This is a genomic window from Bacillus sp. AP8, assembly GCF_000321185.1.
GTDB lineage: Bacteria > Bacillota > Bacilli > Bacillales > DSM-1321 > Bacillus_AD > Bacillus_AD massilioanorexius.
Genome location: NZ_CAPG01000014.1, coordinates 1 through 46,697 on the forward strand (window position 1 = coordinate 1; position 46,697 = coordinate 46,697).

The 46,697-nt window shown below is 33.6% G+C and carries 43 protein-coding genes and 1 pseudogene; 40 read left to right on the forward strand and 4 right to left on the reverse strand.

Features of this window, described 5'->3' with window-relative positions:
• Window positions 1-21: 21 nt before the first annotated feature.
• A complete protein-coding gene (locus tag BN349_RS24690; RefSeq protein ID WP_019240684.1) occupies window positions 22-1,242 on the reverse strand; it encodes a sensor histidine kinase in 1,221 nt (406 codons plus the stop codon).
• Window positions 1,243-1,850: 608 nt separating this feature from the next.
• Here BN349_RS24690 and BN349_RS02445 point away from each other — a divergent pair.
• Window positions 1,851-2,459 (forward strand): methyltransferase domain-containing protein, encoded by a 609-nt coding sequence (locus BN349_RS02445; RefSeq protein WP_019240685.1) that lies wholly within the window; start codon window positions 1,851-1,853, stop codon window positions 2,457-2,459.
• Window positions 2,460-2,565: 106 nt separating this feature from the next.
• Here BN349_RS02445 and BN349_RS02450 read toward each other — a convergent pair whose 3' ends face one another.
• Window positions 2,566-3,078: an acyl-CoA thioesterase gene (locus tag BN349_RS02450; RefSeq protein ID WP_019240686.1), complete on the reverse strand. Its 513-nt coding sequence runs from the start codon at window positions 3,076-3,078 to the stop codon at window positions 2,566-2,568.
• Between the two features lie 1,346 nt (window positions 3,079-4,424).
• On the opposite strand from BN349_RS02450, the gene ahpC reads away from it, so the two are divergent.
• The 3 genes from ahpC to BN349_RS02470 all read left to right on the forward strand — a co-directional run bounded on the left by ahpC (window position 4,425) and on the right by BN349_RS02470 (window position 9,154).
• Window positions 4,425-4,988, forward strand: coding sequence for an alkyl hydroperoxide reductase subunit C (gene ahpC, locus BN349_RS02460; protein WP_019240688.1), 564 nt, complete (start codon window positions 4,425-4,427; stop codon window positions 4,986-4,988).
• Window positions 4,989-5,375: 387 nt separating this feature from the next.
• Window positions 5,376-7,031 (forward strand): FAD-dependent oxidoreductase, encoded by a 1,656-nt coding sequence (locus BN349_RS02465; RefSeq protein WP_019240689.1) that lies wholly within the window; start codon window positions 5,376-5,378, stop codon window positions 7,029-7,031.
• A 446-nt stretch (window positions 7,032-7,477) separates the two neighbouring features.
• A complete protein-coding gene (locus BN349_RS02470) occupies window positions 7,478-9,154 on the forward strand; it encodes a DUF4855 domain-containing protein (RefSeq protein WP_019240690.1) in 1,677 nt (558 codons plus the stop codon).
• A 441-nt stretch (window positions 9,155-9,595) separates the two neighbouring features.
• Here the strand turns inward: BN349_RS02470 and BN349_RS02475 are convergent, their stop codons facing one another.
• Window positions 9,596-10,030: a DUF2871 domain-containing protein gene (locus BN349_RS02475; protein WP_019240691.1), complete on the reverse strand. Its 435-nt coding sequence runs from the start codon at window positions 10,028-10,030 to the stop codon at window positions 9,596-9,598.
• A 423-nt stretch (window positions 10,031-10,453) separates the two neighbouring features.
• Here BN349_RS02475 and BN349_RS02480 point away from each other — a divergent pair, with 423 nt between their 5' ends.
• The 13 genes from BN349_RS02480 to BN349_RS02545 all read left to right on the forward strand — a co-directional run bounded on the left by BN349_RS02480 (window position 10,454) and on the right by BN349_RS02545 (window position 23,880).
• On the forward strand, window positions 10,454-12,118 hold the full coding sequence (locus BN349_RS02480) for a PTS transporter subunit EIIC (RefSeq protein ID WP_019240692.1): 1,665 nt from the start codon (window positions 10,454-10,456) through the stop codon (window positions 12,116-12,118).
• A 251-nt stretch (window positions 12,119-12,369) separates the two neighbouring features.
• Window positions 12,370-13,590 carry a LacI family DNA-binding transcriptional regulator gene (locus BN349_RS26075; protein ID WP_019240693.1) on the forward strand — a complete coding sequence of 407 codons (1,221 nt, stop codon included), beginning with the start codon at window positions 12,370-12,372 and terminating at the stop codon, window positions 13,588-13,590.
• A gap of 149 nt (window positions 13,591-13,739) precedes the next feature.
• Window positions 13,740-14,954 carry an amidohydrolase gene (locus BN349_RS02490; RefSeq protein WP_051024184.1) on the forward strand — a complete coding sequence of 405 codons (1,215 nt, stop codon included), beginning with the start codon at window positions 13,740-13,742 and terminating at the stop codon, window positions 14,952-14,954.
• A gap of 19 nt (window positions 14,955-14,973) precedes the next feature.
• On the forward strand, window positions 14,974-15,786 hold the full coding sequence (locus BN349_RS02495) for a VOC family protein (protein ID WP_019240695.1): 813 nt from the start codon (window positions 14,974-14,976) through the stop codon (window positions 15,784-15,786).
• A gap of 71 nt (window positions 15,787-15,857) precedes the next feature.
• Window positions 15,858-16,838 carry an aliphatic sulfonate ABC transporter substrate-binding protein gene (locus BN349_RS02500; RefSeq protein ID WP_019240696.1) on the forward strand — a complete coding sequence of 327 codons (981 nt, stop codon included), beginning with the start codon at window positions 15,858-15,860 and terminating at the stop codon, window positions 16,836-16,838.
• A gap of 16 nt (window positions 16,839-16,854) precedes the next feature.
• Window positions 16,855-17,622 (forward strand): ABC transporter permease subunit, encoded by a 768-nt coding sequence (locus tag BN349_RS02505; RefSeq protein WP_019240697.1) that lies wholly within the window; start codon window positions 16,855-16,857, stop codon window positions 17,620-17,622.
• Between the two features lie 67 nt (window positions 17,623-17,689).
• Complete coding sequence (locus BN349_RS02510; RefSeq protein ID WP_019240698.1) at window positions 17,690-18,445, forward strand: ATP-binding cassette domain-containing protein; 756 nt, start codon at window positions 17,690-17,692, stop codon at window positions 18,443-18,445.
• Window positions 18,446-18,811: 366 nt separating this feature from the next.
• Window positions 18,812-19,858, forward strand: coding sequence for an SDR family NAD(P)-dependent oxidoreductase (locus tag BN349_RS02520; protein ID WP_019240700.1), 1,047 nt, complete (start codon window positions 18,812-18,814; stop codon window positions 19,856-19,858).
• Between the two features lie 200 nt (window positions 19,859-20,058).
• Window positions 20,059-20,436: a GntR family transcriptional regulator gene (locus BN349_RS02525; RefSeq protein WP_019240701.1), complete on the forward strand. Its 378-nt coding sequence runs from the start codon at window positions 20,059-20,061 to the stop codon at window positions 20,434-20,436.
• Complete coding sequence (locus BN349_RS02530) at window positions 20,436-21,332, forward strand: ABC transporter ATP-binding protein (RefSeq protein ID WP_019240702.1); 897 nt, start codon at window positions 20,436-20,438, stop codon at window positions 21,330-21,332. Before BN349_RS02525 ends, BN349_RS02530 begins: the two co-directional genes overlap by 1 nt.
• A complete protein-coding gene (locus tag BN349_RS02535) occupies window positions 21,316-22,053 on the forward strand; it encodes a hypothetical protein (RefSeq protein WP_148335379.1) in 738 nt (245 codons plus the stop codon). The genes BN349_RS02530 and BN349_RS02535 overlap by 17 nt, the downstream gene beginning before the upstream one ends.
• Window positions 22,053-22,751: a hypothetical protein gene (locus BN349_RS02540; protein WP_019240704.1), complete on the forward strand. Its 699-nt coding sequence runs from the start codon at window positions 22,053-22,055 to the stop codon at window positions 22,749-22,751. The genes BN349_RS02535 and BN349_RS02540 overlap by 1 nt, the downstream gene beginning before the upstream one ends.
• Window positions 22,752-22,881: 130 nt before the next feature.
• Window positions 22,882-23,880 carry an acrylyl-CoA reductase family protein gene (locus tag BN349_RS02545; RefSeq protein ID WP_019240705.1) on the forward strand — a complete coding sequence of 333 codons (999 nt, stop codon included), beginning with the start codon at window positions 22,882-22,884 and terminating at the stop codon, window positions 23,878-23,880.
• Window positions 23,881-23,955: 75 nt separating this feature from the next.
• Here the strand turns inward: BN349_RS02545 and BN349_RS25720 are convergent, their stop codons facing one another.
• A complete protein-coding gene (locus BN349_RS25720; protein WP_157381010.1) occupies window positions 23,956-24,123 on the reverse strand; it encodes a hypothetical protein in 168 nt (55 codons plus the stop codon).
• A 314-nt stretch (window positions 24,124-24,437) separates the two neighbouring features.
• Between BN349_RS25720 and BN349_RS02550 the strand changes: the two genes are divergently transcribed.
• The 23 genes and pseudogenes from BN349_RS02550 (at window position 24,438) to BN349_RS02655 (ending at window position 46,666) form a co-directional block, all read left to right on the forward strand.
• Window positions 24,438-25,406, forward strand: a complete 969-nt coding sequence (locus tag BN349_RS02550) for a bile acid:sodium symporter family protein (RefSeq protein ID WP_019240706.1) — start codon at window positions 24,438-24,440, stop codon at window positions 25,404-25,406.
• Between the two features lie 330 nt (window positions 25,407-25,736).
• A pseudogene (locus BN349_RS26550) lies at window positions 25,737-26,357 on the forward strand (metallophosphoesterase); the annotation flags it as partial.
• Window positions 26,358-26,561: 204 nt separating this feature from the next.
• Window positions 26,562-27,254, forward strand: coding sequence for a bifunctional metallophosphatase/5'-nucleotidase (locus tag BN349_RS26555; RefSeq protein ID WP_269719690.1), 693 nt, complete (start codon window positions 26,562-26,564; stop codon window positions 27,252-27,254).
• A 116-nt stretch (window positions 27,255-27,370) separates the two neighbouring features.
• Window positions 27,371-27,982, forward strand: coding sequence for an S-layer homology domain-containing protein (locus BN349_RS23140; RefSeq protein WP_019240708.1), 612 nt, complete (start codon window positions 27,371-27,373; stop codon window positions 27,980-27,982).
• Between the two features lie 1,184 nt (window positions 27,983-29,166).
• The gene (locus BN349_RS02565; RefSeq protein WP_019240709.1) at window positions 29,167-30,528 is read left to right on the forward strand and encodes an ethanolamine ammonia-lyase subunit EutB; all 1,362 of its coding nucleotides are present in this window, start codon (window positions 29,167-29,169) and stop codon (window positions 30,526-30,528) included.
• An 85-nt stretch (window positions 30,529-30,613) separates the two neighbouring features.
• Window positions 30,614-31,375 carry an ethanolamine ammonia-lyase subunit EutC gene (gene eutC / locus BN349_RS02570; RefSeq protein WP_019240710.1) on the forward strand — a complete coding sequence of 254 codons (762 nt, stop codon included), beginning with the start codon at window positions 30,614-30,616 and terminating at the stop codon, window positions 31,373-31,375.
• 121 nt (window positions 31,376-31,496) lie between these two features.
• A complete protein-coding gene (locus tag BN349_RS02575) occupies window positions 31,497-32,945 on the forward strand; it encodes a sensor histidine kinase (protein WP_019240711.1) in 1,449 nt (482 codons plus the stop codon).
• On the forward strand, window positions 32,923-33,495 hold the full coding sequence (locus tag BN349_RS02580; protein WP_019240712.1) for an ANTAR domain-containing response regulator: 573 nt from the start codon (window positions 32,923-32,925) through the stop codon (window positions 33,493-33,495). Before BN349_RS02575 ends, BN349_RS02580 begins: the two co-directional genes overlap by 23 nt.
• A gap of 368 nt (window positions 33,496-33,863) precedes the next feature.
• Window positions 33,864-35,132 (forward strand): ethanolamine utilization protein EutH, encoded by a 1,269-nt coding sequence (eutH, locus tag BN349_RS02585; RefSeq protein ID WP_019240713.1) that lies wholly within the window; start codon window positions 33,864-33,866, stop codon window positions 35,130-35,132.
• Window positions 35,133-35,164: 32 nt separating this feature from the next.
• A complete protein-coding gene (gene eutS / locus BN349_RS02590) occupies window positions 35,165-35,503 on the forward strand; it encodes an ethanolamine utilization microcompartment protein EutS (RefSeq protein WP_019240714.1) in 339 nt (112 codons plus the stop codon).
• A 12-nt stretch (window positions 35,504-35,515) separates the two neighbouring features.
• Window positions 35,516-36,016: a EutP/PduV family microcompartment system protein gene (locus tag BN349_RS02595; RefSeq protein WP_019240715.1), complete on the forward strand. Its 501-nt coding sequence runs from the start codon at window positions 35,516-35,518 to the stop codon at window positions 36,014-36,016.
• Window positions 36,017-36,324: 308 nt separating this feature from the next.
• The gene (locus BN349_RS02600; protein ID WP_019240716.1) at window positions 36,325-37,761 is read left to right on the forward strand and encodes an ethanolamine ammonia-lyase reactivating factor EutA; all 1,437 of its coding nucleotides are present in this window, start codon (window positions 36,325-36,327) and stop codon (window positions 37,759-37,761) included.
• An 18-nt stretch (window positions 37,762-37,779) separates the two neighbouring features.
• Window positions 37,780-39,144, forward strand: coding sequence for an ethanolamine ammonia-lyase subunit EutB (locus BN349_RS02605; protein WP_019240717.1), 1,365 nt, complete (start codon window positions 37,780-37,782; stop codon window positions 39,142-39,144).
• An 11-nt stretch (window positions 39,145-39,155) separates the two neighbouring features.
• Window positions 39,156-40,049: an ethanolamine ammonia-lyase subunit EutC gene (gene eutC / locus BN349_RS02610; protein ID WP_019240718.1), complete on the forward strand. Its 894-nt coding sequence runs from the start codon at window positions 39,156-39,158 to the stop codon at window positions 40,047-40,049.
• A gap of 13 nt (window positions 40,050-40,062) precedes the next feature.
• Complete coding sequence (eutL, locus tag BN349_RS02615; protein WP_019240719.1) at window positions 40,063-40,713, forward strand: ethanolamine utilization microcompartment protein EutL; 651 nt, start codon at window positions 40,063-40,065, stop codon at window positions 40,711-40,713.
• A 19-nt stretch (window positions 40,714-40,732) separates the two neighbouring features.
• Window positions 40,733-42,265: an aldehyde dehydrogenase family protein gene (locus BN349_RS23145; protein ID WP_019240720.1), complete on the forward strand. Its 1,533-nt coding sequence runs from the start codon at window positions 40,733-40,735 to the stop codon at window positions 42,263-42,265.
• A gap of 12 nt (window positions 42,266-42,277) precedes the next feature.
• The gene (locus BN349_RS02625) at window positions 42,278-42,571 is read left to right on the forward strand and encodes a BMC domain-containing protein (RefSeq protein WP_019240721.1); all 294 of its coding nucleotides are present in this window, start codon (window positions 42,278-42,280) and stop codon (window positions 42,569-42,571) included.
• A gap of 32 nt (window positions 42,572-42,603) precedes the next feature.
• Window positions 42,604-43,230 (forward strand): phosphate propanoyltransferase, encoded by a 627-nt coding sequence (gene pduL, locus BN349_RS02630; RefSeq protein ID WP_019240722.1) that lies wholly within the window; start codon window positions 42,604-42,606, stop codon window positions 43,228-43,230.
• A 2-nt stretch (window positions 43,231-43,232) separates the two neighbouring features.
• Window positions 43,233-43,865, forward strand: coding sequence for a hypothetical protein (locus tag BN349_RS24695; protein ID WP_019240723.1), 633 nt, complete (start codon window positions 43,233-43,235; stop codon window positions 43,863-43,865).
• A gap of 1 nt (window position 43,866) precedes the next feature.
• On the forward strand, window positions 43,867-44,142 hold the full coding sequence (locus tag BN349_RS02640; RefSeq protein ID WP_019240724.1) for a EutN/CcmL family microcompartment protein: 276 nt from the start codon (window positions 43,867-43,869) through the stop codon (window positions 44,140-44,142).
• 1 nt (window position 44,143) lies between these two features.
• On the forward strand, window positions 44,144-44,515 hold the full coding sequence (locus tag BN349_RS02645; RefSeq protein WP_019240725.1) for a BMC domain-containing protein: 372 nt from the start codon (window positions 44,144-44,146) through the stop codon (window positions 44,513-44,515).
• Window positions 44,505-45,446, forward strand: a complete 942-nt coding sequence (mdh, locus tag BN349_RS02650; RefSeq protein ID WP_019240726.1) for a malate dehydrogenase — start codon at window positions 44,505-44,507, stop codon at window positions 45,444-45,446. Before BN349_RS02645 ends, mdh begins: the two co-directional genes overlap by 11 nt.
• 392 nt (window positions 45,447-45,838) lie before the next feature.
• Complete coding sequence (locus BN349_RS02655) at window positions 45,839-46,666, forward strand: MBL fold metallo-hydrolase (RefSeq protein WP_019240727.1); 828 nt, start codon at window positions 45,839-45,841, stop codon at window positions 46,664-46,666.
• The last annotated feature ends 31 nt before the right edge of the window (window positions 46,667-46,697 follow it).

Genomic DNA, 46,697 nt, shown 5'->3' on the forward strand with positions numbered 1-46,697 from the left:
GTGGTTTTTATGATGTTTGTTTTAATTTATATTTAAAGGGAGATATATAGTAAATGTAGTCCCTTTATTTAGTTGACTATGTACATTAACCTTACCTTTATATTTATGTATGATATTATAGCAAACAGTTAAACCAATTCCAGTTCCTCTTTCTTTTAAAGAATAAAAGGGTAATCCGAGATTTTCAATTTGTTCTTTAGACATGCCTATTCCTGAATCAGTAATTTTAATTCTCGCCATATTACCTTCTTGATCAGCTTCTACGATGATGAAACCAGGATTCTTCATAGATTCTATTCCGTTCTTAATAATATTAACGAATACTTGCTTTAATTCAATAGGATTCATTTTAATAAACAATTCATTTTTTAATTTAAGCTGAATGCCGATATTTTGATTATTAGCAAAGCTGGTAAGAAGATCACTAATTTTTCGGATTTCTTGATTTAAATCAATTAATTGAATATTATCGGTTTGTGGTTTCGCTAGAGACAAGTAATCATTTATAATATGCTGTGTGAATTCTAGTTCAGTTAGCATTGTTTCGACAAAGTACTTTTCTTTTTCATTTAAATTGTTTTCCTGATGTAATAGTTGAGCAAATCCTTTCACTACTGTAATAGGATTTCTTATTTCATGCGCAATAGTAGCTGCTAATTGTCCAATAGAATGTAATTGTTTGGCTTGTTGAAGTTCATTTTGAAATGCTTTAGTTGAATCGACTCTATTTTTTGTCCCTATAAAAACAAAAAATAAAATAATTTGGATTGCAATGAAATTTAGTATATTTCCAAAGCTATCGAGTGAAACATATTCGTAAGTGTCCTTGAGATTAGAATGAGAAATGATATAAATAAAAGAAGGACCTAGAATAATATTTAATGAGGCTACAATATAAAAACCTATTTTATCAAATAAGAAAATGGGAATTAAAGGAGCCATTGAAAATAGGCTTAACATGATAGCTGTATTAGGAAATGTCCAAAACTTCAAATACAAATATACAGTAATAATAAAAATAAACATGGTTTTAAAGATATTTGAATCTTTTTTAATAAATAATAAAAGAGATAAAATAATTCCAGTAATTAATATCACCTGTATAGTCATATCTAGAGAATCATGTTTCCAACTTATAGGTGAAACGGAAATACCGACTAACAATAACAGCGAAATAATAGCCATAAAGCTTTTAAGGATTAATCGGTGCTGTTTTTGATAATATTGATAATTTTTTATCATAATTCACCCTATTTTAGAATATTTTGTATATTCAATAGTAATATTTTCCTTGTTGTTTGTAAATTAGATTCAGAATCTTTTTTTGAAATACATCCTATATAGTCCCACTTGCTGGGTGTGTTGCATCATCTATTTCTGAATTCCTGATTCTATAGAGACATTCTTAGGGGAAAAACAAGCCGTTTTACTAGAGAGTCATGGAGCATTAACATGGGTAGAGGTAAGCTATAGATTATAACGAGAATGATTCATAGAGAAAGAGAATTGTCCCAGGAACGTTAAGAGGAATTAATTAATTTCCGTTCATTTTAAGGTATGTAGAATAAAGAAGAGCTGTCATATAAAAAATGAACTTCTTTTATATGACTACTCTTCTGTTTTTTGGGATAATATTATGTGTACACTCCAATCTAGTCGCTTCCCTGATAGAGGAGTTTGGCCCTTACTCAATCAACAATCATTTCTATTTGCTAAACCTCTATAAAGAATAACCTTTTAAAAAACTGCCTATTAAAAATAGTATAACAGAGCTTCATTTAGAAAAAAATTCTTTCATTACTTTTAAAGAAGCTATAAGATTAAGGAATTGAATATAAAGGAGCAGGGGCATGAAGGAAATACAATATGATGAAGTGCTGCACATTAAAACAGCAGGAGAGCAGAAAGGATTTAATCAATCCATACATTACCACAGATATGAGCCAACACCTTATTTTGCATTAGAACAATTATTTCAGCATCTTACTATCCAAAGTACAGATCGCATAGTTGATTTTGGTTGTGGTAAAGGAAGATTAAATTTTTTTATTCATGAATTATTTAATGCTTCTGTTGTTGGTATCGAAATGAATGAGTTTTTTTATTTAGAAGCTCTTGAAAATAAAAAAAGCTATATTTCAAAAAAGAAAAAAAGTGCGGAAAAAATACACTTTTTATGCTGTTTAGCTGAAGAGTATACGATTAATCCTTTTGACAATATTTTTTACTTTTTTAACCCTTTTTCCATCCAAATTTTTATGAAAATAATTCGAAATATACTACTTTCTGTTGAACAAAATCCAAGGGTAATAAAAATCGTTTTATATTACGCTTCAGATGAATATATGTTTTATTTAGAAAATCAAACGATATTTGAGTTGGTAGAGGAAGTTAGATTAACTGGTTTATATGAAAAAAACCCAAATGAGAGATTTTTAGTTTACCAATTATCCTATTAATATGGAAAAAGCAGATTCTTGATAAGAAGTTATCCACATAGAATCTGCTTTCTATTTAAATTGAAGGATATATATAGCTTAAATATTATGATTTAATTCTTACTATTTAATTCCATGGTGAATTGGTTGTTAAGTGTTGGGCTAGTTCTTTACTATGTTTTTTACGTTCTTTTCTCATGATAGCTCTTGCTTCTGCAGTTTCATGAAGTTTTTTCTCTTCTGCAGTTTCAGGTATCACTTTTGGAACGGCGGTAGGACGCTTATTGTCATCTAGAGCAACAAATGTTAAAAGGGCAGTTGCGGCTATTTTCCGTTCACCACTTCTTAAATTTTCTGCAATTATTTTAACAAACACTTCCATTGATGAAGAACCTGTCCAAGTCACATAAGATTCAAAGCAAACGGAATCTGTGGTTCTTATAGGTTGTAAAAAATCGACAGAGTCTGTTGATGCTGTAACACACTCACAACGACTATGACGTGCCGCAGATATTGAAGCTACTTGGTCTACATCACTCATTAATTTTCCGCCAAATAATGTATTGTGGTTATTCACATCGTTTGGAAATACTCGGCTTGTTCTACAAACTCTTGATTCTCTACAATATTTCTCTTCCATACTTCTATCCATCTCCTAAAGTATAAATCACTTGCTGATATTATTTGTAAATATTATACAATCTATAATATTTCAACTATTCGTAGTCTTTTCTTAAATTCGTGAATATATTACTATAATTAAGTTGCAAAAGCTAGTAAAAAACTTTATAGAGTATCGGAGATCAAAAAAACACACTATTCCACCAACATGTTGCTGGAATAGTGTGTTTTTTGAGTATTATAACCGTTGACAACTAATTAACGAGAAATGACTTTTATGTAGAGTAAATTAGCTGTGATTATAATGAACAGGTTTTCCGAACTTATGCTCAATAAATGTTTTAGTGAATATTGTGACAACTGATAATGCTAAAAAGATAAAGCCTACATTTAACGCATAATTCATAATTAAAAATGAAGTCCCTAATAAAAAGATTGAATATAAATTTATAATGTTTAATTTTTTCATTGTTTTAACTCTCCTATTTTTACAGATATTATGACCATATTTTAAGAAAAATAACTAAGTTATGTTATTGAATATAGACAATTTAATTTGTATTTATACTATACCAACCAATTCTTAAAATTTTCTTAATTTATGGTTCGTTTTTTCTTAAACTTATAAAAATTTTAATTACCCAATAATTGGTGGAATCTAAACAATTATTTTGTGTTTTTTGTATGTTTTTTCCTTTTTGCCGTATACCAAAATAAAGTAAAAGCGTTCATCATGAAGAAAATAGTTTCTAAGCCTGCCATTGAATCGTATTTCTACAATCATTAGCAAACTGAAGTTAACAGAAAGAGGAAAACAAAAGTAGTATATATTTTATAAAAAGCTGAAAAAATAGGATATAGAGAATGTTGATGATATCCACATACCTAGTGGCTGTCTTCTTGGCATATTAAAGAAGATTAAGGATGTTTCTTTCAACTTTTACTTCAAAAAAGTTTGCAAATGACAGTAAATTATTTACAACTAGTCCCAATAATCATACTTTAGAGTTTTTCATTAATTAAAATGATGATTTATAAATAATGTGTCTTCATTCTTACACTATCAGGTATTCTCAATTAAATATTATATATGAGAATATTTATAGTACGAAATTGTATTAATCTTATTCTTAACATCTTATCTCTATTTGTACTATAACGATAGATAAATTATAAGAAGTATGTTACGTATATTATTTATATAATGTTTATGAAAAAGATTAAATTTAAAGTATTTAGTAGGCAGTCTAAAAAATAATAAGTAAAATATGAAATAATTTATAAATTATCCTTGACTAATTACTTATTAATAATTATTATAAAGAAAGGATAAATATAATTTAACTTTCAGGAGGAAATAACACAATGTCATTAATTAATAAACAAGTTGAAGATTTCAAAGTACAAGCATATCACGCAGGAGAATTTAAAGAAGTTACTTTAGAAGATGTAAAAGGTAAATGGGCTGTATTCTTCTTCTATCCAGCAGATTTCTCTTTTGTTTGCCCAACAGAATTAGCAGACATCCAAGATAACTATGAAACATTTAAAGAAATGAACTGTGAAGTTTACTCTGTATCTACAGATACTCATTTTGTTCACAAAGGTTGGGCTGATGCTACAGACACAATTGGTAAAATCCAATACCCAATGTTAGCTGATCCAGGTCAAGCTCTATCAAAACAATTTGGCGTATTAGTTGAAGAAGATGGAGTAGCTTTACGTGGAACTTTCATTGTTAACCCTGAAGGTCAAATTAAAGCATACGAAATCAATGATCTAGGTATCGGACGTAACGCTGAAGAATTAGTACGTAAAGTACAAGCTGCTCAATTCGTTGCAGAACACGGTGATAAAGTATGCCCAGCGAAATGGACTCCAGGTGAAGAAACATTAGAGCCAAGCTTAGACTTAGTTGGTAAAATCTAATTTTACTTATACAAAATAGATTGTAATTTAGAATACAGCAAACCAAAGTCGTTAATTTGGTAACATCATATAGGCTGTGCTAAAGACTTGTATCAGACAGGCTCTTTTGTCACAGCCTTCATTAAAGAGTGAATATTTTATATTTTTTGAATAGTGTTAACATAAAAAATGCTCAGTGATGAGCAATAATGATTATTTTTCATAGTACTTATAGAAATACATGAGCTTGAAAGTAAATGTAGAAATGGATTTAACCGATTAACCTTTTAGTTAGTCTAATCATTTCTACGTAAAAATAGATAAAGTAAAACTTTGGTAGTTTAGATAGAATGTAACGATTAAAAAGTAGATCGTTTTAAAAATAATATACAACGAGGAGAGCGAAAAATGAGTAAAATATATGATTTATTAATAATTGGTGGCGGCCCAGCAGGTCTTTCAGCAGGTGTTTATGCAGGGCGTGCAAAATTAAAAACAGCTATTATTGAAAAAAGTGATTTCGGTGGACAAACATCGACCACATCAGAAATTGTAAACTATCCTGGAATTCGCAAAACATCAGGACCTGCATTAATAGAAGAAATGAGACTTCAAAATGAAGATTTCGGAGTAGAATTTATTAAAACAGAAGTAACGGATGTTGATTTTTCTGGTGAAGTAAAAATTATTAAAACAATTAACGGTGAATTGAAAGCTCGTGCGATCATTATTGCTACAGGTGCATCTGCAAGAAAATTAGGATTCCCAGGAGAAGCAGAATTTACAGGTCGAGGAGTAGCATATTGTTCTACATGTGATGGTGAGTTCTTTGAAGGCTTAGAAGTATTTGTTATTGGAGCTGGATTTGCAGCTGCTGAAGAAGCTATGTATTTAACTCGTTATGCAACAAAAGTAACGATTATTGCTCGTGAGCCTGAATTTACTTGTGCACCATCTATTGCGGATAAAGTATTTGCAAATGATAAAATTGAAGTTAAATTTAATACAGAAATGCTTGAAATTTCTGGTGAAGATATGATTAAACGAGCTCGTTTTATTAATAATGTAACAAAAGAAGAATGGACATACGAAGCGAAAGAAGAAGATGGTACATTTGGAGTATTTGTTTTTGTTGGTTATCAGCCAAAAACAGAACTTTTTAAAGGTCATATTGAAATGGATCGTGCAGGCTATATCATTACAAACGATGATATGCAAACAAATGTAAAAGGTGTATATGCTGCTGGTGATTTACGTCCGAAATCTTTACGTCAAGTTATTACAGCTGTTGCGGATGGTGCGATTGCTGCGACAGATGCAGGAAAATATGTTTCAGAAGAAAAAGAGCGCTTAGGAATTGTTGATGAGCCAGAAGAAGAAAAACCAGCGAAAAAGGAAGAGCCTAAAGCGGCAGCTGCAACTGGCGGTAAAAGCTCATTATTATCCGATGCAATTCGTGGCCAATTAAAAGGAATTTTCAGTAAAATGGAAAGTGATGTTACGTTAGTTTCCATTGTTGATGAAAGCATGCCTAAATCGGTTGAATTACGTGATTTCTTATTAGATGTAGCAGAGCTAGGAGATAAAGTTCATCTTGAGCTATATAATAAAGGTGAAAATCCTGAAATGGAATCAAAAATTAATGCGGATAAATACCCTGTTGTTTCATTATTAAATGCTAATGGAGAATATAGTGGTGTGAAATATCACGGTGTTCCTGGTGGCCATGAATTAAATTCATTTATCTTAGCTATTTACAACTTAGCAGGACCAGGACAAGCATTAGATGCAACTATTATGGATTCAATTAAATCAATTAATAAAAAAGCTAATATTAAAGTTATGGTTTCACTTGCATGTCATTTCTGTCCAGACGTAGTAGTAGGGGCACAACGTATTGCAATTGAAAATCCAAATGTCGAAGCAGAGATGGTTGATATTAGCCAGTTCCAAGATATTAAAAAGCAATACAAGGTAATGAGTGTTCCAGCAATGATTATTAATGATGAGCAAGTGGTATTCGGTGCGAAGAAAATCAATGAAATTGCTGAGCTATTAGCGTAACCCGATATTAAAATAGGTGAAGGTGTCTATGAGTATTACTTATAGGCACCTTTTTTGATATATCCTTATCGATTTCTATTGACGAATTTATAATGGAAGTTTAGCTATACTTTTGGGTGAGTACATTCAAGTTTTTTTGACACTGTTAATGGCGTTGATTCACATTTAAAGGTATTTATTATTAGTGTATTTTTTATTGCTGTAAGGATAGTATTTTTATAGTTGGAAAAAAATATTGATCAAAAAATAAAACAAATGCCGTTGTAAATGAATATAAGTTTTTCATCTAGTAGAATATGATTATGAAATTTGTATGTATAAATTTTAAATGAATGATTAAAAAATTTAATATAGTTCTTTTTTTTCATATATTTCACTTTTTCTGTCAAAAAGTATGTTATGCTTTTCTTATTTGAACTTTTAATTTCGACAGAAAGGATTTAATAATGAAAAAACTAGTATTTTATTTATGTAGCTTTGTAGTATTGTCTATAGTATTTTCTACATCAGCATCAGCAAGTACTAAATTCCCAGACGTATCAAGAACCTACTGGGCGTATCATGATATTAATTTTTTGACTGATAAGCAGGTTATTATGGGCTATGCTGATGGGAAATTTAAGCCAAATGAAATTTTGACCAGAAAGGACGCGGCTAGCCTCTTAGTGCGCGCATTAAAAAAAACAAATACGACACAGCGTGTTGCAGTTCCAACTGATTTAGTTCCTACGATGAGTGGCTATGATGAAGTTATTGCTTCGGTTAACTTAGATTTATTTACAGTAACAAATAATGAATTTAAGCCGTATGATCCTTTAACTCGAAAGGAAATGGCGAAGGCCTTAGCGACGGCATTTGATTATGTTGGGTTAAAGAGAACAAGTTTTAAAGATGTAAGTAAAAGCAATAGTTACTACCCTTTCATTGATGGGATCGCTGAATTTAAGGTTACAACTGGTTATACTGACGGTACATTCAGACCTGAAGAGCTTGTAACAAGAGCACAGTTCTCTGCTTTCTTAAGTCGTATTTATCAGGAACCTTTAGAATATACCGTTGAAGAAAATGGACAAGTTCTACATACAGTTCGTAAACCAGATGAGGCGATAAATCTTGCATTGAATTATGATAAAGCAACCGTTCACCCAGTGGATAATGGTTTAGTTAGCTTTTCAAGGGAAGTATCTTCAGCGAGTAAAACAGACCTTTCAAAGGGTGTTTTAATATACAATGGTGATGAGCGGAAACAAGCTTTTTCGACAGATTACTACAAACCCTATTTGGTAAAAGATATTCAAAACAATACAGGCACAATGTTTGATACTTTTATCTTTTTAGGAAGAAAAGCTTCGAAAGAGGTAGAATTTACAGAACTACCAAATAATACAGCTAATTATGACGATTGGTTATCATATGTTAATAAAACATTTGATGAAAAGGGTGGATTGTATACTTTAAATGAAGCAGCAAAGCAAGTTAATCAGACAGTAAATGTGTATCTTTCTATACCATATCCGAAGCGCCAAGGAGATATTGTTGGATTTGATGGTGTTGCTATGTCAAATACAACTGAAGAACGTCAAAAGTTAGTTTCATGGTATATTCAGAACGTAGAGATGGAATGGGATTTGGCTCAGTATAGTAATTTAGTATTTAAAGGGTACTATTGGTTAAATGAAACGGTCTCAAATCCACAAGATGAAATTTTAATAGAAAATGTAGCAAATGAAATACATAGTATAGGTAAATATTTTATTTATTCACCTCATGCAACGTCTAATAATTTTCCATTATGGCAGACTTTAGGCTTTGATGATGCCTTTTTACAACCAAATGCCTTTAAAATGACTGGTTCAGGAGTAAAATATCGTATTCATTTGGCCTTTTTAAAAGCTCAAATTTATGGAAATAGTATTAATGTTGAAATTAACTCCCACGGTCCAAATCAAATACTAGAGGGATTAGCGAATTTTGAACAGTATATCGATTTAGCAAAGCGTTACAATTTGCCAAATCATAGATTTATTATGTATCAAGATATTGAAATGGTATATCGAATGGCAAATGCAACACAGCCAGGATTTAAAGAGACATACGAGTTGCTTCAAAGTATTATGAATTAATAGTTATTATAAAATAGCATCTATTTTAGATTTAATCAGTAAGTAAGAGGGTGTCCACAAAATGTGATGGATACCCTCTAAGATTTTATGTTATTTCCAAATTACTCTTATATCCAGCAAAGAGTATAATAAACAAAGTATATAACGAAGTGGGTAAACTTAGCTTTTTTATAAAGATGTTTTCTAAAAGATTGTTGTTTTGAAATAAGTGTGCAGTGAATAAGATTTACATAAAAGGTTGATCACTCACCTTGCGGAAAGCGTGTAGCTTGGATCGGAACTTTACTTCGCCTATTTCTGTTCATAGGAAAAAGTATTTTATAAAGAAAAAACACGTAAGTAAAACATATCAATAAAATATAGAATACATAAAGCAAGGAGCCACTGAAAAGTGATACAAAATCACTTTTCAGTGGCTCCTTTGTTTTAAGCATCTGTTATTTATTCTTTATCGGGTGAAACCTTTTGCATTAAAATGAACATAAAGATGAATAAACCAATAGATAAAATGATATGACCTAATCCAGACATACCTGATATAGCTGCGTCTAAACCATTGGATAATTCAAATGATCCTTTAATAACAAGAATAGAAACGATACCTCTTATAAACATCATAGTAGTAGAAAGAATCAACCCTACATTATATAGAATGAAGAATAGATTAAATCTTTTTGAAGTAGAAAGCTGAAAATTTTTCTCTAACAAAAGGAATATTAAGAACATAATAAAACCTAGTGTTAATAAATGACCATGTACTTTTCCTAGAGCTGTAGTGTCAAAAACTCCCCAGATTTTCGTTAATTCTCTAAATAAAACTCCACTTATTAATGCAACAACTAAATAAGCAAATGCCGAATTAAACAGCTTTTTCATATGTGTAGTCCTCCTTGATTGTATATTGCATATTTGTATTTATTCTATAATCCCAATCAACAGTATTATGTAAATTTAAGTATAACTTGTGTGTATGAACGGAATATGAATAAAAGGTTACATAAAATGAAGAGATGAAATGGACTAAGATAAGACATCTTAACTTTAATTCTATTTTAGCATAATCGTTCAATGAAGATTCCGAAAAAAAACTATGATAATTTTTGCTAATCATATTCATAATTACTATATATCAAGGGCATACTTCTATTACAGTGAAAATAATGGTAGACACAAAAAATTCACAAATATTTGTAACCGTTTACTGTGTAATTGTGATATAGTAATTAACGTTAGTTAACCGTTTAACTAAATGAGGGGTTAACTAGTTAACGAAATGATGTTGAAAGGACGAAAAATAATATGTTTAAGTATTTACAACGTATTGGTAAAGCGATTATGCTTCCAATCGCAGCTTTACCGATTGCTGGTATCCTTCTTGGTATCGGTGGTGCTTTACTAGGAATTGCAAGCTTAGAAAATGCACCTTCTATTTACAATCCGTTGATTTCATTTGTTAATATTGAATTTGTAAACGGTATCTTAAATATTATGAAAGGTGTAGGGGATATTGTTTTTGGTAATCTTCCTATCCTTTTTGCAATAGGTGTAGCTGTAGGTTTAGCTAAAGAAGATAAAGGTACAGCTGGTTTAGCATCTGTTTTTGGATTTTTAATCATGCACCAAGTAATTTCTACTATGTTAACACTTGGTTACACAAGATTAGGTGTAGTTACTCCTGATAATGTTGGTGAGTATGGTACGTATGTAACAACTACAGTAGGTATCTTTACACTTAATATGTCAGTATTCGGTGGTATCATTACAGGTTTAGTAACAAGTGTGTTACATAATCGTTATTATAATATTACATTCAATCCAATGTTCTCATTCTTCGCAGGATCACGTTTCGTTCCAATTATCACGGCTTTAGTAATGGCTTTTGTTGGTGCGATTCTTGGATTCTTATGGCCATTTGTTCAAGATGGAATTGCTGCCCTAGCAGATATAGTTAACGCATCAGGTGCAGCTGGAACATTCCTATATGGATTAATCGAACGTTCATTAATTCCATTTGGTTTACACCATGTATTCTATACACCATTCTGGTTCTCTTCTTTAGTACAAGCTGAAGTAATCATTAATGGTGTTCCAACAGTAATTGATGGAGCAAACACAGCTTACTTTGCTCAATTAGGTTCAATGAAAGATTTAGTAGGAGCATCTCCTGAAACAATGGATGCAATCGTAAATGGTACAACTCGTTTCATGGCTGGTAAATTCCCATTCATGATGTTCGGTTTAGCGGGTGCGGCACTTGCTTTATATAAAACAGCTAAACCAAGCAAGAAAGTGGTTGTTGGTTCATTATTAGCATCGGCAGCAGGTACAGCAGCGCTTACTGGTATTACAGAGCCATTAGAATTTACATTCTTATTCGTAGCTCCATGGTTATATGTAATCCACGCTATTCTAGCAGGTTTATCATTCATGTTAATGGATGTTTTCAATGTATTCATCGGTATGACATTCTCTGGTGGTATCATTGACTTTACATTATTCGGTTTACTTCCAGCAGGTGCTGGTGTACCAACGCACTGGTTATACGTAATTGGTGTAGGTATTGTCTACTTTGCTCTTTACTTCTTCATTTTCAAATTCGTTATTACGAAGTTTAATTTAAAAACACCTGGTCGTGAAGATGAAGATGAAGAAACAAAATTATATACAAAAGCTGACTTCCAAGGTAAAGACGGTGAAGCGGCACCAGCTGCTAAAGGTGGAAATGATGAGCTTCGTGAAATCGCACCAAAAGTATTAGCAGCATTAGGTGGAAGCGAAAATATTGAAAACATTGATGCGTGTATTACTCGCCTTCGTGTAGAAGTTAAAGATTCAAAAATCGTTGATAAAGCAGAACTGAAACGTCTAGGAGCTTCAGGTGTACTAGAAATTTCAGGTGGTGTACAAGCAATCTTCGGTGGTAAATCAGATACGTTGAAAAATTATATTAAAGAAATAATGTAACGTAGATAAAACATAAAGGCTGAATCGAAAGTGGTTAGAAGTATACTTTCTGATTCAGCCTTTTTATAATGGGAAATAGGCAAGGTATATTTTATTTAATTCATGAATCATTCAGCTTTTCTTAGGTTCTGCAATATTTAAAATACACAAAATAGACAAGGTCTTTATTTAATTCATTATAAATGGTTTACAAAAAAGAAATAATAAAAGAAAATGGAAATAGTTTATAGCTTGGAGGGGTAAGATTAATCATGAAAAAAGTTACAATTAAAGATGTTGCCCTAAGAGCCAATGTATCAAAAGCAACTGTTTCTTATGTGTTGAATGATATTGGAAAAGTATCCGATGAAACGAAGCAAAGAGTGCTCGATGCGATTGAAGAATTGGGCTATATTCCAAATAATACTGCAAGAAATTTAGCGAAGAGAACAAATAAAGAAAGCAATGAATCAAAGTCATTCATGCAAGATTCACCTTTTTATCAAGATTTCATTAATTCTTTTATTCAAAATAAAGTTGGAAAAATACCGAAAGAAACTAAAAATAAGCTACTTGAAACAATTGAAGAGTGGGGCTATTTACCCTCTACATTTCTTGATCAAGTAATGAAACGATCGAAAACAACGATCGCTATTTTTTTGGAAATGGACCAAAATTATCGAAGAGCGGTAATGGATAAAAACCCCTTCTATCAAGAGTTTATTAGCAGTGTCGAGTATACGGCTCAAGAAAACCAATTATCGGTGAGTGTCTATAATTCTTTAGCTCCATATACCTATGAAGAATTAATGGAAAAATCTCTTATGGGTGTTGTTGTTTTAGGAAAGATTCCTGTACAATTATCACTGATCTTAAAGCAAATGAATCTCCCAATTGTTATAGTAGATGAATATGAATATCACCCAAAATACGTGACAATTACTTCAGAGGATAAAAAGGGTGCATTTGATAGCATTGAGTATTTAATATTAAAAGGTCATAAATCGATTGCTTTTGTTGGCTGTGGGAATGATAGAGGCAATTTTTTTGAGAAGAGAGTAGCAGGCTATAAAGAGGCTCTGGAAGCATACGGTATGGAATTTAGTAAAGAACATATTTATTTATCAGATGTCAATTATAGTTATGATGAAGGTATCCGAATTGCTTATAAAATTGCGGATAGTATCAATAAATATGATGCGATATTTTGTACTTGTGATATTATGGCGATTGGTTTAATGAAAGGATTTATAAGAAAGGGCTATAAAATTCCAGAGGATTTATCCATCATGGGTTTTGATAATATTCAATTTAGTAAATATAGTAATCCAGAGTTGACTACTGTTGATCAAAATATCTTTTTAAAAGCAGAAACTGCTGTTGCAATTATAAAGAGGAAAGCAAAAGGAGAGCCTGTCAAGAACGAATATATGTTACCTGTTTCAATAGTGGAAAGAGAATCAGTTTATAATAGGAGTAATCAAAGGAAGTAAAAATATAATTTTACTTCCTTTTTTGTGTGGAAAAATAAATATAGCTATTATTGGAAAAAACGGTTGAATAATCAAAATAATTAGATTATAATAAGTTAAATTTATTAAACATATCTATATAGTCGGAATTGAGTGGGTATGAAATAAAAATGAAAGTAGGGGGAAGCTTGGTGATTTATCAACACAGAGAGATTGAACAATCCATTAATGAGGAATTAGAAAAGAATTTTCAACAGATTGTAGGTTGGAGAAGATATATGCACGAAAATCCAGAGCTTTCTTTTCAAGAAGTGAAAACGGCACACTTTATTGCGGGAAAATTAGAAAGTTTTGGTCTTGAAGTAAGGACGCAAGTTGGCGGAAATGGAGTTGTTGGGATCCTATCAGGAAATCAAGATGGGAAAACCATTGCTTTAAGAGCTGATTTTGATGCTCTTCCTATTGTGGATGAAAAGCAAGTGGAATATAAATCAAAGAATGTTGGTGTAATGCATGCTTGTGGCCATGATGGGCATACAGCTGCTTTATTAGGTGTAGCCCAAACATTGAGTCAATACAAACATGTATTACATGGGAAAATAATATTTATCTTTCAGCATGCAGAGGAAAAACCACCTGGTGGAGCGAAATTTATGATTGAAGATCAGGTTTTGGAAGGTGTAGATTATGTGTTTGGTGCACATTTAGCAACTGAGTATCCTTTAGGAAAAGTGGCTATTAATGAAGGATTTAGGATGGCAGCGGTTGACAAATTTGAAATAAAGATTGAGGGAAAAGGTGGTCATGGGGCTAAACCACACGACTCTATCGATTCCATTGTTATAGGAAGTGAGATTGTAAGTTCATTACAAAAAATAGTAAGTCGTAGAATTAATCCTTTACAACCAGCTGTGGTTACTATCGGTGTTTTTCAAGCTGGTACAGCTTTTAATATTATTGCTGATACAGCTAGATTAGAAGGAACTGTTCGTACATTTGATGATGCGACACGAGAATTGGTTAAAAATGAAATATACTCAATTGTAGAAGGAATTACGAGTGGATTTCATGCGGATTTTTCGATTGATTATTTGAATGGATATCCAGCCTTATATAATCATCAAATTGAAACGGATATAGTAAAAAATATTTTGTCTGATGTATTCTCAAATGAAGCAATTATTGATTTTGAACCGTCCATGGGGGCAGAGGATTTTGCCTATTATTTACTTGAAAAGCCGGGATGTTATTTTAAAGTAGGAGCTAGAAATGAAAAGGAAAATACTCAATTTCCACACCATCATCCCAAGTTTGATTTTGATGAAAGAGCCTTATTAAATATTGAAAAATCATTCGTGAAGATTGTATCACATTATTTATTATAATTTTTAGGAGGATTCGTACATGAGTTTTGCATTTGATCATTTAGTTCATTTTGTTGAAGAACCGAAAGACGCTATCGCTCAATTAAAAGAAAACGGAATTTATGCAGCTGAAGGTGGAGTTCATCAAAATCGCGGTACGTATAATGCCCTAAGCTATTTTGATTTAAGTTATATCGAATTTTTAAGTACCTATGATCGTGAACTAGTTAAAAAAACTCAACATCCAGCTCATAGCTTAGTTGGAACGATAGTTCAAGATGATTTTATTGAAGGATTTTCACGAATCGCTATTCGTACTACTGACATCGAAAAAGATGCACAATTTTTTCGAGATAAAGGATTAACTGTAAATGGTCCGGTATCGATGAACAGAAAAAGACCGGATAATAGTGTAATTGATTGGCAATTATTATACGTAGGGGATGAGAATGGAGAGCTAGAATTACCATTTATTATTCAATGGAATGAAAGTGATGAAGAGAGAAGAGCAGATTTAATAGAGAGAGAAGTTATTACAACACATCCTTCGGGAGTATCATTTTCACATGTGAATTTTGCTGTCAGAGATTTACAATCTACAGTTAAGAAGTGGTCGGAATTATTAGGCTTACCAGCTGGAGAAGAGTATATGGATGAGGAACTCCAAGCGACATCTCAGGCCTTGCATTTACCAGGTGGAAATTTAGTATTTAGTAGTCCAATTGGTGAAGGTGTTGTTTCATCGGTACTAAAGAATAGAGGGGAAAGACCTTTTAAAGTAACCTTTGCTGGAGGAATTAATAATTCTACTTTTAGTTTTTTAGGTGGTATTTATAAAATAGAGAAGAAATAATACATTTCAATCATTTTTTTAGCATAATTCCGAGTAAGCTGATGTAAATAGATAAGATAAGGGGAATAAATATGAAGAAAAAACGGATTTTTTATTATATTACATTATTATTGGCTTTCGCAGTTTTACTTGTAGGCTGCGGAGCTGAAGGTAGTTCAAAGAAATCAAATGGAAAAACTAGTTCAGAAAAGATCGTTCGAGTTGGTTATCAAAAAGGAAACACGCTTAATATTTTAAAAGAAAGTGGTTTTCTTGAGAAGAAGCTTAAAGATAAAGGATATAAGGTTGAATGGAAGGAATTTAGCCAAGGAAATGCTTTATTAGAAGGATTATTCACAGGAAATATCGATTTTGGTCATGCTGCCGATGGATCAGGTATAAATGCACAAGCGGGAAATAAACCTCTCGTTTATGTTGGGGCTGATTTACCAAACCCAGAGGGAGTTGGGGTATTAGTTCATAAAGATTCAAATATTAAATCAGTAAAGGATTTAAAGGGTAAAAAGATTGGTGTTCTAAAGGGAGGAAATCATCATTATTTAGCAATACTAGCTCTTAAAGATGTTGGCTTAACTGTTGACGATGTAGAGTGGGTATATTTAAAAGAAGCGGCGCAAGGACGTACAGCTTTTGAAACGAAAAAAATTGATGCTCTTGCAACGTACGATCCCTTCTTTGCTGGAACAGAAATTGATTTAGATACCGTTAATTTAACAGAAGGTGAAGATTATGGTTATCCAAATCGAACATTTTACTATGCTAATGTAGATTTTAATAAAGAACATCCAGAATTAGTAAAGCTAATTTTAGAAGCTACGGATGAGTCAGATAAATGGGCAAATGAAAATAAGCCAGAAGTGGTTAAACTTGTTTCGAAAATGCTAGGAATTGATGAGAAAATTATTGATCGCGCTACCGCTCGACGTGAATATTCAGTAGATAAAATAAATAAAGAAATTATTGAAGCTCAACAAAAACAAGCAGATATATATTATGAAATTGGATTAATACCAAATAAGTTAGATGTTTCAAAAGATATGCCTATAGAATAATGGAGGATAAGACACGATGGACAATAAAGTATTAAAGCAAATTTTTCCGTGGGTAATTCCTGTAATCTTCGTAGTTGGATGGCAGATTGTTACAGCAAGTGGATGGATATCTGAACAATTAGTACCTGCTCCTCTAACGGTCTTAATTAGTTTTTATCATCTAGTAACCACAGGGGAATTATTTTACCATATGGAAATCAGTGTTGTCAGAGCTTTAACAGGCTTATTAATAGGTGGGGGAATTGGTTTTATTCTTGGTATCTCTAATGGGTTATCTAGATATTCTTATTTATTCACGGATACGACTCTGCAAATGGTTCGTAATATACCGAATTTAGCACTTGTGCCACTTGTTATCATATGGTTTGGAATCGATGAAGGAGCAAAAATATTTCTTGTAGCACTTGGAGTCTTTTTCCCAATCTATATAAATACCTTACATGGAATAAAAAATATTGATGCTGGATTTGTTGAAATGGGAAAAATGTATGGATTAAAAGGCTGGAAGCTTTTTAAAGAAATATTATTACCAGGAGCTCTACCATCAATTTTTGTGGGATTGCGCTATGCCTTAGGAATTATGTGGATGACATTAATTGTTGCAGAAACTATTGCTACTTCAAGAGGTGTCGGTTACTTGGCAAGTACGGCTCAACAATTTATGCAATCCGACATTATTATCATTACCATCATTTTATATGCCTTATTTGGAAAGCTAGCAGACTTACTAGCACAATGGGGAGAGAAAAAAGCACTTCGTTGGCATAAAAGTTATAATCGATAGTCATAAGCACAGAATTATGATTGAACTTAGGGAAGAATTGTTTGAATTCTAATGGAGGGATGTTTTGATGGGAGAGCCATCTTTTGTAGAATCAGTTGTTAAGAACGACCATGCTATTCGAATTAATCTGAAGCAAATTGAAAAAAGTTTTGGAGAAAAAACAGTTTTAAAAAATATTTCTTTAGAAATTGAAGCAGGTCAGTTTGTGGCGATAGTTGGAAAAAGTGGAAGTGGGAAGAGTACATTGTTACGTTTAGTAGCGGGTTTAGAGGAACCAACTTCTGGAACGATTACATTTAATGATACACCTATAAAGGAAGCAAGTTCTAGTGCTACGATGATGTATCAAGATTCTCGATTGTTGCCATGGAAATCAGTATTAAATAATGTTGGTTTAGGATTAAAAGGAGATTGGAAGGAAAAAGCAGAACAGACACTTGATTATGTTGGATTACTTCCATTTAAAAATCAATGGCCAGCCACATTATCAGGGGGACAACAACAGCGAGTGGCTTTGGCTAGAGCACTTGTTCATAAACCATCCTTATTATTATTAGATGAACCACTAAGTGCTTTGGATGCTTTAACTCGTTTTGGTATGCAAAACTTAATTGAAAATTTATGGTTAGATCAAGGCTTTACAGCACTATTAGTAACACATGACGTTCGCGAGGCTGTTAAATTAGCGGATCGCATTATTTTAATAGAGGATGGAAATATTACTTTGGATATTGAAAATAAGGCAAAACGTCCTCGAGAATTATCTGATGTTTCATTAACATTATTAGAGAAAAATATTTTAGATCGAATTATGAATGCTTGACAAACGATTTCAATGAATCGAAAAAACTTCCGCTTGTATAAGTGAGAAGTTTTTTTCTGTGTGTGGGTTGTATTCTAAAAGATTGTTGTCGTTAAAAAGGTTAGGTGAATAGAATTAGGAAAAAAGGCGATTGGACCGTAAGGTGTAAGATTCTTGTGGGAATAGAGAACCAGGGACTCGATAGGCGCTAAGTATCGAGAAAATTTACCGCCCGCCATGCGAAAGCAAAGCTTATAGGCAACGAACTATGGAAAAACAGCCTATGCTAACAGGGAAAACTGGTATGAACATCCATGAAAATAGCGAGGATTTAGATGCTATAATTTTTACGAGTAATGAATTTTGCTTTTTAGGAGTGTTAATTACGTGAAAATATTGATAACAGGTTCGAATGGTTTTTTAGGAAAACGATTGGCTAGTGATTTATTAAATAAAGGTCATGAACTATTCTTACTTGTAAGGAATGCAAAGAAATTAGAAGCTTTTTTAAAAACGATTACTGAAAGACAAAACAAACAGATTACGATTATAGAGGGAGACGTAACGTCTCATAATTTAGGATTATCTGAGGAAAAAATTTCAGAAATGATCGGAAAAGTAGACGCTATTTATCACAGTGCTGCTTTGTTGTCGTTTGATCCTAAAGATGATGAACTAACATATCAGGTTAATGTGGAGGGAACGCGAAATACTCTGGACTTTGCATTAAGGATTAAGTGCAAGAAGTTCTTATATGTAAGTACGGCATATACCGTTGGTCATTCCGTTAACGGTAAGGAAGAATTGTATAATGTAGAAGGTGCTTTTGTAAATAGTTATGAAAAGACCAAATGCCAAGCAGAACATATTGTGATGTCTTATGGAAATCGTTTATCGGTATCGATACTAAGACCATCTATTATTATTGGTGACTCTGTTACTGGTAAGGCTGAAACAAGCTTTGGATTATACGGAATTATGAAGAGTTTAAGAGTCTTAAAGAGAAAAATATCAAGAAGCACAGAGTTAGAAAAATTACCTTTTCGTTTAATTGTCAATCCTACAGAATCATCGAATATTGTTCCAGTTGATTATGTGTCGATGGTATTGTTAGCTGCACTTGAAAACGGTCAAAATCAAAAGATCTATCATGTTACTAATCCAAATCCTCCAAGGCAGGATACTGTATTTGAACTAATAAAGGAATATATTCAACTGGAAAATCTACATATGGTTTTCGGAGAAAAATCTGAATTCTTAAGAGAAGAAGAGCAACAATTCAATCGACCACTGGCTGTATTTGCCCCTTATTTAAGTCGAACAATTGAATTCACATGCGATAATACGAAAGAATTGTTATCTAAATCTGATCAATCTTTATTAAACATGGATCATCATATGCTTCGTACTATTATTGGAGGCTTTTTTAGATAATCTATTTTTATTAGTGAATAAAGATTTAACTAGTTTATAGGTCACACCCTTTTGTACCCCCCGCTATTAAAGTGGGGGGTTTTATTATTGGATTCATTATTTTTTATTAATTAGGTAAATGATATTGTCATTTTGTCAAAAAAGTTATATAGTACATTACAACAGTAATGTACTATATAACTTGGAGAGGAGGAGGAAATTTGATCTTAAATAGTGATGGGTCAAAGCCGATTTATATCCAAATATCTGAATGGCTTGAAACTGAGATTATGACTGGCAATTTTGTGAGTAATCAAAAGGTATATTCTCAGTATCAGCTAGCTGAGATGTTTAATATTAATCCAGCGACCGCGGCAAAGGGGTTGAATATATTGGTTGATGAAAATATTTTATATAAAAAAAGGGGTCTTGGTATGTTTGTAACGGATATAGCACGCGAAAAGATTCTTTATAAAAGAAAAAATCAAACTTTGACTCATTTAGTGCAAGAATTAGTTCTAGAAGCTAGTCGCTTAGATGTAAGTGAAGAACAGTTAATTGAGATGATAAAAAAAGCGAACAAAGAGGGGGATAGGTAATGAATGTTATTGAGTGTAAAAATCTGACAAAACAATTCGGTAGAAAAAAAGCTTTAAACCAGCTTACTTTTACATTAGAAGATAATAAAATTACTGGTTTAATTGGTAGAAATGGAGCTGGAAAAACTACTTTACTGAAGATGCTGACAGGTTTTTCTAAAAAAACTTCTGGAGATTTAGCGGTCTTTTCAGAGGATCCTTATAATAATTTACTGATTTCCGCTAATTCAATTTATGTTAGTCAAGAGATGAATTTGCCCGAATCCTTAAAGCTTGGTGAGATTCTTAAGGAAGCTGGTAGATTTTATCCGAATTGGGATCAAGAGTTTGCTATTCGTTTATTTGATTACTTTTCACTCAATCGAGAAGATTATCATTCGAACCTATCTAAAGGAATGACTAGTACCTTTAATGCTATTCTGGGGTTAGCTTCTAGAGCACCATTAACTATTTTTGATGAACCCACAAATGGAATGGACGCAGCGGTTCGAAAAGATTTCTATCGTGCTGTCTTAAAGGATTATATTGCGCATCCTCGTTCAATCATTATTTCCAGTCATCACCTAGAAGAAATTGAAGATTTAATTGAAGATATATTACTTCTGAAAAACGGCAAAACCTATTTGCATATGTCGATTGCTGATTTAAAAGAGTGGGCGATAGGTTTAAAGGGAGAATCAGCTATTGTTGAATCCTTCATAAAAAACAAGGATATTCTTATTGAACAACAGATCGGTATTGATCAATTATATGTGGTGTTAGAAAATAATTTTCAAGAAAATGAAATACAGGAGATGAAAAGAGTAGGAATCGAGACAAAGGCAGTATCTGCAAATGATATATGTATCTATCTAACAAATCAAAATAAAGGAGGGATTGATGATGTCTTTAGTTAAGGTTCAATTGAAGGAGATTGTAAAAAAACAGTATTTATATAAATTAAACGCCTATAGAAATATTATTACTTCACTAATTATTACACAGTTAATTGCTTTATTCTTTTCAATAAATGGTGTTGGAAATAGTGGATTTGGAACGAGTACAGTAGATGTAAATATACATGTTTCTTATTATTCGGCAGATATCGTTCTAATCTTTACTTTATTGTGGGCATTTATTACTGGAATTACTATTACAACGAAAGATTATCGTAATCAAGAATTCTCCTTTGTGAGCAATCGTCTTAGTAGTATTTTATCAAACATTTTATTTTTGTTGACAATTAGCATGGTTGCTGGATTAATGGCCGTTTTCTCTAGATATATTTTACAAGACATACTTTATCTTTTCTTTGATGAAACAATCATTCATAGCGTATCATATGGCTTTGGTGATTATCTAAAAGGATTAATGGCAACTATTCTATATATTGTACTTATAAGTTCATTTGCCTATGTATTGGGAATGCTTTTTCAAATTCACAAGTTATTCATATTGGTTATACCTATTTTGTTTTTAGGTATTTCTTTTACAAATGATAACCTACTACAAAATCTATTTTCAGTTTTTATTAACGAAACATTTTTTTCTCTTTTTGCCATTAAAGTGATTGTATCAAGTAGTCTGTTCTTTTATTGCTCTTATCTTATTAATAATAGATTGGAGGTACGAAAATAATGGTTTTACTAGGAACGGTCTTACCTATCCTTATATTGGTTGGAGTCGCATTTCTTTTAAGATATTTAAGACAATCAAAAAGCAATGTATTTGTACCAATAATGAACTGGCTATTTAGTGGTTATATCATCATCTTGTTAATTGCAATCCTTATAGCTGGGTTTCTACCAAATGAAAAACAGCCACTAAATAAAAAAGAGTTTGTCGTGAAAGCTGAAAAAGAAGTCAATGATTTTCAAGATGCTATTTATAGGGGGAATTTAGATAAAATTGATTCCAAATTATTGAGAACCTCTCAGGCATTTGATTTTCAAGGGGAATCATTGAATATCCGAGAAATCAATGATGGATATTTAGAAGTCCCGATTGTTATTGAAGAAAATTCAGCAGATTTTGGTCATATAGAAGCGATGATTTACACTTCTAAAACTTATTATATGGATCAAGATGTTACTGAACAGATTCCAATTTTTCAAATGGATTTTCAAAAGGATACTTTAATTATTTCAAAATCAAATCAAACGAGATTGAATTTTAATAAATTATCTCATGAATTTCCATTTAGACAATTTTCCGGTGAAAAAATGTTTAATAATGATGAAAACTTTATCGGTTTAACAGTCCTGTTTTTGCGAGTTCCAAAAGGGGTGAAAATTGAGAACCAAGATAACCTTAATATCGAATACGTTCGCAAATAAGATATCATTCGTAATTTAGTGTCAATTATTCTATTAATCTAAAAGAAATGATTGAAGCTAAACTCTGTACTATTTATACTTAGATGTATGGAATAATGGTACTAGAATCTATTAATGTGAGGTGCTCTAATTGAATTTTCGTGCTTTATTTGTTGAAAAACAAGGAGAGGAAACATCTCTTCAAGTGAAAACGATTACGAATGAGGATTTGCCAACAGGAGATGTGCTTATTCAAGTTGTCTATTCTAGCGTCAATTACAAAGATGGGTTAGCTACAATTCCGAATGGGAATATTGTAAAGGATTACCCGTTTATACCAGGTATCGATGCAGCTGGATATGTAATTGAATCTCATAATGAAAGTTTTAAAGTTGGAGATAGGGTTTTAGTAACTGGTTACGATTTAGGAGTTTCTCATTTTGGTGGATTTAGTGAGTATATTCGAGTGCCAGCTGAATGGGTAGTTGAACTTCCAGAGGGATTATCTTTAAAAGAAGCGATGATAATCGGAACAGCTGGATTCACTGCTGCGATGAGCGTATCTGCACTTGAGAAGCAAGAAGTAACCCCTGAAGATGGTGATATACTTGTAACGGGAGCAACTGGCGGAGTGGGAAGTATGGCAGTTGTTATGTTGCATAATAAAGGATATCGTGTTGTTGCTAGTTCCGGTAAAGAAGAGGCGAAAGCTTTTTTACAATCCATTGGTGCTGATGAAGTAATTTCAAGAGAAGAAGTCGTTCCTGAAAAAATTAGACCGTTAGCAAAAATGAGATGGGCTGGAGCCGTAGATCCTGTTGGTGGTCAAACATTGGCTGCAATTTTAGCAAATGTTAAGTATGGTGGAGCGGTGGCGGTTAGTGGATTAACTGCTGGAGTAAAGGTAGATACAACGGTTTTTCCTTTTATTCTTCGTGGAGTACAATTAGTTGGGATAGATTCTGTTTATTGTCCAATGAACAAAAGACAACAATTATGGAAAAGATTAGCTTCTGATTTAAAACCAACGCAACTTTTTGAACAGGGTGTAACTGTTGTTGGGCTGGATGATTTACCTACTGTTTTTCCAGAGATATTAAAAGGAAATATAACTGGACGAACAATTGTAAAAATAACTGATCAACATTAATCAGTTTATCTACTAGGATAAAAAAGTGTTCCAAATAATTTGGAACACTTTTTCGTTTAAAAAATAATATCTTTCTTATTTTGCTACAAGTTCTGTTTGAATTAAAATAGGATCGTGGTCGCTTGATTGTTCAAAGAAGTTAGAGTAAATGTGAACGATATCGACTGTCGTTACAGCAACCATATTGTTAGAAACAAATGTGGTGATTTTGCAATATTCTTGCATAAAGCTAGTAAAGTTCAAAATAATGAAAGCACTCCTGAAAAAGTAAACGAAATGTTGTTTTATAAATTACATATTTTTTATAAATTACATATTGTAGTGAAATAAACAGATAAGAGAGAGTGAGTCTTTTCTAACTAAATTATATTGTTTGCAGTATAAGTAGTAGTTTAGAAGGTGAAACTATGTCTATTTGATTTGGTTATGAAACACTCATAGATACATCTGTGAAGATTGATAAATAATATATAAAATTTTCTGATTATTGCGTATATTTAGTTAATAGTATATAATCTTTTACATTAAACATAATTTTATAAACAGAGGTGTGAGATGTGAAAGCGCTAGAACGATTTAGTCAGTTTGTTAGTAGTACATTTGCGGTATGGGTTCTTGTTTTTGCTACCATGGCATTTTTATCTCCGGAGACATTTGTATGGATTGGAAAGTACATTACAATTCTACTTGGAATAGTTATGTTTGGAATGGGATTAACAATATCAGGGGCTGATTTTAAGGAGGTATTTACGAGACCAAAAGATGTGGCAGTTGGTGTAGTTGGTCAATTCCTAATAATGCCTTCTCTTGCATTTTTATTAGCAAAAGGTTTAAGTTTACCTCCAGAAATTGCTGTAGGGGTTATTTTAGTAGGATGCTGTCCTGGTGGAACTTCCTCTAATGTCATGACATTTCTTTCAAAAGGAGATGTAGCATTATCTGTGACAGTTACTTCTATTACAACTTTATTAGCACCATTGGTAACACCAGCACTTATTTATTTATTGGCAAGTGAATGGATTGATATCGATCCAATGTCATTATTTGTTTCTATTGTTCAGGTTGTTCTTGTTCCTATTATATTAGGTTTGGTTGTACAAAAACTATTTAATAAACAAGCAAAAGCTAGTGTGAAAGTCATGCCATTAGTGTCAGTAGTGGCTATTGTAGCTATAGTTTCAGCAGTAGTGGCAGGAAGTCAAGAGAAAATTGCAGAAACAGGAGCACTGATATTCGCGGTGGTTGTTCTGCATAATGTATTAGGATATCTAATAGGGTACTTATTCGGAAAGTTATTTGGTATGAATTTACCGAAGAAAAAAGCCATTGCTATAGAGGTAGGAATGCAAAATTCTGGATTAGGTGCTACATTAGCGAATGCTCATTTTTCACCTTTAGCGGCCGTTCCAAGTGCAATATTTAGTGTGTGGCATAATATTTCTGGTCCAATTTTAGCTACAATCTTTAGAAGGATGAAAGATGAAAGTAATGTTGCAATAGAAAAAAATCCGAATCAAAATGTTTAAAGAAAAGCTCGATAGAAACTTTCTATCGAGCTTTTCTTTTTGAGGATGAAATTTAACTTATTAATTAGGATTATGATGAGCATAAGGCTTAATTCGAAATGCAGGGTGAATAAAAATTTAAATATTTTTATATATTCTGTAATATGTGTACTTTTAGAATAATTTCAATAGAAATAATAAAGTTGATTCTTTGAAAGTTATATTATAATAATTTTTGAGAGTGAGTTTAATAGTTTGAATTGCTGATGGCACGCCGTATGCGCTGAAAGGCGCCCGTACGGTGTAGGTCCAGTGTGAACTGGAAATAGCTTTGATTTAACAGTCCTTCATACAAATGATTCACACGCTAATTTAGATAATGTTGCTCGTAAAGTGACAGCTATTAAAGAGATGAAGAAAAAATATCCATATAACGTTTTAGTCGATGCTGGAGATGTTTTCTCAGGTACTTTATATTTCAACAAATATTTAGGTCAGGCTGATCTAGAATTTATGAATCTAGTTGGTTATGACGCGATGACTTTCGGTAATCATGAGTTCGATAAAGATACAGAAACACTTGCTGCCTTCATTAAAAATATGAAATTCCCAATGGTTAGTGCAAACGTTAATGTAACAAAAGATCCAGCACTAAGTCCTTTATTCCAAAATAAATATGCTACTACAACAAAAGATGGTGAAATGTATAAAGGGATTGTGAAAACGATTAATGGCGAAAAAGTTGGTATTTTCGGTTTAACGACAGAAGATACAAAAAATATCGCTATGGGTATCGGATCTGTAACGTTTGATAACTACATCAATGCTGCAAAAGAAGCAGTTGCTAACTTTGAAGAGCAAGGCGTTAACAAAATCATCGCTCTTACACATCTAGGCTATGATGATGGTGACATGGACAGTGATGTCTCACTAGCAAACCATGTTGAAGGCATTGATATTATTGTTGGTGGACATGATCATAAAAAGATAGAAGCACCTGTAAAAGTGAGTAAATTTACAGAACCAACAATTATCGTACAAGCGAATGAATATAGCAAATACCTAGGTACATTAAATGTAGGTTTCGATAAAAACGGTAAGGTCGTTAGTCACGAAGGTGCACTAATTGAGTTAGATGCAAAAGATGAAGCTGGTAAGTATGTGATTCCAGATGATATGGAAGCCTTAGATATTTTGGAAACAAAGTATAAACCAGCTGTTGAAGAATTAAAGGCTCAGGTTGTTGGCTCATCAACTGTTGATTTATTAGGTGGAAATCCAGCTGCTCGTACAGCTGAAACAAACTTAGGAAACTTTATTGCAGATGGTATGCTAGCGAAAGCGAAAACAATCAATTCTAAAACATCTATTGCGATTCAAAATGGTGGTGGAGTTCGTACTACTCTTAACGCTGGAGATATTACGACTGCTGATATTTTAAAAGTACTTCCTTTTGGTAACACGCTTGGAATTATGGAGCTAACTGGTAATGAAATTCTAGAAACACTTGAGCATGCGGTAGCTAAAGCTCCTGAAGCAAATGGTGCATTCTTACAAATTTCAGGTATGAAATATACGTACGATAGCTCAAAGAATAAAGGAGAAAGAGTAGTTGCCGTTCAAGTTGAAAAAGAGGGAGAATTTGTTGATCTAGTACCAACAGAGAAATATGTCGTAGCAACTAATATGTTTACAGCTACAGGTGGAGATGGTTTTGAAGCTCTTAAAAAAGCTTCTGATGAAGGACGTGTAAGTAATCCTGGAAATGTTGATTGGGAAATATTTAAGGAACACTTAGAAGCACAACCAAACAAAACAATTTCACCTAAAGTAGAAGGTCGTATTGTTGATATCGCAAAAAATAACTAAATTAGTATTTCAAGTTTGATGAATGACTAAATTATTTTAATCCTTTTATAGTATTGGATTAATGATCGTCATAATGTTTACTTAAAAGTAATTTATAAATTAGGAGGATTCACTTAATGTCTCAGCAAAAAAAATCTTTTAGCAAATTTTTAGCTACAGCAGCAACTACAACTATTGTTGCTTCTGCTTTTGCTGCATCAGCATCTGCAGCATCTTTCACTGACGTAACACCTAAATATAAGGAAGCGGTAGATTTCGTTGTATCAAAAGGTGTAGCTGGTTATTCGGATGGTACATTTGGTGTTAGCAAGGCGATTAAACGTGCTGAAGCAGCAGTTATGCTTGCTAAAGTTTTAGAGTTTGACATAAAAGCTGCACCGGCTTCAGGATTTAAAGATGTTCCGAAGTATGCAGTTGAATATGTAAATGCACTTAAAGAAGCAGGTATAACAAGTGGCAAATCTGAAACTACTTTTGGTAGTGATGATTTGATTACACGTGGTGAACTAGCTATTTGGATTCAAAAAGGCTTTAAATTAACAGGCTCTACTGAAATTCCATTCACAGATGTGAATAGTAACTATAAAGAAGCAGTATCTGCTCTAGTAAGTTATGACATTACAAGTGGAATTTCTAAGAAAGAATTCGGTACAACACATACTGCTAAACGTGGCGATTATGCAATCTTTTTAAATAAAGCAGCTAAAGTAGAATTAACTTCTAAATAAAAATAAATGAAACGTTGCTTTATAAACTATTGTTTTCTCGTCTAACAATTAGGTTTTCTCCTCCTTTCCTAAATTGATGAGAGTAATAGTGAAATAAGCGGAAAAACCTTTTCTAACTATTGTTTTTGTATAGATTGGTGAAAATCCAATTCTTGTTCAATAGTCAAATAACAAGTGCCTAATACTCCTGCATCCAGTGATGTTCTAACAAACAGAAGGGATGAAATCAGGTGAAGTCGTACTCATAATATGAGGCGAGGCTCCATAAAAGGTTACTATGGTCAGGAGACGAATCCATGTAGAGGCAGGTTGAGGTAATGAATACTGTGAAAAAGCTAGGGGTTCAGTATTTATCCATACATATAATGATACAAAAATAACGATGATGTATAGGAGATTAGAACAATTGACTATTAAACTAATCTTTCTCATACCTGAATAGTGGAGACCTAAGGTAATCAAAAATAGGGAACAAAACAATGGAACGTTTGAAGTTTTACTAGATGAGATGTGTTAGCATTATAGAGGCTAGTAGAATGGCGGCAGGTTCGTAGTAGTGATGACCATTTGCCGTTTGTATTAATCTGGTAACAGGTTAAGAGGAGAAAACAAATGATAGCGAAGGAACCTAGTCAGTTTAATCAATTATTATACTTATATCTCAAAAACTAGATTTTGAAATTCATTGTTATTTTAGAATAATCTATCTTTTCTTTTTTATGTTTGCTATACTATACCGTAAGTAAATATAATCAGGTAAAGGTGCCTACTCAGTGAAATCGTTTTAGATTTATCTCTGTATGGCACCTTTTTTGCACGAGAAAAATTATTTATACCGTGAGAACTTTATTTGAATAGCTGTTTTAAATTTCGGATTCACACTGATTATTTTCAGCTGGGTAGTGGTATGCCTCAGTCATTTTCCTCATTGTAGATTTTGTTTATCTATCTTGCTTCACTAGCTGGAGTATCTTGGATTTTCATCGTTTTTTTCTTTTAAATAGGTTGTTTTCTAAAAGAACAAAAAGTTCAAGTGGAGAGTTAAGGAGCGTGACTCCCGCGAAAACGAGCAACCTAAAGTGGAATTTATCTAAACCTATATTCACTACTGGTTCATAGGTGAAAAAAATATGCAAAAACAGTCATTGAATAATATATTTCACGAACTGAAAGGAGGAGGGTAAATGAAGTTAGGCTGTATAATAAAGAATCAAAGATTCCAATTTTATTCAATTAGAGAAGTGTTAGCGAAAGCTAGTGAAGAGAAGTCAGGCGATATCATGGCAGGTGTTGCTGCACAATCATTACTTGAAAGAATGGCTGCAAAGGTTGTATTAAGTGAAATGACCTTAAAAGATTTATTTGAAAATCCAGTTATTCCATATGAATCAGATGAAGTGACGAGAGTGATATACGATGATATAAATCATTATATATATAAAGAAATTTCTAGTTGGACAGTTGGAGACTTACGGAATAGGATTCTTCATCAAAATACAAATACCTCCGATCTTTTTCGATTAAGTAAAGGATTAACAAGTGAGATGATTGCCGGTGTTGCTAAACTCATGTCGAGTATTGATCTTGTTATCGCTGCTCAGAAAATTAGACCGACAGCCCATTGTAATACGACGATTGGAGAAGAAGGCCGGTTGGCATTTCGTTGCCAACCAAATCATCCAAGTGATCATTTAGAGGGGATTCTAGCTTCAATTAAAGAAGGATTATCATATGGTTCAGGTGATGCGGTGATAGGAATAAATCCTAATAATGATACGATTGAATCTGTTTCAAAAATTCTACATATGACACATGAATTCATTGAAAAATGGCAAATTCCAACTCAAAATTGTGTGTTAGCTCATATCACAACACAAATGAAAGCACTTCAAAAGGGTGCACCAATTGCATTAATGTTTCAAAGCTTAGCAGGTACAGAAAGTGCAAATAATGATTTTGGTGTATCGACAAAAATTCTTGATGAAGCTTCTGATATGATGAGAAAGCGTGGGACATCAACAGGGCCCAATCAACTATACTTTGAAACAGGACAAGGGTCAGAGGTTTCATTAGAAGCTCACAAAGGTGTTGATATGCAAACATTAGAAGCTAGGACATATGGATTTGCTCGACATTGGAAGCCGTTTATGGTTAATAATGTTTCGGGCTTTATTGGCCCGGAAACACTTTATGATGGAAAACAAATGATCCGTTCGGATTTAGAGGATTTATTTATGGGTAAATTACATGGTCTTCCAATGGGAATAGCGCCTACTTATACGAATCATATGAAGGCAGATCAAAATGATCAAGAAATTGCTGGAATGTTAACAGCTTTAGCAGGAGCTAATTTTTATATGGGGGTACCTGGAGGTGATGACGTAATGCTAAGCTATCAAGATACAAGTTATCATGACGATGCTAGTTTACGTGAAATGTTAGGACTACGCCCCTTAAGAGATTTTGAAATTTGGTTAGAGCATATGGGAATTATGTGTAATGGTAAATTAACTGAACGAGCGGGAGATTTATCGATTTTTGATTGAAAGGAGTGATAAGAATGGATATTCAATTAATCATTGAGAAAGTAATGAGAGAGCTTGAAAAAAATCAGAGGAAGTTCCTAACGAAATGGATGTTTTATCTTTTTCTAGTGAAAAAGAAGTTACTGTAGATCATCCTATGAATGCTGATACCATAGTTTCTGCTCAATCAATTACCCCTGCAAGAATCGGGATTGGAAGAACTGGAACAAGAATGAAAACAAAAAATTATTTAGAATTTAGAATCGATCATGCCGCTGCCCAGGATGCTGTTTTTAAAGATGTTTCTAATCAATTTTTAAAAGAGCATAATCTGCCAGTCTTATATACAGAAGCGAATTCTATAAATGAATATTTAATGAATTTACAATCAGGACGAACCTTAAAACAAGAATCGAAAGAATGGGTACTAAAAAATATTTCAAAAAATAAACACGTACAGATTATTGTGTCTGATGGTCTTAGCTCTACCGGGATTGAAGCGAATATCGGTGATTTATTACCAGCTCTTTTACAAGGATTGAAAGTTAAAGGGATTACTTGTGGGGAACCGATTTTTATTAAAAGAAGTAGAGTTTGGATTCAAGATGAGGTTGCATCGTTGGTCAATTGTGATGTGGTTATTTCTTTAATCGGTGAGAGACCAGGCTTAGCAACGGCAAGAAGCGTTAGTGCGTACTTCATTTACCGACCGAATGAGCACTCGGTTGAGGCAGATAGAACCGTTATTTCAAATATTCATGATGCGGGAATTCCACCAGTGGAGGCTGGTGCGTATCTAGCGGATCTTCTTGAAGACGTTTTGAAGTGGAAGGTAAGTGGTGTGAAATATATGAACCTCAAACATTAACCTATTATAGATAGCTGTTTAAAATCTATTAACATATTGATTAAAGTATCATTGACAAAATATGCAAATAGAAAATATAATATTTTTTATATTATGAATTTTCTGTAATAGGAGAATTTACATGCTTGAAAATCAAAAGTTAATTGATTCTTTATGTGGAATTCATACTAATCTCTCTCATAGAGACATTGATAAAATTAAATCTGTGGCATCTCAATTAGATTTAATAGCAGATTTGAATCAAGCGAATGTGTTTATTGATTGTCCTACCAAAGAAGGAAAGCATGCCATTGTTGTTGCTGAAGCTAAGCCTTCAACTGCACATTCAGTTTATAAGAAGCAAGTGGTAGGAAAGTTCGCATATGAAGCATTTGAACCAGCCGTATTTTTCACATTAAAAACAGGAAAACCGATGTTTCTTAATCGAGCTTTAACGCAAGAAGGAAAAACGGTAGAGCAAAGTGTTGTACCGATTAAAGGTAAAGATGGAGCTATAATCGGAACATTAATTATGGAAAAAGCTGTCGGCGAACATATGAAAATCCAAGAAAAAACAGTTTCCCTCTCAGATGCAACTCAGACTCTTAGTGATATCCTCCTTGGATTCACAGGAGATCGATCAATCATTTCAGAAGTACTAGAAGAATCATTATTCTTTTTAGACTCACATAACAATATTCTGTATTTTAATCCCTCAGCCCAAAATCTTATTTTAGAAATATGCTCTAAGGAGTGTCAAATAGGAACTCAAATTTTTCATTATTTACCTAGTTTAGAAGCAGTATTAAGTCATCCAGAAGAATTATTAATGAGAGAGGTTTTCATTGATAATCGAGTGTTTCAAGTGAAGAAAATTCGATTAGAGCAAGACAATCAGACAAGTGGAATTTTTATTATTTTACGAGACTTAACCGAACTCAGAGAGAAAGAAAGGGAACTGATTGTAAAATCTGTTGCTATCCGTGAAATTCATCATCGAGTTAAAAATAATTTACAAACAGTAGCAAGTTTACTTCGTCTTCAAATGAGAAGAGGTATTCCTGAAGAAAGTAAGCCGCATTTTGTTGAAAGTCTTAACAGAGTATTAAGTATTGCCTCAGTATATGAGCTGATTTTAGCGAATTCTAATGTGGATGATGTTGATATTCGAGACTTAACAGAAAAAATCGGCAATATGTTAGTCTATACTGGAGAACATTCAGAAATTGCGATTACATATTCAGGTCCTAATATACAAATAAAATCGAATAAAGCAGTATCATTAGCTCTTATTGTCAATGAGTTAATCCAAAATTGTGTAAAGCATGCTTTTCATAGTGATGAAAAAGGAAACATTAAAGTTATTTTTGGACAACAAGGTTATACGGTACACGTTATGGTGATAGATGATGGTAGAGGGTATTCACCTGATGCTAAACAATCATTAGGCTTAGATATCGTAAGAATGATGGTAGAGCATGATTTAGCTGGTCGTTTTACTATCAGTCGCGCGGAAATTGGAACGATAGCCTCAGTATCTTTTCAAGTGGACAAGGAGGTGTTTGAAAATGAAGCGATTAATGGTGGTTGAAGATGAGTCAATTGTTCGATTGGATCTCGTTATGATGCTACAAGATTCTAGATATGACGTTGTAGCCCAAGCAGGAGATGGAGAGAAAGCAGTTGAATTAGCTTATTCTTATAGACCAGATTTAGTTATTATGGATATCAAGATGCCAAAGCTAAATGGTCTAAAGGCAAGTGAAATCATTTCTAATACTTTTCAAATACCTGTTGTGTTACTAACAGCATATAGTCAGAGTGAATATATTGATAAAGCAAAAAAAGCAAATATCCTAGGGTATTTAATTAAACCAGTAACTGAAGCAAGTTTAATCCCGGCAGTTGAGATAGCTTTAAGACAAGCAGAAAATGCAAACATATATAAAGAGAAATTAGAAGAGATGAATGTACAGTTAGAAAATCGAAAACGGATAGAAAAGGCGAAGGGGATTGTTATGAAGCATTTTCATTTAACAGAAGATGCTGCATATAAAAAAATACGAAGAATTAGTATGAATAAACAAATGCCAATTGAGAGAGTTGCTAAGCATATTATTATTAAGTACAAAGATAAGTAGTTTTTACAAGTAAATGAAGGTAAGCAAAGACGCTTTGGTGTTTTATGAGAATAAAACGCTGGGGCGTCTTTTTGTAAATTTTTGTTGGTTCATAGGTTTGTTTAAGTTTACTCCAATAGTGATATTTTCAAGAGAATGGGAGTTATATAGTCCTATAAAACTATCAGAAGTAATAACTAAAGATTATTTTCTAAAAGATTGTTGTTCTTAAATAAGTTTGTGAGTAAAAACAACTGGTAAAAAAAGCTGGTTGATTGGAGCATATGTTGTGAGACTCCTCGAGCAGAATTCAACTTTTAATCATGACAATTAATGGGCAACAATGTTTGTGAAAACAATCTTAATTAAAAATATAAGGAGGAAAATGAATGGTATTGGTTGGACAAATAGTCATTTATATTATTATGACATGTGCAGTCTTAGGGGCGATTGCTGCTATAAGAGATAGTGACAATGGCCTTGGAAAACAATTTATGGAGGGCTTACATGCGGTGGGGCATATTTTTGTACCTGCAGCGGGTATTATGGCTTCGATTCCATACTTATCTTGGTTTATTAATACAGTTTGTGGTCCGTTCTTTGCATCTATTGGAGCAGATCCAGCCATCGCTGCAACGGCTATATTGGCTACCGACATGGGTGGTTATCAATTGGCCGAAGTGTTAAAAGAGTCATATGAAGGTTGGGTTATGGCGATGATGGTTGGATTTATGGCAGGTGCAACCATTGTTTTTTCTATCCCAATGGGACTTGCTATGTTAGATAAAAGAGATCATAAATATATGGCTCTTGGAGTAATGTCGGGTGTATTAACGATACCGATAGGAGCATTTATTTCGAGCTCATTAGCTGTTTTGACAAATTCAAAGATTCGTGATGTTATCTCTACTACCACAGAGTCAAATCATGAATTTGTTATTAGTTATGTAAAAATATTATTGAATTTAACTCCTTTAGTAATCTTCGTTGTTATTATCGCCCTTGGTCTTTATTTCCTTCCGGATTTAATGATTAAGTTGTTTATGTGGTTTGGAAGAATTTTAGATGCAGGTATTAAATTGGTTTTGGTCTTTTCTATTGTAGAAATATTTACAGGTTTATTTACGAAAATTTTTGGTAGTTGGGGCTTTCATCCAATTATGGCGGATAAAGCTGATCAGTTTCGAGCTCTCGAGACGGCTGGATACATCGGTATCATGTTAGCTGGTGCATTTCCAATGGTCTATCTCCTGCAAAAATATGCAGGTAGATCATTAACTGCTATGGGAAGTAAAATTGGTTTAAGTAAAGAAGGTAGCGCAGGAATTTTGGCAACTGTTGCGAATATATTAGCCATGTTCAAATTAGTTCGTACCATGAGACCAAAAGACAAAGTTATTAATATTTCCTTTGGTGTATGTGCTGCATTTTTATTGGGGGATCATTTATCTTTTACAGCAAACTTTCAACCAACTTTAATTTTGCCTATTATTGTTGGTAAGTTATCAGCCGGTATAATAGGAATTTTATTAGCGTATTGGTTAGCTGTACCTAAAGCATTGGAATTAGAAAAGAAAGATCGAGAAGCCGGAATTATTGGGAAAAATGAATATTTAGATAATAGTTCTCTTGATGAAAAAGAAGCAAAAGCAGTTTAGTGAATCATGCTTGCTTAGAAAGGATTAGTAAAATGGAAGAAAAGAAACGATTTATTCAAGAATTTGTTCCAGGTAAACAGGTTACTCTTAGTCATTTAATTGCTAATCCAGATCAAGATATGTTTGAGAAATTAGGGATTGAAGAGGCTGGATCACTAGGTATTTTAACTTTGACACCAAGTGAAACGGTTATTATTGCAGGTGATTTAGCAACAAAAGCAGCGAATGTTCGATTAGGGTTTTTAGATCGATTTACAGGAAGTCTTGTTATTGTAGGAAGTGTGTCTGAAGTAGAAATGTCCATGGAAGAGATTAATCGATTTCTATCAGAAACATTGGGATATACACCTGCAAAAATTACAAAGTCTTAATGAAGGGATTGTATGTCAATCAAACATAAAGCAATGCTAATTGGAGCAATTGGTGCTGGTAAATCAACATTGACACATGCTCTTTTAGAAAATAATGTGAAGGCGGTTAAAACACAATCTCTGGTCTATTATGATTGGATTGTTGACACTCCTGGAGAATATACGGAAAATCCATTGTTCTATAAAAATATTATGGCTACTTCACTAGAGGTAACTCACGTTTTGTTTTTACAAGATGCTACAAAGAACAAACTCATTTTCCCCCCAGGTTTTAGTAGTGGAATAAATAAGCTCGCCATTGGCGTTGTTACTAAATGTGACCATAAGGATGCAAATATAGAGTTAGCCATTTCGAATTTGAAAAAAGTGATGATAAAAGGACCTATTGTCATGACATCTGCTATAACCGGAGAAGGACTTCGTGAAATACGTAATCTCGTTAAAAGTGAATCTATTCAAGAAATGAGAAAAATTTGTAAACAACAACCGTCTAATGTGGTACTATTTATATAAGGGACAATGATTTTAGGTAGGGAATTTTTTATTGTGAATAACTGATTCAATTAAATCCTTACTAGTATTTGAGAGTGAAAGTCTGATAGATACATTAAAATATTTTTGGCAAAGGTGCCTTATACAACAATCAAAAATCGATTGTTAGTATGAGGTGCCTTTTTTACTTTATGAAGAAATGATAAGTGAGAATATCGTAAAGAGAAACTTGTATGCACATAGTAAAAGGCAATCCATCAAGAAACTAGAAGACTGTCTATAAAGTCAATGGATTTTACCGTTTTTTTCTTATTAAGGAGAGAAAAAAGATGAAACAGTATACACCACTAAAAGAGCAAATTATCAGTGCAGGTATTGATATAGGAACTAGCACAACAAAGCTTGTTATTAGTCGATTTTCGCTTATGAATACGGCAGGTGGTACTCATACACCACGTATTGAAATCGTTGATAAACAAGTACTGTACCGCAGTCCTATTTTTAGAACACCTTTATTATCTCTGACAGAGATTGATGTATCTCAAGTGGAAAAATTGGTTGAATCAGAATATCGAATGGCTGGAATTACAAGAGAAGAAGTTAAAACAGGTGCTGTTATTATTACTGGAGAAACAGCGACTAAACGAAATGCTTCTGAGATGATTCATTCTATTTCCAAACACAGCGGAGAATTTCTCGTAGCAACGGCTGGTCCTGATTTAGAATGTATTATTGCAGCAAAGGGTTCCGGAGCTTTTCGATACTCAAAGAAATATAGAAAAGTCATCGCCAATATAGATATTGGTGGAGGAACAGCGAATATAGCTGTGTATAAGGCAGGAGTATTATGTGGCACTTGTACATTACACATAGGTGGTAGGTTAATTGAATTTGCAAATGGCAAGATTCAACATATTTCGGATCCCATTAAACAATTAATCCGTCAAGAAGGTTTGACGGTGAAAGAAGCCGATACATATTCTGAACGAACTATTAAAAAGCTAACCGATTTCATGGCAAATACAATTGCTAGTGTACTAGCTAAAACACATGGTAGTAAAGAAAAAGATCTAATCTTGGGGCATGCACCTAACTGGAATGAAGATGTGGATGTCATCATGTTTTCAGGTGGGGTAAGTGAATGTATTTATCAATTTGAACAAACCACTAACACCTATGAAGATATCGGTGTAACGCTAGCTCAATCTCTAAAGGAAAATGATTCTCTTAAGAAATGGCAGTGGATTATGCCAGATGAAACTGTTCGAGCAACTGTGCTAGGAGCTGGTACTCAGACTACTGAAATTAGTGGCAGTACGATTGAAGTCGATGATAATGAACTTCCTATGCGAAATTTACCTATATTTCAAGTTGATTTTCAGCTTAATTTTGAAATGGGTGTAAAGAATTTGTCTATGGCTGTTCAGGAAGCAATGGATATTTATGATTCCTTAAGAGAAGGTGAAAATTTTGGTTTGTATTTAACAAATATACCTTATTTAAGTTTTCGTAATATACAGTTTTTGGGAGAGATGATCATTCAACTGATGAAGCTAAGAGTTACGAATAACCAACCAATAGTTATTGTCGTTGAAAGTGATTATGCAAAGGCATTAGGTCAGACACTTAAGACAATTGCTCCTGGTCAAAGTATTATTTGTATTGATCAAATAAAAGTGGAAAATGGAGACTATCTAGATATTGGCCAAATACTACAAACGAATGTAGTACCAGTGGTGGTTAAAACACTAACTTTTAATCATTAGGAAAGGAGGAAGCATTTTATGAAATTACGTACAAATTATTTAGGAACAATTTATCAGTTTACTTCCTTAAAAGATTTAATGGCAAAGGCAAATGAGGAGAAGTCTGGCGATCGTCTTGCTGGGATTGCAGCAGAAACTGTGCAAGAACGTATTGCTGCAAAAGAAGTGTTAAGTGAATTAACTCTTGCTGATATTCGTGAAAATCCTCTACTTCCTCCAGATGAAGATGAGGTTTCACATATTATTGAAAAACAATTAAATCTACCTATCTATCAGAAAATAAAAAACTGGTCAGTTGCTGAACTTAGAGAATACATATTGGCAGATGATACAACTGGTGAAGATTTGAAAAGATTAGGACGTGGTTTAACAAGTGAAATGATTGCAGCTACTGCAAAGATTATGAGTAACTTAGATTTGGTTCATGCGGCTAATAAAATTGAAATTCTATCTAAATGTAATATTACGATTGGACAAAAAGGGGTACTTGCTTCAAGACTGCAGCCCAATCATCCAACCGATAGTGTGGAAGGAATGATCGCCTCAGTAAAGGAGGGGCTATCTTATGGAGTTGGAGATGCGGTTATCGGTATAAATCCAGTAGATGATTCGGTAGAAAGTGTCAAACGGTTATTATTTGCTACTTCTGAATTTATTGAGGAATGGAGAGTACCTACTCAAAACTGTGTGTTAGCACATGTTACAGCACAAATGAAAGCAATTGAAAAAGGTGCACCAGCCGATATGATTTTTCAAAGTATAGCTGGTACAGAAGCAGCACATCGATCATTTGGAATTACAGCGAGCATGTTAGCAGAAGCAATTGATATGGTACGTAATCTTGGAACGGGAACTGGACCACAGAGAATGTATTTTGAAACTGGGCAAGGATCTGAGCTATCAGCAGAAGCTCATTATGGAATCGATCAAATGACGCTAGAGTCAAGAAACTATGGATTTGCAAAGTACTTTGATCCTTTTATTGTGAATACAGTAGTTGGTTTTATTGGTCCAGAGTATTTATATAACAATAAACAGGTGATAAGAGCTGGGCTAGAAGATCACTTTATGGGAAAAATGCATGCAATCCCTATGGGGGTGGATATTTGTTATACGAATCATATTAAAGCTGACCAAAATGATATTGAGGATTTAAGTGTCTTATTATCAGCAGCAGGTGTGAATTTTGTTATTGCTGCTCCGATGGGTGATGACTGTATGTTGAACTATCAATCTCTTAGTTACCATGATGTGGCGACTCTCAGACAAACATTAAACAGAAAAGCTGCACCTGAATTCGCTAATTGGCTAGAGAAGATGGGCATCTTTGAAAATGGCAAGCTTAGTAAAATTGCTGGTGATCCTACCATTTTTACAAGATAGGAGGCGTTGAGATGAATCCAAAATTAGTTGAGCAAGTGACGAAATTGGTAGTTGAACAATTACAACAAGATGTTATCGAAGAAAAAACTTTGAAAAAAGTAGAAGAAGAAAAGGTTATTTTTCGAAAGCATAATCGAGATGTGAAAATGGACAAATCTTATCAAGAAAAACAGTATGTTGAAACATCAGATGTGAAAATACCCGAAGAATTAGAACGGTTAAAAGGTACTACTCCAGCAAGAATTGGTGTTGGAAGAGCTGGAGTAAGACCGAAAACAAATACGTGGTTAAAGTTTCGGTTTGATCATGCTGCAGCAGTTGATGCCGTTTATGGAGATGTGGATGAAAATTTATTAAAAAGATTAGATCTTTTTACGGTGAATACAAAAGTAACCGATCAAGAAATTTATATAAGTCGCCCTGATTATGGTCGAAGATTATCGGAAGATGCCAAGAAAATTATCCAACAAAAATGCGATAAAAACTCAGTTGTTCAAATTATTGCATCAAATGGATTAAGCTCTAAAGCGATTGAGGAAAACTTAGAGGATGTTTATTTATCGCTTCAACAATCATTAAAAAGCCATAGTTTACAAGTGGGGACACCTTTTTATATTGAAAAGGGACGAGTCGCAGTGATGGATGATGTAGGTGAATTATTACAGCCTGATGTCGTTGTTTTATTAATAGGAGAAAGACCTGGGTTAGTAAGTGCAGAGTCACTAAGTGCGTATTTATGCTATCAACCAAGAATCGGTACGATTGAGGCTGATCGAATGGTTATATCAAATATTCATAAAGGAGGTATTCCTCCTGTTGAGGCGGGAGCTTTTCTTGGTTCTGTAATTCTGAAGATTCTGAAGTATAAAGCAAGCGGTGTAAATCTTGTTGCAAAAGAAGGTTAAAGGGGTGATCTACGTGCTGAATAAAATAACGGCTGACATATTAGCAATGAGAGTTATATCTAATGTTGATCGATCTTTAGCAGAACAATTTCAATTAAAGGAATACCAGAAGAGTTTAGGGATTTTTACTTCGAGTATTGACGATGTTGGTTATACAGCCTTAGATGAAGCGACAAAGCAGGCCGATGTTGAAGTAGTTTATGCCCGTTCTTTTTATGCAGGAGCAGCACATGCATCTGGCCCTTTATCGGGAGAAATGATTGGTATTATTGCTGGTCCAAATCCTGACGAAGTAAAGAGTGGTTTAGATTCAATTGTATTAACTATTGAAAAGGACGCCTATTTTGAAGCTATAAATGAAGAGGCTAGTCATGCTATCTATGCCCATATTGTAGCAAGAACAGGTTCCTATTTATCAAAGGAGGCCGGCATTCCTCAAGGAGAGCCTCTAGCGTATTTAATTGCTCCACCACTTGAAGCTGTTTACGGACTGGATGCAGCTTTAAAAGCAGCAGATGTATCTTTGGTGAGATTTTTTGGTCCACCTTCTGAAACGAACTTTGGTGGTGGATTGCTGACTGGTACACAATCAGCATGTCAAGCAGCAACGGAAGTTTTTCGTGAGGTAATTATGGAAATAGCTCGAAATCCACGGAGAGTATAAGGAAAGGAGAGTGTTAAACGTGGAATATGATTTAGATCTTCAATCCCTTCAAGAAATGCGAAATGCTGTTAAACAAGCAAAAAAGGCACAAGTAAGCTATGCCAAGTTTTCACAAAAACAAGTGGATGCTGTAGTTGAAAGTGTTGCAAATGCGGCTTTTTTACATTCTTTGGAACTAGCTAAACTAGCTGTAGTTGAAACGAGAATGGGTGTAGTAGAACATAAGAAAATGAAAAATGAAGTGGCTTCTCAAGCTGTTTATGAATCTATCAAAAATGAAAAAACAGTTGGAATTATACAAGAGGACAAAACTCAAAAGCTAATCGAAATTGCAGATCCATTTGGGGTTGTGGCAGGTATTATTCCGACTACTAATCCAACATCAACGGCGATTTTTAAAGCTCTCATAGCTTTAAAAACAAGAAATGCTCTTGTGATAAGTCCACATCCACGTGCTGTGAAATGTACTGTTGCGGCCTTGAAGATTTGTGTCGAAGCAGCTGAAGCAGCTGGAGCACCTGAAGGAATCATTGGCTGGATAACTATTCCATCAATGATAGCAACAGAACAGTTAATGAAGCATAAAGATGTTGATTTAATTTTAGCAACAGGTGGAAAGGGGTTAGTTAGAGCGGCATATAGCTCTGGAAAGCCAGCGTACGGTGTTGGACCAGGAAATGTACCTGTTTATATTGAAAAAACAGCAAATGTAGAAGTAGCGGTTAAAAAGATTGTAGATAGTAAAACGTTTGATAACGGAACTATATGTGCAACGGAACAAGCTATTGTTACCGATAAAAATATTCAACAGATTGTTATAAGAGAATTAAAAAAGAATGGTGCTTACATTGTTAATCAAGAAGAAAAGAAATTACTCGAACAAGTAATATCACCTACTCCAGGATTGTTAAACCCTGATATTGTAGGGCAAAGCGCTATCCAAATAGCGGAGCTTGCAGGATTTCATGTTCCACATACAACTAGATTACTAGTTGCTGAAGAAGAGAAGATTGGTAAACAGGTACCTTTATCAATTGAAAAACTGTCGCCAATTTTTGCTCTATATACAGTAAATAGCTATGAAGAAGCGAAAAGTTATTGTTTAAGTTTATTGGATTTAGGTGGAAGAGGACATAGTTTAGCGTTACATACGAATGATGATCGGATAGCAAGAGATATGGCTATTGAATTGCCTGTATCTAGGATTATGGTAAACACATTATCATCGATAGGGGCAGTTGGTGCTACAACAGCTTTGAAACCATCATTTACTCTTGGCTGTGGTTCATTTGGTGGAAATATTACATCAGATAACGTGAGTGCCAAACATCTTCTCAATATAAAAAGACTGGCATATGGAGTGAAAGAAGTTGAATTGCATCATCATTCACAAATTCATGAAGATAATTCTCTTGAAACAGAGTCGACAAACGGTGTTGATGCGATTGTTGGCAAGGTATTAAATGAATTGAATTGTAATGAAGAATTAGATCTAAGTGTTGTTAGAGATTTAGTGAAACAAATTTTAGATAAATATCAAACAAATTATTAGGAGGAATGAAAGATGAGTAGAGAATTAACGGCTTTAGGAATGATTGAAACAAAAGGGTTAGTAGCTTCTATTGAGGCGGCGGATGCAATGGTAAAAGCGGCGAATGTACATTTGGTTGGTAAGGTACATGTCGGAGGAGGAATTGTAACGGTATTAGTTCGTGGCGATGTTGGTGCTGTTAAAGCGGCAACCGATGCAGGTGGAGCAGCTGCTGAACGAGTTGGAGAGCTTATTTCAGTTCACGTGATTCCTCGTCCGCATAATGAGTTGGAAAGTATTCTGCCAAAGTTTGATTTAGAGCAATAATGATAGAGCAAATCTAGTTAGGGGCAATAAGTATGAATCAAGAAAGGATCAGCAAAATCGTTGATGAAGTAATGAAACAGATGTCTTATATTCCAATCGCTGTATCTGCAAGACATGCTCATTTAAGTAGTAATGATGTAGAAGCTTTATTTGGTGAAGGATATCAATTAACAAAAAAAGCTGATTTGTCGCAACCTGGTCAGTTTTCTGCAAAAGAAACGATTACCATTATTGGACCAAAAGGAACGATTGAAAATGTTCGAGTTCTCGGTCCAGCTAGAGAGCTTACTCAAATTGAGATTAGTATGACAGATGTGGTGAAATTAGGTGTTGACCCTCATGTTCGAGTCTCTGGAGATATAACAGGAACATCTCCCATTCGTATATTAGGACCTAAAGGGGTGTTAGATAAGCAAGAAGGTGTAATCATTGCAGCTAATCATATTCATATGAATGAACAGGATGCTAAGCAATTTAGCGTAGAGAATGGTGAGTATGTTCGAATTATAGCTATGGGACAGAGACCGATTACTTTTGAAAAAGTATTAATACGCGTTTCATCTCGTTTTAAGCTAGAGATGCATATTGATACAGACGAGGCAAATGCTGGTCTCATTTCAACAGGAAAAAGAGGAATCCTTTCTAAGTATGGAGGATAAATATGGTAAATCGTGAAATGGTCGAGCAAATCGTAATAGATGTTCTGAATAAATTGTCTGTTCATAAGGAAGTATTTTCAAAGTCTAATATGTTGATAGTACCAGGCGAGGAAGAGGTTGAGTCTTCACTTCTTCAGCAACTTGATACGAAGTGGAATATAAGTATTTATGATGGTGGACGGAATATAGCAGCAGAAAGGATTGTATTTTTACAAGTGGATCAAAACTTCCTTGTGAAAGCAGCAATTGGAATAGCTGACACGGACAAATGTAAATATGTAACCTATTGTATGGAACAAGGGTTAATGATTATTTTTATTCTAGCTGATGGATTTAAACAATTTTTAAATAAATGTAAAAACGAAGAGTATAAATCATTATTTAATAGATATATAAAGACTCTTGAAGGTTATGGAGTTTCATTTTTAACAATTGAGCAGCTTATAAGTTCTCAAAAAGAGACTAAACAGATGTTCATTTTTCAAGGAAAAGTATTATCTTATGCAGATGTACAATCTTGTAAAGACCCAATCATCATGATCTCTAAAAAAACGATAGTAACCCCATTAGCAAAGGATACGGTAAGAGAATTAGGGAAAGAAATTGTTTTTATGGAGCATAATGAGGTGATGTAATATGCAGATAGGAAAAGTTATTGGAAATGTATGGGCAACTAGAAAAGAAGAAAACTTACGTGGATTGAAATTTTTGATCGTACAACCAGAGTTGCCTACAAACGAATCGGTAGGTTCACCATTTATTGCAGTTGATCGAATTGGAGCTGGAGTTGGAGATCGGGTTATGGTTACTTTAGGTAGTTCAGCTGCAAATATGGAACCTGAGAAGCATTTACCGTTAGACGCATTAATTATTGGAATTATAGATAGTGTTGAAGTAGAAAGAGGTGATTAGATTGGGGAAAGCTTTAGGTATGATTGAAACAAGGGGCTTGATTGGTTCTATTGTAGCAGCAGATGCCATGCTGAAAGCGGCAGATGTTCATTTAATCAAGCAAGAAAAAATTGATGCTGCGCTTGTCTCAATCATTGTTCAGGGAGATGTTAGTGCAGTTCAAGCAGCAGTGGATGTAGGGAAAGAATCAGCAGCGCGAGTTGGTGAATTAATTTCTTATCATGTCATTCCTAATCCGGATGACGAAGTTGGAAAAACAATACTCCATTCACATAGAAATAAAGTAAAGACGAGTGCAAGTAAGTCTCGAGCTAGAAAACCAAAGGTGAAAAATGAAGCACCTCCTAGTGAAGGAGAAGAAAATGGCGTTTAATAGAAGAAAAATAGCTGTCATAGGATCAGGTTTTACGGGTAGTAGTGCTGCTTATATGATTGCACAAAAAGAATTAGGAGATGTAATATTGGTCGATGTTCCATCTCAAGAAAATCCAACTAAAGGAAAAGCACTAGATATGCTGCAATCTAGTTCAATATTAGGCTTCTCTAATAGAATTGTTGGTACATCGCATTATGAAGATATTCAGGATGCAGATTTGGTATTAGTAACAGCTGGTTTGCCTAGAAAACCAGGAATGAGCAGAGATGATTTAGTAGTAACAAATAGTAGTATTATTAGTGAGGTGTCTAAGCAAATAAAACGCTATGCGCCGAATAGCTATGTCATCGTTCTTAGCAATCCAGTTGATGCGATGACCTATGTTTGTTATAAAGCGACAGGGTTTTCAAAAAATAGAGTAATGGGTCAATCTGGTGTGTTAGATACGGCTCGATTTAATACATTTGTAGCTGAAGAGTTAAATGTCTCTGTAGAAGATATTTCAGGATTCGTCCTTGGTGGACATGGTGACGAAATGGTACCATTAGTACGCTATTCGTATGCAGGGGGAATTCCTTTAGATAAAATTTTACCCCCTGAGCGCTTAGAGGCTATTTTAGAAAGAACAAGAAAAGGCGGAGGAGAAATTGTTCAATTATTAGGACAGGGTAGTGCGTATTATGCGCCTGCAGCTTCGATGGTTCAAATGGCTGAAGCTATTTTAAAGGATAAAAAAAGAATTCTCCCTACTATTGCATATTTAGAGGGGGAGTATGGATATAAAGATTTATATTTAGGTGTTCCTACAATTGTGGGGGGAGATGGAATAGAAAGTATAATAGAAATTCCATTAACAGAAAAAGAAAAACAGGCTCTTAATCAATCTGTTTTGTCGGTACAAAATGTTATGAAAATATTGAATGTATAAAACCAGGTTCCTTTAACTTAGCCTGGTTTTTGTTTGCGTCATTTAACCTAATAAAATTTCGTTTCAAAAAGCTGCTGAATGGCTTATGACTTCAAGGATGAAAGAAAAGTCCAATAGATAAAAGATTGACATTTGCATCTCTTAAAATAGCGTTTATCATGTATAGTAAAAGTATGTTTTTTTCAAAAAGATTGTTGTATTTGGGTATATCTGGTGAATGTAATGAGTTGATAAGGAGCGTAAGGTGTGAGCCTCTTGTGCTCGCCCCCGGGGAAGGTAAGCAATCTGAAGCAGAATTTATCTTATACTCACTATTTATTAATAGGAAACAAAGTTTACGAAAATAGCCAATGTAAAAGTACGAAAGAGCAATGTCGATAAGGAGTGTTGTTATGAAACGTATAGTAGTAAATAAGAATATGACCATCTTTCAAAGTGAATTATATAAAACAAATTGTATTGTCATTGAAACAAAGGATTGTGTTTTAGTAGTTGATCCAACATGGTTGCCAAGTGAGATAGAGGCTATTCAACATTATGTTTACAAAATCAAAAAAAATCGAACTCTTTATTTGTTATTTACTCATAGCGATTGGGATCATATTATCGGTTATGGTGCATTTTTGGACGCTAAAACAATAGGGAGTATAGAAATGGACAGTCTTCCTTATAAAGAAGAAATAGTAGAAGAAATTATGCGTTTTGATCATAAATATTATTTGGATCGTGATTACAAAATAGAATTTCCCAAAATAGAGTTCAAAATTAAACAAGATGGAGACATTTTGGAAATTGGCGAGACAAAGCTAATCTTTTATCAAGCAAAAGGACATACAAATGACGGAATATTTACCATTGTTGAACCGCTTGGTGTACTGATTGCTGGAGATTATTTATCTGATGTGGAGTTTCCATATATTTATCATGATAGTTTTGAATATGAGAGTACTCTGAATAAGCTAGATGAATTAGTGGAAAAGTATGCTATTAACTTTCTTGTACCTGGACATGGGAATATGACGGACGATCAGAATGAAATGATGAGTAGAAAGCAGTCAAGCTTAGCTTATATTAAAAGCTTAAGACGGGATATAGAGGAAGGTAAAACAGATGTAGAAATGATAGGTTTGATTAGTCATTATTCGTATCCAAAGGGCATGAAAAGCTTTCATGATAACAATATTGAATTAATGAAAAAGGAAATGAAAAATAATGAATAAAAAGNNNTNTNTATATATATATATATATATA

Excerpts from the sequence above, each read along its gene's own strand:
- BN349_RS24690 (WP_019240684.1), bottom strand. The coding sequence starts at position 1,242 with ATGATAAAAAATTATCAATATTATCAAAAACAGCACCGATTAATCCTT.
- BN349_RS02445 (WP_019240685.1), top strand. The coding sequence starts at position 1,851 with ATGAAGGAAATACAATATGATGAAGTGCTGCACATTAAAACAGCAGGA.
- BN349_RS02450 (WP_019240686.1), bottom strand. The coding sequence starts at position 3,078 with ATGGAAGAGAAATATTGTAGAGAATCAAGAGTTTGTAGAACAAGCCGA.
- ahpC (WP_019240688.1), top strand. The coding sequence starts at position 4,425 with ATGTCATTAATTAATAAACAAGTTGAAGATTTCAAAGTACAAGCATAT.
- BN349_RS02465 (WP_019240689.1), top strand. The coding sequence starts at position 5,376 with ATGAGTAAAATATATGATTTATTAATAATTGGTGGCGGCCCAGCAGGT.
- BN349_RS02470 (WP_019240690.1), top strand. The coding sequence starts at position 7,478 with ATGAAAAAACTAGTATTTTATTTATGTAGCTTTGTAGTATTGTCTATA.
- BN349_RS02475 (WP_019240691.1), bottom strand. The coding sequence starts at position 10,030 with ATGAAAAAGCTGTTTAATTCGGCATTTGCTTATTTAGTTGTTGCATTA.
- BN349_RS02480 (WP_019240692.1), top strand. The coding sequence starts at position 10,454 with ATGTTTAAGTATTTACAACGTATTGGTAAAGCGATTATGCTTCCAATC.
- BN349_RS26075 (WP_019240693.1), top strand. The coding sequence starts at position 12,370 with ATGAAAAAAGTTACAATTAAAGATGTTGCCCTAAGAGCCAATGTATCA.
- BN349_RS02490 (WP_051024184.1), top strand. The coding sequence starts at position 13,740 with ATGAAAGTAGGGGGAAGCTTGGTGATTTATCAACACAGAGAGATTGAA.
- BN349_RS02495 (WP_019240695.1), top strand. The coding sequence starts at position 14,974 with ATGAGTTTTGCATTTGATCATTTAGTTCATTTTGTTGAAGAACCGAAA.
- BN349_RS02500 (WP_019240696.1), top strand. The coding sequence starts at position 15,858 with ATGAAGAAAAAACGGATTTTTTATTATATTACATTATTATTGGCTTTC.
- BN349_RS02505 (WP_019240697.1), top strand. The coding sequence starts at position 16,855 with ATGGACAATAAAGTATTAAAGCAAATTTTTCCGTGGGTAATTCCTGTA.
- BN349_RS02510 (WP_019240698.1), top strand. The coding sequence starts at position 17,690 with ATGGGAGAGCCATCTTTTGTAGAATCAGTTGTTAAGAACGACCATGCT.
- BN349_RS02530 (WP_019240702.1), top strand. The coding sequence starts at position 20,436 with ATGAATGTTATTGAGTGTAAAAATCTGACAAAACAATTCGGTAGAAAA.
- BN349_RS02535 (WP_148335379.1), top strand. The coding sequence starts at position 21,316 with ATGATGTCTTTAGTTAAGGTTCAATTGAAGGAGATTGTAAAAAAACAG.
- BN349_RS02540 (WP_019240704.1), top strand. The coding sequence starts at position 22,053 with ATGGTTTTACTAGGAACGGTCTTACCTATCCTTATATTGGTTGGAGTC.
- BN349_RS26555 (WP_269719690.1), top strand. The coding sequence starts at position 26,562 with ATGGAAGCCTTAGATATTTTGGAAACAAAGTATAAACCAGCTGTTGAA.
- BN349_RS23140 (WP_019240708.1), top strand. The coding sequence starts at position 27,371 with ATGTCTCAGCAAAAAAAATCTTTTAGCAAATTTTTAGCTACAGCAGCA.
- BN349_RS02565 (WP_019240709.1), top strand. The coding sequence starts at position 29,167 with ATGAAGTTAGGCTGTATAATAAAGAATCAAAGATTCCAATTTTATTCA.
- eutC (WP_019240710.1), top strand. The coding sequence starts at position 30,614 with ATGGATGTTTTATCTTTTTCTAGTGAAAAAGAAGTTACTGTAGATCAT.
- BN349_RS02575 (WP_019240711.1), top strand. The coding sequence starts at position 31,497 with ATGCTTGAAAATCAAAAGTTAATTGATTCTTTATGTGGAATTCATACT.
- BN349_RS02580 (WP_019240712.1), top strand. The coding sequence starts at position 32,923 with ATGAAGCGATTAATGGTGGTTGAAGATGAGTCAATTGTTCGATTGGAT.
- eutH (WP_019240713.1), top strand. The coding sequence starts at position 33,864 with ATGGTATTGGTTGGACAAATAGTCATTTATATTATTATGACATGTGCA.
- eutS (WP_019240714.1), top strand. The coding sequence starts at position 35,165 with ATGGAAGAAAAGAAACGATTTATTCAAGAATTTGTTCCAGGTAAACAG.
- BN349_RS02595 (WP_019240715.1), top strand. The coding sequence starts at position 35,516 with ATGTCAATCAAACATAAAGCAATGCTAATTGGAGCAATTGGTGCTGGT.
- BN349_RS02600 (WP_019240716.1), top strand. The coding sequence starts at position 36,325 with ATGAAACAGTATACACCACTAAAAGAGCAAATTATCAGTGCAGGTATT.
- BN349_RS02605 (WP_019240717.1), top strand. The coding sequence starts at position 37,780 with ATGAAATTACGTACAAATTATTTAGGAACAATTTATCAGTTTACTTCC.
- eutC (WP_019240718.1), top strand. The coding sequence starts at position 39,156 with ATGAATCCAAAATTAGTTGAGCAAGTGACGAAATTGGTAGTTGAACAA.
- BN349_RS02625 (WP_019240721.1), top strand. The coding sequence starts at position 42,278 with ATGAGTAGAGAATTAACGGCTTTAGGAATGATTGAAACAAAAGGGTTA.
- pduL (WP_019240722.1), top strand. The coding sequence starts at position 42,604 with ATGAATCAAGAAAGGATCAGCAAAATCGTTGATGAAGTAATGAAACAG.
- BN349_RS24695 (WP_019240723.1), top strand. The coding sequence starts at position 43,233 with ATGGTAAATCGTGAAATGGTCGAGCAAATCGTAATAGATGTTCTGAAT.
- BN349_RS02640 (WP_019240724.1), top strand. The coding sequence starts at position 43,867 with ATGCAGATAGGAAAAGTTATTGGAAATGTATGGGCAACTAGAAAAGAA.
- mdh (WP_019240726.1), top strand. The coding sequence starts at position 44,505 with ATGGCGTTTAATAGAAGAAAAATAGCTGTCATAGGATCAGGTTTTACG.
- BN349_RS02655 (WP_019240727.1), top strand. The coding sequence starts at position 45,839 with ATGAAACGTATAGTAGTAAATAAGAATATGACCATCTTTCAAAGTGAA.